General features: G+C 43.3%; 31 protein-coding genes and 1 tRNA gene. 9 read left to right on the top strand and 23 right to left on the bottom strand.

Annotation, left to right across the window (positions count from 1 at the left end):
- From A3G19_RS10225 to A3G19_RS10175, 11 genes are all read right to left on the bottom strand, one after another.
- Positions 1-7650: calcium-binding protein (locus tag A3G19_RS10225; RefSeq protein WP_294872603.1), on the bottom strand; the 7650-nt coding region annotated here is incomplete at its 3' end.
- Between the two features lie 101 nt (positions 7651-7751).
- Positions 7752-8384 (bottom strand): hypothetical protein, encoded by a 633-nt coding sequence (locus A3G19_RS10220; protein ID WP_294872600.1) that lies wholly within the window; start codon positions 8382-8384, stop codon positions 7752-7754.
- A complete protein-coding gene (locus A3G19_RS10215; protein WP_294872597.1) occupies positions 8381-10003 on the bottom strand; it encodes a hypothetical protein in 1623 nt (540 codons plus the stop codon). The genes A3G19_RS10220 and A3G19_RS10215 overlap by 4 nt, the downstream gene beginning before the upstream one ends.
- A 181-nt stretch (positions 10004-10184) precedes the next feature.
- Positions 10185-10946, bottom strand: a complete 762-nt coding sequence (locus A3G19_RS10210; RefSeq protein ID WP_294872594.1) for a putative zinc-binding metallopeptidase — start codon at positions 10944-10946, stop codon at positions 10185-10187.
- Positions 10943-14707, bottom strand: coding sequence for a Calx-beta domain-containing protein (locus A3G19_RS10205; protein WP_294872592.1), 3765 nt, complete (start codon positions 14705-14707; stop codon positions 10943-10945). The genes A3G19_RS10210 and A3G19_RS10205 overlap by 4 nt, the downstream gene beginning before the upstream one ends.
- 12 nt (positions 14708-14719) lie before the next feature.
- The gene (locus A3G19_RS10200) at positions 14720-15493 is read right to left on the bottom strand and encodes a hypothetical protein (protein WP_294872589.1); all 774 of its coding nucleotides are present in this window, start codon (positions 15491-15493) and stop codon (positions 14720-14722) included.
- A gap of 137 nt (positions 15494-15630) precedes the next feature.
- On the bottom strand, positions 15631-16191 hold the full coding sequence (locus A3G19_RS10195) for a 2OG-Fe(II) oxygenase (protein WP_294872587.1): 561 nt from the start codon (positions 16189-16191) through the stop codon (positions 15631-15633).
- Positions 16192-16195: 4 nt separating this feature from the next.
- Positions 16196-17509, bottom strand: a complete 1314-nt coding sequence (locus tag A3G19_RS10190; protein WP_294872584.1) for an HlyD family type I secretion periplasmic adaptor subunit — start codon at positions 17507-17509, stop codon at positions 16196-16198.
- A gap of 2 nt (positions 17510-17511) precedes the next feature.
- Positions 17512-19614 (bottom strand): type I secretion system permease/ATPase, encoded by a 2103-nt coding sequence (locus tag A3G19_RS10185; RefSeq protein ID WP_294872582.1) that lies wholly within the window; start codon positions 19612-19614, stop codon positions 17512-17514.
- The gene (locus A3G19_RS10180) at positions 19599-20420 is read right to left on the bottom strand and encodes a TolC family protein (RefSeq protein ID WP_294872580.1); all 822 of its coding nucleotides are present in this window, start codon (positions 20418-20420) and stop codon (positions 19599-19601) included. Before A3G19_RS10180 ends, A3G19_RS10185 begins: the two co-directional genes overlap by 16 nt.
- Positions 20335-20901: a TolC family protein gene (locus A3G19_RS10175; RefSeq protein ID WP_294872577.1), complete on the bottom strand. Its 567-nt coding sequence runs from the start codon at positions 20899-20901 to the stop codon at positions 20335-20337. The genes A3G19_RS10180 and A3G19_RS10175 overlap by 86 nt, the downstream gene beginning before the upstream one ends.
- Positions 20902-21266: 365 nt before the next feature.
- On the opposite strand from A3G19_RS10175, the gene A3G19_RS10170 reads away from it, so the two are divergent.
- The 7 genes from A3G19_RS10170 to A3G19_RS10140 all read left to right on the top strand — a co-directional run bounded on the left by A3G19_RS10170 (position 21267) and on the right by A3G19_RS10140 (position 28090).
- Complete coding sequence (locus A3G19_RS10170) at positions 21267-22487, top strand: AAA family ATPase (protein ID WP_294872574.1); 1221 nt, start codon at positions 21267-21269, stop codon at positions 22485-22487.
- Between the two features lie 775 nt (positions 22488-23262).
- Positions 23263-23469 carry a hypothetical protein gene (locus A3G19_RS10165; RefSeq protein WP_294872571.1) on the top strand — a complete coding sequence of 69 codons (207 nt, stop codon included), beginning with the start codon at positions 23263-23265 and terminating at the stop codon, positions 23467-23469.
- Positions 23470-23607: 138 nt separating this feature from the next.
- Complete coding sequence (locus A3G19_RS10160) at positions 23608-24159, top strand: response regulator (RefSeq protein ID WP_015653526.1); 552 nt, start codon at positions 23608-23610, stop codon at positions 24157-24159.
- A 105-nt stretch (positions 24160-24264) separates the two neighbouring features.
- Positions 24265-24339, top strand: a tRNA-Glu gene (locus A3G19_RS10155).
- A 75-nt stretch (positions 24340-24414) separates the two neighbouring features.
- A complete protein-coding gene (locus A3G19_RS10150) occupies positions 24415-24825 on the top strand; it encodes a rhodanese-like domain-containing protein (RefSeq protein ID WP_294872568.1) in 411 nt (136 codons plus the stop codon).
- A gap of 74 nt (positions 24826-24899) precedes the next feature.
- Complete coding sequence (gene pta / locus A3G19_RS10145) at positions 24900-26987, top strand: phosphate acetyltransferase (protein ID WP_294872565.1); 2088 nt, start codon at positions 24900-24902, stop codon at positions 26985-26987.
- Complete coding sequence (locus tag A3G19_RS10140) at positions 26984-28090, top strand: acetate kinase (protein ID WP_294872562.1); 1107 nt, start codon at positions 26984-26986, stop codon at positions 28088-28090. The genes pta and A3G19_RS10140 overlap by 4 nt, the downstream gene beginning before the upstream one ends.
- Here A3G19_RS10140 and A3G19_RS10135 read toward each other — a convergent pair.
- The gene (locus A3G19_RS10135) at positions 28087-29082 is read right to left on the bottom strand and encodes a dihydroorotate dehydrogenase-like protein (protein WP_294872560.1); all 996 of its coding nucleotides are present in this window, start codon (positions 29080-29082) and stop codon (positions 28087-28089) included. The two genes, A3G19_RS10140 and A3G19_RS10135, sit on opposite strands and share 4 nt — an antisense overlap.
- Positions 29082-32648 (bottom strand): pyruvate:ferredoxin (flavodoxin) oxidoreductase, encoded by a 3567-nt coding sequence (gene nifJ / locus A3G19_RS10130; protein ID WP_294872557.1) that lies wholly within the window; start codon positions 32646-32648, stop codon positions 29082-29084. The genes A3G19_RS10135 and nifJ overlap by 1 nt, the downstream gene beginning before the upstream one ends.
- A gap of 190 nt (positions 32649-32838) precedes the next feature.
- On the opposite strand from nifJ, the gene A3G19_RS10125 reads away from it, so the two are divergent.
- The gene (locus tag A3G19_RS10125) at positions 32839-34278 is read left to right on the top strand and encodes a pyruvate kinase (protein ID WP_294872554.1); all 1440 of its coding nucleotides are present in this window, start codon (positions 32839-32841) and stop codon (positions 34276-34278) included.
- 23 nt (positions 34279-34301) lie between these two features.
- On the opposite strand, the gene A3G19_RS10120 is transcribed toward A3G19_RS10125, so the two are convergent.
- The 9 genes from A3G19_RS10120 to A3G19_RS10080 form a co-directional block, all read right to left on the bottom strand.
- Positions 34302-35426, bottom strand: a complete 1125-nt coding sequence (locus tag A3G19_RS10120; protein WP_294872552.1) for a sensor domain-containing diguanylate cyclase — start codon at positions 35424-35426, stop codon at positions 34302-34304.
- 322 nt (positions 35427-35748) lie between these two features.
- On the bottom strand, positions 35749-37392 hold the full coding sequence (gene glgP, locus A3G19_RS10115; protein WP_294872549.1) for an alpha-glucan family phosphorylase: 1644 nt from the start codon (positions 37390-37392) through the stop codon (positions 35749-35751).
- A 10-nt stretch (positions 37393-37402) separates the two neighbouring features.
- Positions 37403-39358, bottom strand: a complete 1956-nt coding sequence (gene glgB, locus A3G19_RS10110) for a 1,4-alpha-glucan branching protein GlgB (RefSeq protein ID WP_294872546.1) — start codon at positions 39356-39358, stop codon at positions 37403-37405.
- On the bottom strand, positions 39358-40830 hold the full coding sequence (locus tag A3G19_RS10105; protein WP_294872542.1) for a glycogen/starch synthase: 1473 nt from the start codon (positions 40828-40830) through the stop codon (positions 39358-39360). Before A3G19_RS10105 ends, glgB begins: the two co-directional genes overlap by 1 nt.
- On the bottom strand, positions 40823-42253 hold the full coding sequence (locus A3G19_RS10100; RefSeq protein WP_294872539.1) for a glycogen/starch synthase: 1431 nt from the start codon (positions 42251-42253) through the stop codon (positions 40823-40825). Before A3G19_RS10100 ends, A3G19_RS10105 begins: the two co-directional genes overlap by 8 nt.
- The gene (locus tag A3G19_RS10095) at positions 42246-43250 is read right to left on the bottom strand and encodes a DUF4931 domain-containing protein (protein ID WP_294872536.1); all 1005 of its coding nucleotides are present in this window, start codon (positions 43248-43250) and stop codon (positions 42246-42248) included. Before A3G19_RS10095 ends, A3G19_RS10100 begins: the two co-directional genes overlap by 8 nt.
- On the bottom strand, positions 43243-45273 hold the full coding sequence (locus tag A3G19_RS10090; protein WP_294872534.1) for an alpha-amylase/4-alpha-glucanotransferase domain-containing protein: 2031 nt from the start codon (positions 45271-45273) through the stop codon (positions 43243-43245). Before A3G19_RS10090 ends, A3G19_RS10095 begins: the two co-directional genes overlap by 8 nt.
- Before the next feature lie 8 nt (positions 45274-45281).
- Complete coding sequence (locus tag A3G19_RS10085; RefSeq protein ID WP_294872531.1) at positions 45282-47279, bottom strand: glycoside hydrolase family 57 protein; 1998 nt, start codon at positions 47277-47279, stop codon at positions 45282-45284.
- On the bottom strand, positions 47279-49786 hold the full coding sequence (locus A3G19_RS10080; RefSeq protein WP_294872528.1) for a sugar phosphate nucleotidyltransferase: 2508 nt from the start codon (positions 49784-49786) through the stop codon (positions 47279-47281). The genes A3G19_RS10085 and A3G19_RS10080 overlap by 1 nt, the downstream gene beginning before the upstream one ends.
- A gap of 156 nt (positions 49787-49942) precedes the next feature.
- On the opposite strand from A3G19_RS10080, the gene glk reads away from it, so the two are divergent.
- The gene (glk, locus tag A3G19_RS10075) at positions 49943-50926 is read left to right on the top strand and encodes a glucokinase (RefSeq protein WP_294872525.1); all 984 of its coding nucleotides are present in this window, start codon (positions 49943-49945) and stop codon (positions 50924-50926) included.
- On the opposite strand, the gene A3G19_RS10070 is transcribed toward glk, so the two are convergent.
- The gene (locus A3G19_RS10070; RefSeq protein WP_294872522.1) at positions 50923-51585 is read right to left on the bottom strand and encodes a tRNA-uridine aminocarboxypropyltransferase; all 663 of its coding nucleotides are present in this window, start codon (positions 51583-51585) and stop codon (positions 50923-50925) included. The genes glk and A3G19_RS10070 overlap by 4 nt on opposite strands.
- Positions 51586-51755: the final 170 nt, after the last annotated feature.

Here is a 51755-nt window from a genome sequence, read left to right as displayed (position 1 = left end):
ATTGTCATTACCCGCTTCACCATAAACAGTGTCGTTACCCGCTCCGGCAACAATCACGTCATTACCCGCCAACGCGTGGATAACGTTGTCCTCCGCCCCGAAGGTGAGATTGTCATCGTTCTCGGTCGGATCAAACAGAAAGGCCGTATCGATCTGGGTGCCATCATTAAGGACAAACTTCTCAATACGGTTATTAATGTTGTACCAGTCTTGCAATGTTACTTTATCTTTAAGCGCCGCAAACTCAATACCCTCTTCTTTGAGTGCCACGATGACATTGTTCCCCGATTTCTGGATGATCAAATCATTTGCCGTAATCCCTTCACCTAGTTTGAGAGTATCGTTACCGGCATTGTAATAGCTGTAGTTCGATTGATATCGACCGTAATCATAAATTACATCTTGTCCGTCTCCACGATTGAAGAGATAGGTGTCATCTCCCGAATACCCTTTGAGAATATCATTTCCTTTTCCTCCGGTAAGGGTATCGGCCGTTCTAAACCCGTGAATTGCATCGTTGTCGTCACTATTCGTATGGGCTACCAAATCCGCCATAGTCCACTTCGTCCCATCTGCAAACTCGAAGTTCTCAATACGGTAATCGTAACCGCTATTGGAAGTAAAATCCAGTGAATAATAGTCATGATAATATGCCCCGTTCTGAATCGTAATCTTGTCGCTGAGTTGATCAAATGCCTTACCATCCTCTTTGAGACCGATTACGAAATCTGCACCTAATACGTAACTATCATTTCTGAGTTGCTTGATGATCAAATCATCAACAGTAATCCCCTCTTTGAACCGGAGTGTATCGTTACCTTGATTAGCACTTTCCGCAATCATATCGATTCCGTCTCCACGTCCGAAGAGATAAGTCTCATTGCCCACATCTCCATATAGGGTATCTGCTCCCGCTCCGCCGTCAATCACGTCATCGCCCGCTTGACCGTAGAGAGTATCATTACCTACACCTCCATCGAGCGTATCATTACCGTCCTGTCCTTGCAGATTGTCATTACCCGCTTCACCATAAACAGTGTCGTTACCCGCTCCGGCAACAATCACGTCATTACCCGCCAACGCGTGGATAACGTTGTCCTCCGCGCCAAATGAGTAATTTTCAACTCCATCAGTAAACGCTAATATATCTTCTGTTTGTATTGTCGTACCATCATAGAGTTCGATGATTTCTACTCGTTTATTGACATCACTCCAATCTTTGAGCGTCATACTGTCGGTAACAATACCTGTTCCGCCTGATTCGAGGATCGAAATCACTAGATCGTTCGCGATTCTCTCGATTCGGACATCGTTTTTCCCAATCCCTTCGCCTAATCGGACGCGGTCAAGCCCAGCGATATCGGTAACGACATCATTGCCATCACCTCTACCGAATAGATATACTTCATTTCCGTTTCCGCCGTTGAGAGCATCGTTGCCCGTGCCGCCGTTTAGAGTGTCATTCCCTTCCCCTCCGTTTAGAGTGTCATTCCCTTTTCCACCGTTAAGCGTATCGTTACGACTGTCGATTCCGCTGATCGTATCGTTGTTATCGGTACCGATGCGGCTGACGATGCTGTCCATATCGATCGTGGAGTTGTCGGTAAATTTGAACGTCTCGATCCGGTTGCCGGCTATGAACCAGTTTTTGAGGGTCAATTTGTCCGAGAGGTTATAAAAGCTTTTCAGACCGTCTTTGAGCCCGACGACGAGGTCGTTACCGTATTGGCGGAGCATTAGATCCTCAGCTTTAATCCCCTCGCCGAAATAAATGAGATCATTTCCGGCATAGTCGTATACGATATCTTTACCATCACCACGGCTAAAGAGATAAACATCGTCCCCCGATGCGTCAGTGACGTAATCATCTCCGCTTCCCATCACGATCGTATCGTTTCCTGCATTGCCTTCAATCGTGTCGTTACCCTCACCCGCATAGATTCGGTCATTGCCGCTTCCGGCATTGATCGTATCATCACCTGCATTGGTCTCGAATACTTCGTCGTAGTTGGTTCCGGTAACCGTATCGTTGTCGTTACCATAAATGTAATACCGGTTGTTCGCCCACGCACTGCTTAGAGTAATAGCCGGATAGGTGGCTGCTTTATCGATTGTAAGAATTTCTCCATCACTAAAGATGATCTCCTCAATTCCACGAAGCGGGTTTTTCCAATCTTTGATAACGACGATATCCTGAAGAGATTCATAGGTTGTGCTGCTGTTGATTTTGATGACAAGGTTGTTGCCGTTGACCCCGATTGTGACATCGTTTTTGATGACACCGGATGCAAACACGAGTTTGTCGTGCCCTGCATCGATTTCGATGTTATCTTTAAAATATTGATCATCTACGACGACGGTAAAATCACCCTGATTGTAGACGTAGGTATCATCACTGGCACCACCGCGCATGACTGAGCCGATTTTACTAAAGAGGGTATCTTGGATATTGATGTTCACTAGTTTGGCCGCAATCTCCGTACTGCTCCATGTACTGCCGTCTGCAAAGCTAAATGTCTCGACAGGATTATCGGAGAACCAGTTGGTAAGGGTAATGATATCGGTGAGCTGTCCCGTCGTTTTACCTGTCTCTTTGAGCATCACGATCAGATCGTACCCTTTTTGTTTAAAGATCAGATCGTCTTTGGTGATCCCATCGCCGAATTTTAGAGTGTCATTACCCAACTCGTCAAATACATTGTCGGCTCCATCTCCCCGGTTAAAGAGATAGATATCGTTACCTGTTCCCCCTTTGAGAGTGTCGGTTCCTTTGTCCCCATGCAGTGTGTCATTACCCTTACCGCTGAGTAAGGTATCATTTCCATCACCGCCGCTTTGGGTGTCCGCTCCATCTCCTGTGATGAGTGTGTCGTTACCTCCGAGTGCCTCAACGATGACTCCCTCATCGCCGAATACGAGATAATCATCCCCATCGCTGGAGCGTTCGATCTGTGTGAGTGTGATTGCGCTACCGTCACTGAGGCGGAGGTTTTCGACTCTGTACGCCGCGTTGCGCCAGCCGCTGATAGTGATGACGTCGCTGAGCTGATCGAAGGTCTTGCCGTCTTCTCGGATTGCGATTTGCAGATCGTCGCTGCCGCTCACCACACGGGCGATCAGATTATCCGCAGTGATACCGTCTCCGAAGAGGAGGGTATCGGTTCCCGCCGTGTCGCTGATACGATCTTTTCCATTTCCGCGACCGAAGCGATACGTATCATTACCGATTCCGCCCTCAAGAACATCCGTTCCTGCTCCGCCCTCTAGGATGTCGTCTCCTGCTCCCGCTTTGAGGGTATCATTCCCCTCGCCTCCCTCTAAAGTGTCATTACCGTTATTGGAGATCAAGATATCATTACCCGCTCCACCGCTGAGAGTGTCGTTGCCGTTAGCACTGATCACGGTATCATTACCGCCCATCGCATCGATTACCGTGTCGCTATCACCGAAGACGAGGTAATCGTCTCCGTCCGTCCCCCCCTGCATTTCAGAGAGACTGACAATCGTTCCGTCAAAGAGGGTAATGTTCTCGATCCGTTTGTTGGCGTCAAACCAGTTTTTCAGTGTTACGATATCGTTGAGTGCATCGAACCCTTTACCGCTTTCACGAATGGCGATTTGCAGATCGTTGCTGCCGGGTATGGAACGGGCGACGAGATCAGCTTTGGTAATCCCCTCACCGAAACGGAGAGTGTCGTTCCCTCCTGAGCCGTAGGTGTACTCGTCGATGATGGTATCTCGACCGTCACCGAGGTTAAAGAGGTACGTATCATCACCTAATCCACCGATTAGCGTATCGTCTCCTGCATTACTGCTGAGTGTATCGTTGCCGTTCTCACCGTAGAGGGTATCGTTACCTACACCGCCGATTAGAGTGTCGTTTCCGCTTCCGCCGATAAGTGTATCATTACCGCCATCGCCATAAAGGGCATCATCTCCCGCCCCACTACGAAGAGTATCGTTACCATCCCCGCCTCTGAGCGTATCCGCACCCGCACCGCTTACGAGTGTGTCATCCCCGCCCAGTGCATCCATTGTCGTCATACTGTCGCTGTAGATGAGATTATCATCCCCTTCGGTTGCGCTTTGGATAGATGCGAGATCGACAATAGTCCCATCATTCAGCGCAATCGTCTCAACACGGCTGGCCGTGTTGACCCAGTTTTTAATCGTGATGACGTCGCCGAGTTCTTCGAATGTTTTGCCATCTTCTTTTAGAGCGATAATCAGATCGTCCCCGCTGACGTGTGCGATTAGATCATCCTGACTAATCCCCTCACCGAAACGGAGAGTATCGTTTCCGGCGTTGGACTGGTTGGAACCGTTATAGCCGTATCGGTATTCGTCGATGATGGTGTCTTTGCCGTCTCCGCGCGAATAGAGATAAAGATCATCTCCTGCTCCGCCATGAAGGGTGTCAGTTCCGACTCCTCCGCTGAGGGTATCCTTGCCATCTCCGGCAATCAGGATATCATCCCCTTCATTGCCTTCTAGGGTATCATTGCCTGCACCGGAGTTGATGGTGTCATTTCCACTACTGCCGCTAATCGTATCGGCACCGCTTCCTGTAGTGATGGTATCGTTACCTTCACCACCGTCGATGCTGTTGTTACCATTCCCTGCATTGATGGTATCATTGCCCGCTCCGCCTGCAATCACATCGTTTCCATTACCCGACGTAACGGTATCATTACCGCCGAGCAGATCGATACTTATCCCGCTATCACCAAAGGTGAGAATATCATCGCCTTCAGTTCCTGTTTGTAATGAATCGAGGTTGATCGCCGTACCGTCGATGAGGAGGATGTTTTCCAAACGGTTGGAAACATTACTCCATCCACGGATTATAATCGTGTCTTTTAGCTCTTCGAATGTTTTACCCTCTTCTTTGAGTGCAATCACCATGTCACCATGGCTTAGATACTGAACGGTGAGCATAGAATCATCGATCCCTGCGCCAAATTTTAATGTGTCCACTCCTGCACTATCGGTGATAACATCTTTACCGTCTCCGAAATTATAGAGATAGGTGTCGTTACCTCTTCCGCCATCTAGGGTATCGTCACCCGAACCACCGATTAAGCTATCGTTTCCGTCTCCGCCGTAGAGTTTGTCATTCCCCTCATCACCTCTGAGGGTATCATCTCCCGCATCACCGTAGAGAGTATCTTCACCCTCACCACCGTTAATCGTGTCATTTCCACCCAGACCATGTATTACATCGTTACCCGCTAGGGCATTGATGACATCGGCATTACCTGTCAGATCGATACGATCATCGTTGCTACTGATAAAATAATCACGGATAACCTGAGCGAAATCGAGACTGCTGCCGTCACTAAATCGGACAGTGTCGATACGGTTGACACTATCCGACCAATTGACGAGTGTCACTTTATCGCTCAACTCTTCAAACGCTTTGCCATCTTCGGCGCGTGCGAGGATCAGGTTTTTACCCTCACTTCTCAGAACGATATCACTTTGAAGCATATCGGTGAGGCGGAGAGTATCGCTACCGCCTCCGTCGATGATTGTATCCGCTCCGTCACCTCTGCGGTAGAGATAGACATCATTTCCGCTTGAGCCGTGGATGACGTCATCTCCCTCACCTGCCAATACGGTTGAGCCTGCCGAACCACTGATGGTGATCGACTCGCCGTTTTCGCTACCGACGGCGAGGATATTGCCCGATGTATAAATGCCGTTCTCATAAACGTGTGCTTTATACGTTCCGGCATAGACTCCGCTGATGAGCTCTTTCATGAGTGGGTCGGTGATACTTGCGGTGATAGTTGCGGCACCAAAATCGAGGAAAGTCGTTTCCAATGTATTCATCGCATCGGCGAGATAGAGTTTGGCTTCGATAGCGTTATCCGAATTGTTGAGATAATCAGTTACGCTTTGGGTAAATACACTCGGATCGGAGATCACAAACTCATCGATACTCATGTCAAACGTCATGGTATCCATAATCGGGGGATAAAGTGCCTGAAGAGCGAATATCGCTTCATAACGATCATGGAGTCTACCATAGGCAGTGTTGACGTTAGCATTGGTATAACTACCTGCGGCTACATTCGCAGAGCCTCCCGTTTTCATCGCCGATGCCGTTGCATTGATTCGCTGTTCGATTCCACTGCTGAACCGTGCATCTCCCATGAAGTGTTCGTATATCCATACTTTTTTATCCATCTCGGAGAGGATCGGAGCGGTTGAGAGACCGTATTTCTCCTGAGCGTTTCGCAATAGGGTATTCAGCCCCGACCATTCGGCGATAAACTCGTCGAAACGGTTGGTAACGGTGGAAGGATTTGATGTCAGAGATTGTGCGAGGCTGAGAAGGTTTGGATTAACATTGTAGGCAATAGAGCTATTATAGACTGCACCGTAACCTCGCAAGCTTGGAAGACTCAACGATTCGGGATGGATCGTATAATCAGGGATGAGAGAAGTATCCACCGTCGTGATCCGTGCATCAAAGGTGAGTTCGACATCCGCAGCGAGTGAACGTGTCCCTGTAGCATCACTGTAGCGTCCCGCTTCGGTGAGGAGGTTTCCGTTTAGGTTGATGTTGGTGGCGAATACGTCCAGCTCTATTTTAGTGACCCCTGCCTCGGATAGGGTTTTTAGTTCATTGGCTTGTGAAATACCGTCTTGGTTGCTATCCTGCCATACTTTGAGCTGATTGTAAAGTTCATCACGTCGGTCGATCACTCCGTCATAGTTGCTGTCGGCAAGTTGTCGCAGTTCCGCAAATCCGCTGGTGGTAGCCGTACCGAACACTTCGCCGATACCGTCGATCTTACCGTTACCGTTTTTATCGAATGCTACGATCCCCTCAGAGGCACTTACCCAGCCTACTTTTTCTTTGATACCGTCACCCGTAAGGTCAAAGAATGCAGTCGATTCAGTCAGTGAGACAGTGGAGATTAGACCGTCTTTGTTCAAATCGAGGACTAATGGGTCACTGCGGCGCGGTGGATCGAATGTTTCGGGATCGAATGGGTGACCATCGTCGGGACTGGGTTCAGGTGCAAATGGATCGGGATCGATATCATCAGGAATTCCGTCACCGTCTCTATCTGTATCTTGATTATTTGGTATTCCATCATTATCCATATCGGGATCGATCAAGTCAGGTATTCCATCACGGTCTGTATCCGGCTCAGGTGTGTTCGGATTAAAATTCTTTGGATCGTAGGTGAGGTCGGGATCGTCGTTTGGTTGATATTCCCATGGTTGAATACCCGCTTTTATCATTTGCGCTAGTTCAGCTCTTTGTGCATCGGTTAGCTCTTGATAATGTGGCAAAGAATTTATGTAATCATAAAGTTCTTGCATAAGTTCTTTGCCTTTATCACCACCCCAAACTGCGCCTCCAGCCGTTCCTATTCCACCTCCAACAAGAAAACCCAAGACAGATGCATACACATCTCCTTCACTGAGCAATCCTACAGCAGCACCTAATGTGCTTCCACCAAGACCACCCAACCCTCCACCTACTATGCCACCTGAAGCTTCACCAACGATCCCAAAAAATTCTCTCCAAGGGTCATTAGAATTCAAAAGATTTGCAAGAGTAACTGCATCTCCTAACCTTTCTCCGATCTTACCAAAAGCATCTGTAACTTCACCTGGTAAGTCCTTCAAGGGCACACCAATATCACCAATTGCTTTCAAAAATTTAGATATTGTGTCCTCAGTGTTTAGAAACAATTCCAATTGTACTGTTGTATTTGTATCATTCATATTTAACTCCTTTTAATTAACTTTCCAAAAATTTGCAAACTCGCCATAACCCAGCCTAAAGACATAGCCATAAGCCAAAATATTTCAAAAAATGCAAATAATCCTAAACCCATCCTTGACTGTATCATCGTATGTGAGAAATTGTGCCGTGTACTTGGATCAAACAACGCTGTCGTACCATAAAAAAAACTCCTATGACTCGACGGATCAAATTCATCCATCAAAACCAATGTTGCAAAGATCAAAAATACAATCATTAGTTTGGTTGATTTTGAGAAAAAAATGAAATAGTTTTCAGATCCTAATTCCAACAAAAATTGAAGCAATACAATAAACAACAAGCATATTGCTATCCATGCAAGAGAAACTACTAAAGCCGAAATATTTGGAATTACACTTGCATGCGATATTACATCTATTCCCGGTATCCATGAGGACATCACACCTATAAACCATTGACATAATGTGGATGTAGCTACAAAGTTTTCAGTCAACACTAACGGCATCAATGGAACGATCACAAGTGAAAACCATAAAATTAACTTTCGAATTTTGCGTAATACAGGATGTTTGTCACCGATATTTTGTTGGTATTTGATTTGCTCTTTTATTTTGTCCCATTCATCTTGATTCATGCTATTCTCCTTGCATTTTTGAAGTTTTGATTATTAGCTATTACCAATATAGTCGGATTAATCCGTGATTCGATCCCACTGCTAAATCTGGCATCTCCCATGAAGTGTTCGTATATCCATACCTTTTTATCCATTTCCGAGAGAACCGGAACAGAGGTAAGAGCGTATTTCTCCTGAGCATTTCGAAGAAGGGTATTCAGCCCCGACCATTCGGCGATAAACTCGTCGAAACGGTTGGCGACGGTTGAAGGATTTGATGTCAGAGATTGTGCGAGGCTGAGAAGGTTTGGGTTAACATTGTAGGCAATAGAACTATTATAGACTGCACCGTAACCTCTGAGCTGAGGAAGAGTCAATGATTCGGGATGGATCGTATAATCAGGGATGAGAGAGATATCCACGGTGGTGATTCGTGCGTCGAAAATGAGTTCGACATCCGCAGCAAGTGAACGTGTCCCTGTACTGTCACTATAACGTCCTGCTTCGGTGAGGAAGTTTCCGTTGAGATTGATGTTGGTGGCGAATACATCCAGCTCGATCTTGGCGACACCCGCTTCGGCTAGGGTTTTTAACTCACCTGCTTGGCTGATACCGTCTTGGTTGGTATCTTGCCACACTTTGAGCTGGTTGTAGAGTTCGTCACGTCGGTCGATCACTCCGTCATAATTGCTATCGGCGATACGGCGCAACTCCTCGAATCCGTTGACGGTCGGAGTACCGAATACTTCGCTGATACCGTCGATTTTGCCGTTACCGTTTTTATCATAGGCTACCAGTCCGTCCGATGATTGTATCCAGCCTACTTTTTCTTTGATACCATCCCCAGTGAGATCGAAATAGGCGGTCGAATCGGCAAGCGATACGGTAGAGATTTCACCGTCTTGGTTCATATCCAGTGCCAGCGGGTCATGGCGCGGCGGTGGTGGGGGAAGTGGTGGAGCATGTGGAGGCGGGTTATCTGGATCATTCGGGTTGTCAGGATCATTCGGGTTATCTGGATCATTCGGGTTATCTGGATCATTCGGGTTATCTGGATCATTCGGGTTATCTGGATCATTCGGGTTATCTGGATCATTCGGGTTATCTGGATCATTCGGGTTATCTGGATCATTCGGGTTGTCAGGGTCGTTCGGGTTGTCAGGGTCGTTCGGGTTGTCAGGGTCATTCGGGTTGTCAGGGTCATTCGGGTTGTCAGGGTCATTCGGGTTGTCAGGGTCATTCGGGTTGTCAGGGTCATTCGGGTTGTCAGCTTCGCTACCTAATTCTCGCAATAAACTTTCTGTTTGTGCTAGTTCATTACTTGCTTCAATAACTTTTTGACGTTGCTCTTCAATTTTTTTCTCATAATATTCTACATCTTTTTGATATTTATCAATAGCAGGATTCATTGATTGCAGTAACGCATTTAAAATAGCATTCCGATCATCTATACGCCCTTTAAGGTTAATTAACGATACTTTAAGCGGATTTGCAAATATTTTTATTATCGGATTCATCGCACTAAACGTGTCAATAATTCCTATAATTGTATTATTGGTGATTTCTCCATTATTTCTACGATAATCATCGATTAAACTTTTGATACCATCAGTTAGACCTTGTTTATTAATTGCTCTCAACCGTGTTAATGTACCATTAGCTCCGCTATTCAATTCCCTTAGCTCACGGAGCCGTTGTTGATCTATCATTAAATTTGCTCTTAAAGTATTACGTCTATCTATCAAATAGTTTGTTAACGCCTCTTTTGTCCACCATACTACATTTGACCATACCATTGGAAATAAAAACATTTTTGACTCCTTAAAATTTTATTCGGCTATCTACCGAGAGTTGATAAAAATCGATAACCATCCACATTTTTGAATTGATAATCGGGTATTTTTTTGCTAACACTTTAAGTTCATTCGGTTTTGTAAATAACCAAAAAACTATCATATTAAAATCTTCTTCGACGCTTGCCTGGGCATATTTACAAATAAGCCCTTTTGATAGTAATTCAGATGTTTGAGTATACGAGTCACCTCCGCCTAGCATATCCTTACCATTTCCTATGTATTCAAAATCACCGCGATTTGCACCTTTCCAAACATCTTCAGAAAAGAAATAATTTTTCATTAAAATACTTGAAAATTCTGAATGCATAGTTCCTAGTAAAAAAGATTTATCATATTTTTTGCTCTTATGTTCATTTTTTATATACAGCCCTGTCTTACCATAACTGGCACCAAAGCTCTTTCCATATAAAATTAGTTCTTTTGTCAAATAGAGCACTTTCAAATTCTTTACTATTACCTCTTTAGGATAGAATCCTAAAAATTCTTTGATAATTGGAAGAAGTCTAAGAATCTCAGCATCAGACATTTGTTCTCCTTGTGCATTAATAGGAGGTGCTTTGGATTTCATTCCAAAATACTGATCACGATCATATTGATAAAGAACACGAACCCCGTAATCATGATATATCTGTGTAACTTGAGACTCTATTTGAGTATTACTCAATACTTGTGTAGGAAATATCATTCCACCTAATATAAACAGTAAGGTTATTAACCACTTTTTCATGCTGCTTTCCTTTGTGTTGAGTTTGATTTGAAATAGCGTCCCGCTTCGGAGAGGAGGTTCCCATTTAGGTTGATGTTGGTACCGATGACATCGAGTTGGATGTTTTTGACTCCTGCCTCGGCTAGGGTTTTTAGTTCGCTTGCTTGGCTGATACCATCTTGGTTAGTGTCTTGCCACACTTTGAGCTGGTTGTAGAGTTCATCACGTCGGTCGATAACTCCGTCATAGTTGCTATCGGCGAGTTGTCGGAGTTCATAAAATCCGCTCGTCGTTGCGGTACCGAATACTTCGCTGATACAGTCGATCTTACCGTTACCGTTTTTATCCATTACGACGATTCCCTCAGAGGCTTGCACCCACCCTACTCTCTCTTTGATCCCATCTCCCGTTATATCAAAATAGGCACTAGAATCAGCAAGCGATACCGTAGAGATCTCTCCGTCTTGGTTCAGATCGAGCACTAGTGGGTCACGACGTGGCGGTGGTGGGGGATCGCACGGGGCGTGTCCGTTATTACAACTATCTCCACACGGACCGCTATGGTCATCATCATAGATAGTTCCTGTCGCGTCATTGGCAAATAGGACTTTGAGAGTGCCGTTATAGTCATACCCTGTTGGATAGACACTAAAGGTCGAATCGGGTTCGATGACACAATCATCACTCCATGTCATACTTACGCTTCCCGATGTGCCCCCTGCTGTTATCGTAGTGGAGCCTTGGCTGGTATGGATCGTGATATCTTTATCCAGAGGTTTGGTGAGGGTGACATTAAACGTCATACTCTCCGCATTCTCCCCTGCCGCCGCATCGGAGATATGGATGAGGATGTATTCGGGATCGTCATCGTCGATGATGGTACCTGTTCCGGCATTGTTGAAAAACACGTTGATACTATCTTGACCATGATACAAAGATCCGGTCGGCGCTATCATAAAATACTCCAAATCTTCGGGGATTTTATCATTGATCAACGGTATCGTAATCTCTGCTGTTCGGCTCCCTGCCGCAATGGTTACAGTTCCGCTAAGCCCTGCATAGTCGCTTCCTCCGATCGCTGTACCGTCAAAGGTATCAAAGTCGATATCCAAATCGGACTCAAGCACTTTAGAGATACTCACAGTAAAGTGGATCGCTCCGCTGAGTTCGGAAGCTTGAGCGGAGGAGAAGGTTACTTCTACGGGAATATCATCGTCGATAATGGTTCCTGTCGCGTTATTGTCGAGCAATACCTTCTCACTTCCGCTGTAGTTATGCCCTGTCGGGGTGAGGGTAAAGGTTTCGTTACCTTCGATCTCACTGTCCTCGAAAATCATCGCGGTGTAATAGGCGGATGTCGATCCTGCACGGATCGTAACGGAACCTTGTGATCCCATATAGTCCGATCCGCTTGTCGCACTTCCATCCATTGTTGCGAGATCTATGGTGATGTCTTGTTCAAGTGCTTTAGAGAGTGTAATGTCAAATCGCATCACTGTGTTGTCTTCGATGCGTGATCCGTCGGAAACTTTTACATGAACGTACCCGTCGTCATTATTATTGTTTTCTTCATCACTATCATCATCTTCGATAACAAACGGCTGAACGTCTACGAGGATGAAGTCAACACTCTCCCCACTGGTGGTTCGAACACTCTCTACTAGAGCATAAAAGGTTTCAGTCGATTCAGGCTTTTTGTCATCGAGGATCGATATATCAAATTCTGCATACGTCACTCCAGCCGGAATCCGAACATCAAATGTCGGGCGGGCAACATAGTCCTCTCCGGCAATCGCACTATCATCTTGGGTATACATCGTGACGATGACATCTTCGCCGTAAGCGTGTGAGAGAGTGATGGCACCAGTAGCAACCCCGTTCTCGATGTTTTCACTGACAATAGGGGCGAAAATCGATAGTTCGAGGTCATCGCCTGTGAGCTCTATTCCTAAATCGTTTGCTTTTTTATCAAAATTATTGATCGTGACAAAATTACCCTCTTTAGAAAAAATGAGAGTATTGTCCGAACGCAGGACATAGATTCCTCCATCTCCTTCATAGGTCTTTGTGTTGCCGTAGATTCCGGTGAGGGTTCCTCCGGTGAGTTGAAACCCTTCGAAATAGACTTCCCCTTTTCCGTCACTGTCATCGATAGTATCGCCATCACTAGAGTAGTATGTGTCGAAGCCCTCTCCGCCTAAAAGGATGTCATTGCCTGCCCCACCATCAAGTACATCATTACCACCTCCCGTATAAACAAGGTCTTCTCCCTCTTTGGCGTAAACAATCTGACCTTCATTATTGTCATCGTATACGAGGATATTATCCCCGCTTGCCGCAAAATCGACCAAAGCTATTCCATTAATCTTTTGACCGTAAAATGATTTCCCCAAATAATGGTCTTGATAGAGTGTTCCGCTTTGGTCAGGGTTGTCACTTAACAGCTGAGTGATATACTCTAGGCGATGGGTCATAAATTCAGGGGCGTTTTGAACAATATTTTCGGTGATATCGTCAAACTGTTTTTCGGTGCCGATGATGGTGTAATCACTGCTTAGATAATGGAGGATGGTTTTATCTTCGGCGGAGAGTAGGAGAAGTTTGTCTTCGGAATTGGCAGGATCATTCGGGTAAACGACACGAATTCCTGAAGAAGTCTGATGATTGGCTATCCAGTCCGATGCCGACTGTCCATACCATGTATTTGATGATGAAATATGCACATAACTTTGGTCAATATTTTGCGGTATGGCATAATTACTGTAGCTTTGATTTTTATACATAGTTGCACCCAAAGTACTAACCGGAGCGAGAGCAATTCCGGCTTGTCTGATGCTGTTGTACATATCGTTCAGTGAGACATTGCTTAGCCCAAATCCGAACTCTTTTTCTTCAATGATAATCGCCGATAAAGTCCAATCTCCGGTTGCAGGTAGCGAATCATAATCAGATTCCAATCTATACTTTATTTTCCCTGCACTCGCATTCAAACTGTTTACATAATCATTCAGACTGGCAAGTTTTGCATCGCCCTCTTCTCTGCCGTTGGTATAGACATGATAATACGAATCGATGACGATTTTTTTGTTCATATCCAGTACGCCGTATCCGCCACCGATGTCGGAATGGACACCCATATTGGAAATCTCATTCATATTCGATTGCAAGCCCCATCCACCGTTATACAACGATTCGAGCGGAAAGTTTCCCCGCGTCTCATCATCAGCGATGATATGGACGATTCGATCTGCGGAGTTTTCATTCAAATCCAAGTTGTATCCGATGTTGATACTGTTCGCCATTCCGATTGAAGCGACGGTATCAAACAGTCCTACAAATCCTATCGCACTGCCGTTTAAATCGGCATATTTGGCATTGAACTCATTAATAAAATCCCGTGCTTCGGTAGCACCACGGCTAAAACCGTAGACATCTACGATAATCTCTTCGCCGGGATGTTGCAAAATATATGCTTCAATCTCAGCCATTTTTTTATCTACGATCGCTTTGGCACCTTCTCCTACCGCCAATCCTAACGTGCGGTAAAAACTGTTTCGATCGACATTATTATCCCTGATATCCTTGATTTGAGCATCGGTAAACGTATGACCTTGGGTATACGCTTCGGTTCCGACCCCTTCGGCATAGCGAACTTCATATCCACTATCTTTGTACAGCTGATAGAGCTTTGCCACATTGCTTTGTGATCCGTCTCCGATTTTTACATCGTTCCACATGTTATTGCCCGTTCCGTCAAAAAAGACTCCGATTCGTGTTGCCATTGGTTTTTCCTTTTAGAAGAGTTTTTGTAAAAGATTTGGTTTTTCGAGTTCCCTGAAGTTGTCAGGAACTATGCGTCTATTTTCCATCATTTTGCAATTCTTTTCATCGACCAAGATATCGATGTGCATCGTCTCGTTCTCGATTACATCCACACCGAATTCGGGATGGCTAAACGAGTAGATAACCGGATCTTTTTGATAAAGCGTTCGGTTGACGTCATTATCGATTTGCATGGTGCAGTGGAACTGACTATGTGCCTCAGCATATCGTCCTTTATCAAACCAAAATGTCTTACACAAAAACGTACTCTCTTTGGCGATACGGAAGTATTTTTTATCGGTTTCTAAATTGGGTGGGGTGTCAGGGTATTTATTCCACATTTCACCACCTTTTGTTTTCCAGTAAATAGGACTGACTTTCTTTTTATCACTGAGGATAGTGTGAATGGAGGAAAGCTCATTGTCGTATTGGCGTCGCATGTAGAGTTCTAATCCTGTAAATCGATAGCTGCATTTATTCTCCTCTTCGGTCAGTGTAATGGGAAGTGTAAGTGTGTAATTCCCATCGGGAACCGACATCCTGCGACTCGCGATTTTGGGACGTCGAAACCCTTTATCCCCTTCGTAATAGGAACAGGCATCATCGGTGAGGTTTTGACTCACGTAGGTAGCGGCGTAGGTAGCGTCCAAGCGGGGGTCTTTTGTACCCGTGATCGTATAGGCGGCTTCGTTTTGGGCGATAAGAGTTGTAATGGTGAGGATGGATAATAGAAAAATCTTTTTCATGCTACTTTCCTTTGTGTTGAGTTTGATTTTTCATCGTGTCTTAGTTCAAAAAAGAAATCCATATTCCTCATGTTTTACTCCTTACCTCTCTAAAGTTCGACTCTTCCATTTTCATTTTTCTTCCCCCTTTTTGATTTTTATTTGTAATGCAATAACGTTCCGACAATGTATTTCGGACTCCCCCTCACTATAGGTTTAGCTTGATGCAGCCATCCCCACATCGGCGGAAACATGATCAGCCTCCCCGGTTTGGGTTTCGCCATAATTCCCATCTGCGGAAAGTCGGTCTCACCGCCTATAAAATCATCATTCAGATAGAAAAACACAACTAGAAACCGTCTCGCCGAATCATGATCGGTGACGTCCACGTGGGTATCGAAGCGATCATCCCCTCCGGGCTGATAACGTTTCATCCGTATCTGCTCGAACGTGTACTCCCTCGGCCATTGGTGTGATACGATTTCATTGTCTTCTTTGTAACGTTCGATCGCTTCACGAAATAGATGGCTGAGGAATGTGACGTCATCACCAAAGATTTCGTGTTGATAGAGGTTGATCTGAGTGAAACGCATCTGCCACTCATCATGCGTATTACGCACATTATGGTGACACTGTGGATTGGCTTCGAATCGCTCGATCAAATCTTGGCAGTAGCTTTTACTTAAAACGTCGTCGTACATACTGATATAGTTTTGCATGGTATTACCTTACACTCAACCCTTCATCCAAATATTTGATCATCGGATAGATAAAGAACTCGATCACTCGGCGTTTACCGACTTTGAGCTCTGCGGTGACACTCATCCCCGGATGGATGGAGAGGGTTTTCCCCTCCCCTTTGAGGGTCAGATTTGATGGTGCTATGGCGATCTCATAGACGGGTCCGAGTTTCTCATCTTCGATAGCGTCATCGGCGATGTGTTTGACCTCTCCGTGGATGAGTCCGTATTTTTGGAAATCGAACGTATCGATCTTCACTGCTGCTTCCATCTTCTTGGTCACGAATCCGATGTCTTGGTTTTGTACAGTCGCTTTTATGATGAGGGGGACACCTTTGGGGATTAGGGTGAGAAGTTTCTCTGCAGGGGTGACGACTCCTCCTACGGTGTGGACTAAGAGTTTTCCGATATAACCATCCACAGGAGCGATGATCTGCTGTTTGGCGTTACGAAACTGGGTTGTTTCGACTTCGGTGCGCAGGGATGTTGCCTCTTTGGACTTTTGGGTGAGTTCGGCTAAGAGTTTGTTGCGGTACTCTTGGGTGATGAGGCGGAGCTGTTGGTTTAGTTCGTTTAGTTTGCCCTGCGATTGGGCAATGACATGCTCTTTCATGGTGAGCTGTTCTTGGTACTCTATCCGTTGGTTCTGTGCTTCGACGTAGTCACGTTTGGCGATGATGTCGAGGACTTCTTTGAGACGGGCTTCGTGATCTTTTGCGGAGGCTAAGAGTTGTTTGAGTCTGCTTTTATCCGCTTTTGCCGCTTCGGTCGCTTCATCGTTTTGGCGAATCTGTTCTTGGAGAACTTGACGTTGTTGATCGTAAGCGAGTTTACCGGAAGTATACATCATCTGCTGGGTGGCGATGGCGGCAGTATCTTGACATTTACTGCTAGGATGAAAGGCTCTATCGTTGATCTGGGCATCGAGGCGTTCAATCTCTAAATCGAGGAGTGTTAGGTTCTTTTGTTTGGACTCCAGATCGCTTTGGGTGAGCGAGGGGTCGATCTCCATCAGCACCTCCCCCTTTTTAACACTTTGCCCCTCTTTGATATGAATAGCGCTGATTACCCCCGTCTCAACAGGCTGAAGGGTTTTTATCTCACCATCAGGGACGACTTTGCCCCGTGCGCTCACTACCACGTCGATTTTGGCGAGGAAGAGCCAAAGGAGTCCTATCACCATAAAGGCGAGGATGGCATACAGCAGGCTTCTTCCGAGCGGTGACGTGGGACGCTCTTCGATCTCGACGAGGAGCGGGGTAAATTCGTGTTTGTCTTTGGTATGAAATAAGCCCATCGTTATAACCCTTGCTGTGTGGTAAGTTTGTAGTAATAACCCTGCAATCGCATTAGCTCTTCGTGGCTTCCGCGCTCGACGATGTGCCCTTTGTCCATCACGATGATGATGTCACAATCTTTGACGGTACTGAGGCGATGGGCGACGATGAACATCGTGCGTCCTGTTTTAATGCTTTGGAGATTGTCTTGGATAATCCGCTCCGATTCATAATCGAGTGCCGAAGTTGCTTCGTCAAATATGAGGATGCGAGGATTGGTGATCAGGGCGCGGGCGATAGCGATACGCTGACGCTGACCGCCTGAGAGTGCGGCACCTCTCTCCCCTACCTGGGTATCATACCCCTCTGAGAGTTCAGCGATAAACTCATCGGCTCCCGCCATACGAGATGCGGCGATAATATGCTCCATCGGGGCATCGGGACGACTCAGAGAGATGTTCTCTTTGATCGTACCGCTAAAGAGGTAGTTCTCTTGGAGTACCACTCCGATGTTGTTACGGAGCCATTTGGGGTTCATATGGCGGACGTCTACTCCGTCGATGTAGATCGTTCCGCTGTTAGGAATATAGAGACGTTGGATCAGTTTGGTGATCGTACTCTTACCGCTGCCGCTGCGTCCTACCAGTCCTACACTGCTCCCGATAGGTATTTCGGCACTGATACCGTTTAGTACAGCGGGAGAATCGGGAGCGTAGGAGAAGACGATGTTATCGAAGTTCACGCTTCCATCGATTTTAGGGAGGGTGATTGCCTTGTCATTGGTTTGCTCTGTCGGGGTGTTAAGGATATCGCCTAGACGATCCACCGAGAGGAGTGTTTGTTGAAACTCGTTCCATAGATTCACCAGTCGTAATACCGGTCCCGTAAACTGCCCTGCGAACATCTGAAAGGCGATAAGCTGACCGACACTCAGTTTCCCCTCTAGTACCAACGTCACCCCCATGTAGAGCATCGAGATAGTGAGGAGCTTTTGAAGTGCTCCGCTCACCCCGCCTAGGATGTTCGAGAGGTTGCTGAGCTGAAATCCTGCATTGACGTAACGGGCGAGATAATCTTCCCATTTGCGCTGCATCGAACCCTCTAATGCGAGGGACTTGACCGTCTGTACCCCCGTCACCGCTTCGACGAGGTAAGCGTTGCTTTGCGCCCCCATCTGAAACTTCTCTTCGAGTCTGCGGCGCAGTTCAGGAGTGATGATAAGATAGAGGATGGCGATGACCGTGACGAATCCCAGTACAACAAGGGTGAGTTTTACACTGTAGAGGAGCATCACCGCGACAAAGACCACTGAAAAAAGGACATCGAGGATGAGGGTAACCGATTTGTTAGCGATGAACTCACGGATTTGGTCAAGCTCACGGACACGGGCGATGATGTTCCCCACTTTACGCTTCTCGAAATAGACGAACGGCAATGCGAGGAGATGGTGAAAGAGCTTCGCCCCCAGTTTGGCATCGATCTTGGAAGTAGTATGGGCGAAGATGTAACTGCGGATCAGATTGAGGATCAGTTCGAACACCGCCACGGCGATAAAAGCAACCGCAAGGACATCAAGGGTACTCATCGAGCGGTGTACGAGAACCTTATCGAGGATCACCTGCGTAAAGAGCGGCGCGACGAGACCGAATAGCTGAAGAACGAAGGAGGCGATCAATACCTCTGCCATCACCTTTTTGTACTTCATGATCTGTCGAAAGAACCAGCCGAATCCGAAACGGGCATCGGCGCTGAGAATACGGTGCTTAAGGACGATGCTTTTACCGGAGCTTTGAGCGTTACAATCTTCATAGCTCATAATATAAGGCTCTTTACGGGTGATGTCAAAGACCAGTAGTTCTTGTTTCTCACTATTGGCTTGGATGATGCTCATGTAAGAGCCATCGATCTTTTGAACAATGATCGGCATCGGATAGCTCTCGATCAGTTTTTCGATGGAGAGTTTTTTGATGCTTGCGCGGAATCCTTGGGCGGATGCAATACGGGTGAGCTCTTCGATGGAGGGTTCGCTTTCACTTAGAGCATACTCTTTGATAATGACGCGGGTATCGATGGCGATGCGGTTGAGTTTACCCGCGACTTCGAGGGCGGTTAGTGCACTGTGCATGATTCAATTCCGCTATGCTGTAATTTCAACGATTCACTCTCATAAGCATGTTGTATCATCTCAGATTTCAGTGTCAATTCTCTCTCCAGTCCCTCTAGTTTCACGCTCACCTCACTCACGGCGTCCGCTTCACCCTGCGCTCTGAGTCTTTGGATCATGGTGAGTTTGGAGCGGGTTTCATTGAGTGCTTCGGTTTCATTTTTGGTGAGCTGTATGAGACGATTGAGCTTCTCATGTTTGGTGCGGGTTTCGTGATCGAATTCCCTCTGTGAGAGTTCAGCTTCTTCACGGATGCGAGAAAGTTCCAGACGGAGACGTTCGGATTCACTGTTATATTTAAACCCCTCGAACAGACTCCATCGCAAACTTACCCCGGCATTCCAGCTATTGGGACGGATATCATCAAATCCGTGTGAAAAGTTATCCTGATCCGATCCGTAGAGATAGTACGATGAGTAAAGCGATACGACCGGGAACTGCGAGCGATTCAACATCGAGATTTCGGATTGTTTCTGGAGGATTTTTTCTTCATAACTGCGTGCTTGCGGGGTATGGAAAAAGGATAATGTGTTATTGTCCCCATTTGCTTCCAAAGGGAGTAATCTGGTATCGGTCGTACTGAGATCGATATGGGATTTTTGAGAGAGGGCTATGATGTTTTCGTCAAACTCCATGGAGGAGCGCTCGATGTCACGTTCAAGATCGATGATACGGATTGCTTCATCCCCGACCGAAACGCGGGATTCTTTGCCGGCACTGTAGAGACGCTGTTTGAGACTGTAGAGTTCTTGAGTGAGTGTGAGCATAGTGTGATTTGAAAGCTTTTTCACTTTGGGCCCTCTGGGCACGAACATAATGTTCGAGAAGTTCTCGGTAGAGTTTGATCTCTTCATTACACTGATCGAGTTTTTTTAGCGCAATCTCTTTTTCTCCTACTTCGATCTGTTTGAGCGTAGAGCCGAAATGATAGAGTTCGTAATTTAGTCGAAGTGCTACCGAGTGCTCATAGGGGATGGTAGAGTTAATCGTCGTATCACCCACCGAAATACTCCCGGAGGATTTGGGATCGAGGTTATGGTTATATTCACCGCTGTAACCCAAAGAGAGCTGAGGATAGAGGGTCGAATAGATACTCTCTAAACGGGCTTCTTCGATTTTTGTGTCGATGGAGCGGAGATTAAGACGGTGGGAAGAGTGCAATGCACTCTCTTTTAACTCGGAAAACGTGATTTCACGGGCAGATAAAAGATTCAAGGCAGTTAGGAGAAAAATAGCGGGTAGTTTCATAGGCACTTCATTATCTAAATTATTTAAGAAATTTATAATAACTAAGTGTTTCTTAGAAAAGTGATATTTTAAATAAACAGTAAATAATTATTTTAATGTTTTACTAAAAGTAACACATACTGATGTTTAATATGTTATATAACGTTATTATTTTTGTTTGCTATTGTATGAAATTTATAATTTTAATGATAATTCGGTAGAAATTCCATCGCTATCGTTTTCATACACCATAAAGGATATTACGGTATAGAATTCGACATTGATTAATACATTGAATCGAATAAAGAGTAATTTTGAACAAGGGCTTGACAATTAATCGCAATAATGTTAATCTTACTTTACATATTTACAGATAGGTTGCCTATATGAGTTTACAAACACTTTTCCAAGAACAAGCAAAACGGCTCCGCACAATTTCACTGGATAAAAAGCGTTACCTTTATGATCAAATCAATTGGACATCTAAATCGATCGGTATCTTGGGGCAAAGAGGACTTGGAAAAACCACAATGATGCTCCAGTACATCAAAGAAAACTATGAAGGGAGTGATAAAGCGCTGTACATTTCGCTCGACAACCCCTATTTCCAATCGGTATCTCTATATGATTTTGCCATGGAATTTGAAAGCTATGGGGGAGAGATATTATTTATCGACGAAGTGCATAAATATGACGATTGGTCAAGCCATGTCAAAACAATTTATGATGCTTCTGCTCTTCGAGTCGTCTTTTCAGGTTCTTCGATCCTCCAGATCAATAAACAAAAAGGGGACCTTTCTCGAAGAAGCCTTATTTATACTCTTGAAAATCTATCTTTTAGAGAATATTTGAGCCTTAGTGGTGCTATGGAATACCAGCCTATCAGCCTCGAAGATCTTTTAGAGAACCATGGTGCGATTGCAACAAATATATCAGCGCAGATCAAACCACTCAAATATTTTAAAGAATATCTAGAATGCGGTGCCTATCCGTTTGTATTGGAAGACAAAGATAATTTCCATCAACGTCTCGTACAAGTGATCAATCTCATCCTTGAAACCGATTTACCCTATATTAACCGAATTGAAATGGCACAAATCGGAAAGCTCAAAAAGCTTCTTTACCTTTTGGCAATCAATGTCCCATTTATCCCTAATATCACCGATCTCTCATCTGCAACTCAAATTTCAAGACCTAAAGTATACGAGTATCTAAATCATCTGGAACAGGCTAAAATCATCAATACGCTGCGAAGTAAAGAAAAAGGGTATAACGTACTATCCAAGCCCGAGAAGCTGTTAATGCAAAATACCAATCTTTCCTTTGCTCTCTCCTCGTCTGTCGATATTGGAAGTATGAGAGAGGCATTTTTCGTCAACCAGATCAAAAATGCCCTTGCTGCTAAAAACCGATTTATCGATGAATCGATCTATAGCTCTAAAAAAGGGGATTTTTTAGTAGACGATAAGTACACGTTTGAAATAGGTGGAAAGAATAAAGGCTTTGAGCAAATCAAAGATATCTCAAACAGCTATGTCGCTTCCGATGATATCGAGATAGGCTATAAAAATAAAATCCCCCTTTGGCTCTTTGGATTTTTGTATTAAAATGAAAAGAAAATCAATTCTAAAATTTCATCAAAAGTATAAATATGTGTATCAAATACATTACACACGACCTCTCTATCGCTTAAGAATAAAAGTATTTCTAGCTATTTTATTAACAAATTTCTAGCAATATTTAATTGAAAAGTTATGACAAATTTTCTCAAATAAATCGTAATTTAAAAAATTATGAAGCTATTTCTAATAAAATTATGATGTTAGCTTAAACAATAGATAAAAAAGTGCTCTGAAAAAAAGACGTAAAAAAGAAGATTGAAACAAATGTGGTGTCTAAACAGACTTTGGCAAGCCGTTTAGACGAGTTTTTGTATGGAGATACATAGTTAGTTTGATTGGCTGGCCCGCCGATTCAAACCAAATACACAGGAAAAGGAGGCTTACCCTGATGTTGAATATGAAACAGAATACACGAAAAGTTAGCAAACAGCTCATGAGATTTAGTATCACTAGTACAAAACAAGCATTATCCCTTGTTCAGATTAAACCATTTAACTCATCAAGAAAGGGTACATCCTTATCATGACTTTGGTATTCTATCCCCTCTCCTTTCCTTTTTACAATAATAAAATTATATTAGAATTAAAAACAAAGATATATTTAATAAATAAATATATTATTAATTTTATAAATCAAAATATTATATTAAGAATAAAGTGTTTCCTCTACTTACTAAATATATATTATATTGAAAACAATGATACGGTTTCCCGTGTAAAGCATCTTTGGTAATTCAGCTCATTTTTACTACACTTCCATCATGGAATCAACTAAAGAACAACTCATTATCGATATTGAAAACCTGCTAAACCGCTATGATGGGCTCAAACCCACCCATATTGATCCTGCTTTACTTCAATTTTTGGATCGACAAACCCTACTCAGCATCATCGATTCTATTCTAAGACAGCAAGAAAAAACGAATGAATCCAATATAGAATGGTTAGAACAATTCAAAAAACATTAATATCTAATCATGATCACAAAAACCGTTTTTGTAATTATTCAGACCAAAATTGTTTTTTTAAGGTAATGCTAAAAAATATGATCTATAATTACAACAATTATCCACAGTGATATTTTCTAACAACCAAAAGGAGTCCTCATGTCATCCAATGTAGATTTGATTCAACTTACTGAACAAACCAAAAAACTGACCGCAATGGTCGTCGAAGACGAAGTTGTTGCGAATGATCTTTTGAGTTCAACGTTCAAAAACTTTTTTGCTGACGTAACATCAGCTTATAACGGTGCTGAAGCACTACGTATGTATGAGAAAGTTAATCCGGATATCGTTTTTGTTGATATCATCATGCCGGAAATCGATGGTATCGAGCTTGCTCGCCGTATCCGTTCTATCAACCCGTCACAAATCATCATCGTTATCTCTGCGAGCAACGATATTCAAAAAATCTCTGAATCAATCGAAGTTGGTGTTAACAGCTTTATCCAAAAACCGATTGATACGAAAAAAATCCTTGAAATGCTTCAAAACATTACAAGCCTTGTATCTAAACGTAAAAAAATCGAAACTAAAACTTTCTCTATCTCATTGCCATTGGATGTTTATGAGTTGGTTGACGATAACGCTAAAGCAGAGAGTATCTCTAAAAATGCCGTTATTATCCGTGCACTTCGCTCATTCTATAACGACTAATCTCCCCTCTTCCCACTTTTGTGGGAAACAAATATGCTGATTTAGCTTTTTTTCAGCAATTAAACTCTATAATTTCGGCTCAGGTTTACCTGTTCTTATTAATACGGCCCCATCATCTAATGGTTAGGATTCCAGATTTTCATTCTGGCCATACGAGTTCGAATCTCGTTGGGGTCACCACTTTTTATTTTCTTCACAAACTATCACGATCATTATCCTTTTAAACGCTAAAATAGTAAAAATTCAAGGTTCCTAATGAAAAAAAAACAAATCATAAATCTGCTTTATTGGATAGCTTTCGCCGCTATTGCTCTTTATTTTGCTTATGCAAAAGGTTGGATATTCGCTGATTTTGAATCTATCACTCCACAGCAAGCGCATACTCTTTTGGAAAATGACAAAAACGTTTTTCTGCTAGATGTCCGTACCCAAGAAGAGTTCTCGAACGAGTACATTGAAAGCGCAACACTGATCCCGGTTCAGGTTTTATCCGAAAATCTTTCTCAACTTGAAAGTGTTAAAAAGAAAAAAATTATTGTCTATTGTCACAGCGGTAACCGTAGTGTTGCCGCTTCCCGTATCCTTGTTGCAAATGGATTCACACCGCTGAATATGAAAGGCGGAATATCGCAATGGAAAAATGAAGGATTTACTGTAATATATTAAAACCAATAGATCAAACAAAACTCAGATCATACGATAGCCCAAAGTTAAACATTTTCATTTAGGAGTGTGCTTTTGTGAGTGTTAAAAATCTCTATATCGCTTCGTTAGAACCTAATGCCGGATCGCTCATCGTCTCAATGGGTATCATGGAAATGCTTAAAAGCCGTGTCAATAAAATCGCTTTTTTCAGACCGGTTATTGCCGATACGTCGATTCTCGACAATGATATCCATTTTATCCTTACTCACTTTAATCTGGATCAAAAGGCTGAAAGCTGTTACGGCTTTGGGCTGGATGAAGTTGAAACACTTCTCTCTGAGGGAAAAGAGGGCTATATCATAGAACGTTTGATAGAGCAATATCATACACTGGAAGGACACTATGACTTTATCCTTATCCAAGGGCTGGATCAAACCTCTTTTACAAAAATGCTCTCGTATAATTTCAATCACGTTATCGCTAAAAACCTTCAAGCCCCCTATATCAGTGTCATCAACGGTAAAAGCAAATCTTTTGAACATCTCTCTCATGAAATTAGTTTGGAACGCGTATCTCTCAAACATCAGCAAGTAGAGCATATGGCCATTTTTGTGAACCGTTTAGATGAAAAAAACAACCATTTATTTCGAGAAAAGTATGATGAGCAGAGTATCCCTACTTTTTTCATGAGAGAGATCGATGAACTAGACCGCTTAAGTGTCGCGGAAGTGAAACAAGTATTAAACGCTCATCAGCTCGTCGGTGAGCCAAAAGAGCTGGAACGGAGTATCAAACGACCGATAATCGCGGCAATGAATATAGAACATTTATTAAGCCGTATTGAAGAGAATGATCTGATCATCGTTCCGGGAGATCGACTCGATATTATTTTGGGTGTATTACAGGCCAACCAATCCAAAGAATTTCACTCAATTGCCGCTATCTTACTCACAGGTGGGCTGATCCCGCCTCAGAGCATTTTAAAACTGATCGACGGAATTGAGTTTAAGACACTTCCGATATTAAGCGTCGAAAGTGATACCTATCAAAGTGCGCTGAGTGTCGATGCTATTTCCCCTGCCCTGCATCCGGAACAAACACGCAAAATTGCGCTGGCCATGGGGGCATTTATAAATGCTGTCGATGTGGAACGTTTAAGTGAACGTCTCCGCACCGCACACAGCGATATCGTTACCCCTGCAATGTTTGAATACAGTCTCTATCAGCGTGCGTATACGGCACGTAAACGTATTGTTCTACCTGAAAGCAGCGATGAACGGATTTTACGTGCGGCTGAAATCCTGCTACGACGCGATGTTGTTGATCTTATTTTATTGGGCAAACCGCAGATTATTCTCCATCAGGCAAATACATTAGGGCTTGATATTTCCAAAGCAATAATCATCGATCCGGCTGCTTCGCCCCTTATGCAACCCTATGCGGAAGAGTTTTATGAAATGCGGCGTCACAAAGGGATGAGCATGAATACCGCAATCGATTCGATGAGTCATGGCACCTATTTTGCAACAATGATGGTGCATAAAGGGGATGCAGACGGTATGGTTTCAGGTTCGATCCATACGACACAAGACACCATACTTCCCGCATTGCAGATTATCAAAACAACCCCTTCTATCTCACTCGTTTCAAGTCTATTTTTCATGTGTCTGGATACGAAAGTACTTGTCTATGCCGACTGCGCTGTCAATCAGACCCCTGATGCCGAACAACTCGCCCAGATCGCTATTGCTTCTGCATACAGTGCAAAATCATTCGGGATTGAACCGCGCATCGCGATGCTCTCCTATTCAACCGGTAATTCGGGGCATGGAGATGATGTTGAAAAAGTACGCGAAGCGACCAAAATTGTCAAAGAACGTCATCCAAAGATGCTCATCGAAGGGCCGATCCAATACGACGCCGCCATCGATCCTGATGTCGCTCGTATCAAACTACCGGGTTCTGCGGTAGCCGGACAAGCAACGATTTTTATCTTTCCTGATCTCAACACCGGCAACAATACCTACAAAGCAGTTCAGCGCTCCGCTGGTGCAATCGCGATCGGTCCGATACTGCAAGGGCTGAAAAAACCGGTTAACGATCTCAGCCGAGGCTGTGAGATTGCCGATATCGTTAATACGATTCTTATCACTGCCATCCAAGCACAAAGTAATGTCGTATGAGTATCCTCGTTATCAATGCCGGCAGTTCGTCCATTAAATACAGTGTGTATGAAACAAAAACGCTTCGTATGATTAACCATGGATTGATTGAAGAGATTCGTAATCACCATGAGGGATTTGAAGTGATGCGAGGTCACCTCGAAACTCACGATATCGATATCACCCAAATCGATGCAATCGGTCACCGCGTTGTTCACGGTGGTGAGCGTTTTCATGAACCTGCACGGATCGATGATGATCTCATCCATGAAATTCGTTCTCTTATTCCGCTCGCACCGCTGCATAATCCCGCCAATATCGAGGGGATTCAAGCCGCACGTGCTATTGCACCGAATGTTCCTAATTTTGCAATCTTCGATACTGCCTTTCATCAGAGCATGCCACCGTATAGCTATCGCTATCCCCTCCCCCATGATTGGTATGAATCGTATCATGTACGCCGTTACGGTTTTCACGGTACCTCACACCATTATGTGAGTACACAAGCTGCCCTGATACTGCAAAAACCGCTCGAAGAACTAAATCTCATCACCTTTCATATCGGTAACGGTGTCAGTGCCTGTGCAATCGAAAATGGTCGCAGTATCGATACATCGATGGGAATGACACCGCTGGAGGGGCTGATGATGGGATCGCGTTGCGGGAGCATCGACCCATCAATCATCGGATATCTCATGCGCGAAACAAAAATGAGTATCGATGAAATCGATACTATTTTGAACAAAAAAAGCGGCCTCCTCGCTATCGCAGGAACAAATGATATACGCAGTGTTATTGATGCAAAAAATCGTGGAAATCAAAACGCTGCATTGGCGATCGATATGTTCGTCTATCGACTCAAGAAGCAGCTCGGTGAGTATATGGCCATCTTGCGGGGGGTCGATGCAGTCGTATTTACAGGCGGCATCGGTGAACATTCACCGCTCATCCATGAAATGGTGTGTGAAGGGCTAGAACATCTGGGAATCAGTCTTGATAAAGAGAAAAACCGTGCATGCGAGACACAGATTCACGATTTAAACACGAACATAGCCCTTCTCGTCATTCCGACCGATGAAGAGCTTCAAATCGCTCTTTACGTCCAAAAGCTACTTTTATCTTAGTGCCGATAATGCTGAAGGGCATACATATAAGAGTTACGCTCATACGCTGAAGGATTATCGGTGTGAAGTAAAGAGATAGAGCCTTTCATTTGCGCTATCGAAATATATTCATGTTTTTCCATCCACTCTATCATATTAGTTAATATATTTCTAATTTCCCCCTCCCCTTTGAGTAGCAATACCGAAGCCAATGCCGTTGCATCGGCTCCGCTCATAAGGGCCTTAAGCACATCCTCTGCGCTGTGGATTCCTGTATTGGCACACAGTGAGCAGGGGAATTTATTGTAAAGAATAGCACACCATCGTAGCGTCTCACTGAGGTTATAGGAACTGGTGATATTGGCTCGCTGCAACGTGGTAAGAAGTTCCAAATCGACATCGACTACGGTGGGATTATCAAAGATACTCAATCCGCTCGCTCCTGCTTCCACAAAGCGTTTGGCCATATTGGCCGGATTGGAGAAGTAGGCGTTCATTTTCACATTGATCGGAATCGATATCTCCTGTGCGAGCATGGCAACGGTATCTACGTACATTTTTTCAACCACACTCCCCTCCAAATCGATTTCGGTAGGGATATAAGTAATATTGAGTTCCAATCCATCCGCACCGGCTTGTTCGATCTTCTTTGCGTATTTAACCCATCCTCCCGCCGATACCCCGTTAAGACTTGCGATGACAGGAATCGAGACTGACTGTTTAACCCGCTGAATTTCATTGAGATAATGGTCGGCTTGAAGATTGTCAAAATCGACCTCACTGGGAAGATAACTGATCGCTTCAGCATTCGAATCACTATGAATATGCAAAAAATGGTCAATTTGATGTATCTCATGATTAATTTCCTCTTCAAAAAGAGAATGCATGATCACTGCGGCAATACCGTTATCTTCGAGTTTTTGGATACTCTCTAAAGAGGCAGTAAGCGGCGAGGCGCTGGCGATCAGGGGATTTTTGAGGGTAAAACCCAAAAATGTGGTAGAGAGTTCCATTATTCTTCCTCCTGTGCTGGTTCATAATATTCATGTAGATTTTGATAGCGCGCGTAAAGTGATTGCGCCGTATGTGCTGCGGTAATTAAAAATGATTCGGCAGATTCTTTGTTCATTTTTTCGGCCATTTTAAAGCGTGTTTCACGGTACATGAAATCTTTGACATCGATTTTTGGCCCCTTGTAATCGAGGGTCATCGGATTTACTCTCTCTTTGATTTTATCAGGATTAAATCGGAATATCGGCCACAATCCACTCTCCACTGAGCGTTTTTGCTGATCAAATCCATAACGCAGGTCATACCCGTGCGCTACGCAATGCGAGTAGGCGATGATGATTGATGGCCCATCATACTGTTCAGCTTCAATAAACGCTTTGACTGTTGCCGTATCGTTTGCCCCCATTGCAACTTTGGCGACGTAGACATTTTCATAAGCAATCGCCATTGCGGCCAAATCTTTTGGCAATCCCGCTTTCCCCCCTGCGGCAAATTTCGCAACCGCTCCTGTAAAGGTTGCTTTGGACTGCTGCCCTCCTGTGTTGGAGTAGACTTGCGTATCAAGAACAAGAATATTGACATTTTTTCCGCTGGCCAGGACATGATCGAGTCCTCCATAGCCGATATCGTATGCCCAGCCGTCTCCTCCTATGATCCAAACCGATTTTTTGACAAGATAGTCCGAGAGTTCGATCAGTGTTTTGGCTTCTTCAATGCCCAACACCTCCAACGCAAGCTTCAACGCTTCCACCCGTTTGCGTTGGGCATTGATTTGCATTTCCGTATGCTGATCGGCATAAAGAATTGCATCTGCCAACGAACTATCCAGATGCGGTTTCAAACTTTCCAACAGCCCTTTGGCACGCTCAGTATGGGCATCAATGGCCAAACGAAAGCCCAGACCAAATTCGGCGTTGTCTTCAAAAAGTGAATTAGACCATGCCGGACCTCGTCCCTCATCATTTTTTCGCCATGGAGTGGTCGGAAGATTACCGCCATAGATCGAACTGCATCCCGTCGCGTTGGCGATTACCATCCGATCACCGAAAAGCTGAGAAACAAGTTTCACGTACGGTGTTTCGCCACATCCCGGACATGCTCCGCTGAATTCAAACAGCGGTTCCAAAAACTGAGACTCTTTTAGATTGCTATGGTCGAGTTTCTCTCGATCCATCTTCGGCAATGAGAGGAAGAAATCCCACTGCATAATCGCCGCTTCGCGCAACGGAAGTTGCGGCGTCATATTGATCGCTTTCAGATTGGTTTCGGATTTGTTTTTTGCCGGACATACTTCGACACAAAGTGCGCATCCGGTGCAGTCTTCGACAGCGACAGAGATATTAAACATCTCATTCTCACCAAAACTTTTTCCCTTTGCCGCTTTTGCCACAAATCCTTCAGGTGCTTCGTGCAAGTAGGAGATGTCAAAAACATTGGAACGTATGACTGAATGGGGACAGGCGAAAACACATTTGTTACACTGGATACAGGTTTCAGGATCCCACAGTGGAACCTCCTGGGCGATATTTCGTTTCTCATACTGCGTCGTTCCTGTCGGCCACGTACCATCATCAGGCATTTGCGATACCCGTATCTCATCTCCTTTAAACGCAGAAATTTTACCGATCACCTCTTCGATAAAGGGGCTCATCTCTCCTTTTAGCGTGTGTTGCAATTCACGCTGAGAGTTGACAGATAATGGAACATTGATTTCATAGAGATTTTCCAGTGTTGCATCGACGGCGGCGTAGTTCATCTGTACAATCACATCCCCTTTGGTGCCGTAGGTTTTTTGGATCGATCCTTTGATTTTTGCTATTGATTCTTCTTTGGAAAGAATCCCGCTGATGGCAAAAAAACAGGTTTGCATCACGGTGTTGATCCGCCGTCCCATATTGGAAGATTGAGCCACCTTGTACGCATCGATGGCATAGAATTTGAGTTTTTTTTCGATGATCCTCTCTTGCGTTACACGCGGCAGACGATTCCACACCTCCTCTTTCGGATACGGGGTGTTGAGCAAAAAGACCGCACCCTCTTTGGCAATATCCAGAAGATCCAGTTTTTCGAGAAATACTGCCTGATGGACCCCGACAAAATCAGCTTTTTGGATCAAATAGGTTGATCGGATCGGTTGCGTACCGAATCGTAAATGGGACGTCGTCATTGAACCCGATTTTTTCGAATCGTAAACAAAATACCCTTGTGCATAATGGTCTGTCTCGGTGCCGATTATTTTGATCGTATTTTTGTTCGCTCCGACTGTCCCATCCGATCCAAGTCCATAAAATACCGCCTGAAACTGATCGGAATTCTCGAGGATAAAATTATGGTCATACTCCAAAGAGGTGAACGTGACATCATCGTCGATCCCTATCGTAAAGTGATTTTTCGGGGATGATTTTGAGAGTTCCTTGTAAATCGAAAAGATCATAGCTGGGGTGAACTCTTTGGACGAAAGACCGTATCGCCCTCCGATAATGCGAGGTATCTTAAACGGAAGCGATTCTTGGTTTTCAAACAAGGCTGTTAGAACATCATGATAAAGAGGTTCGCCCAAACTTCCCGGCTCTTTGGTACGATCCAGCACCGCTATGGAATGGACACTCGGAGGAAAGGCTGCGATAAATGCTTCAGATGCAAAGGGCAAGGCTAAACGCACTTTGATCATTCCGACCTTTTGTCCTTGTGTTACAAGATAATTTACACTCTCTTCCACCGCTTCGGCACCCGAACCCATTAGGAGAATGATCCTCTCTGCATCCACTGACCCGACATAATCGAATAAATTATAGGCTCGCCCCGTAAGTGCGGCAAAGCGATCCATCTCGCTTTGCACTATTTTGGGCAAGGCTTGATAATATCGGTTGACACTCTCACGCCCTTGAAAATAGACATCGGGATTTTGTGCAGTACCTCGCAAAACGGGGTGATCGGGGCTGAGGGCACGGCGTCGGTGTGCAGCAACTAAATCCTGATCGATCATCGCTTTTAAAACGTCGTTGCTCAATTTCTGAATTCGGCTCACCTCATGCGAGGTACGAAATCCGTCAAAAAAATGGATAAACGGTATACGTGAGCGCAGCGATGCCGCTTGAGAAATAAGGGCAAAATCATGCGCTTCTTGGACCGAATTAGATGCGAACAGAGCAAAACCGCTCTGTCGAACCCCCATAACATCTTGGTGATCACCAAAAATCGAGAGCCCCTGTGCTGCAAGAGAGCGAGAAGCGACATGAAATACTGTTGAGGTTAGCTCTCCTGCGATCTTGTACATATTGGGGATCATGAGCAATAATCCCTGTGAAGCGGTGAACGTCGTCGTCAGCGCACCACTTTGCAATGCGCCGTGAACCGCGCCGCTTGCTCCACCTTCGCTTTGCATCTCGTACACTGTTGGGATGGTGCCAAAAATATTTTTCTCTTTTTTTGCACTGTAGAGGTCACTAAACTCTCCCATCGGGGAGGATGGTGTTATGGGATAGATAGCAATTACTTCATTGATTTTATGGGCGACCATAGCAACGGCTTCATTTCCATCGACGGTTATGGTAGTAGATTCAAACATAGACACACTCCCTAAGTTAAATATCCTATATAGATTGTATACTAAAAAGGTTACATTGAATCTGTATGTTAATGACGATAAAGTTGGGATTTATCACTCTATCTGTTGAATACTTTTCATAAAATATAAAGTTGTAATCTTTCTGTCGTATTATATTATTTGCCTATAGGATCTTAAAATGGAGACAAAAATGGAAAAAAAATTGTTAGCAGAAATATTTGAAAAATTACTGGATTTAAACGAGAAAATGAGACTCGGCATAAATCCTAAAAAAAACAATCCCTCTTTACTCAACATGCACCACTATCTCAATCTGCGCAAATACGACTTCGCGCATCTACAAGATGATCTCACCAAAGTTGGTCTATCTTCATTTGGCCGATCACAAGCACATATAGAAGCAAGTGTTAATGTCGCCCTTGAGATACTCTCCCGCGCGTTGGGGAAAAAGCTCCCTATTCAAGCCGCACATCTAAGTTATGAAGCCTCTCATCAGATCATGGATAAAAATGCCCAGATTTTTTCAACCTCCAGCGATAAAACCAAGATTATGATCACCGTCCCCTCAGAATTTGATGAGAATTGGTTTAGCGATCTCTCACATGAAGGGGTTCACCTCTTTCGAATTAATACGGCACATGATAATCCAGCGGCATGGAACGAGATGGCGAAAGGGATCAAAAAGGCATCGTGTGAAGATAAAGATTTAAAAATCTACGTCGATCTCGCGGGTCCTAAAATCAGAACTTCTCTCGAAAAAATAAAAAAATCGGAGAAACCGAAAAAAATCAAGGTTTTTTACGGCAATAAAGTATTAATCCATTCAACCGGTTCATCGCTTACAGAGAAAAAATCAAAACACTATGATGCTGTCGTAGGATGCAGTTTGAGTAAAATAGGAAGTATGGTCAATGTCGGTGATCCCCTCTTTTTGGATGATGGAAAAATCCAGCTCATTATTGATGAAATCCTCGGCGAAGATATCATTTGTACTGTTTTAACCCGCAATGATGAGGGGAGTAAAATCAAGGATGAAAAAGGGATCAATTTTCCCAACAGCGATATTGCGATTCATGCCATCTGCGATTATGATCGAGAAGTTTTACCCCATATTGTTGAATACGCCGATATTATCGGTATCTCCTTTACCCAAACTCCCGAAGATGTTACCGATCTCATTCAAGAGTTGGAACACTTAGGGAAAAAAGGGCACATAGCGATCGTTGCAAAAATCGAAACCAAAAAGGGGGTACAAAACCTCCCTGCCATACTCGAAACACTCATTCAATACGGCAATTCGGGAATCATGATCGCACGAGGAGATCTGGCGATCGAAATCGGATTTGAAAATTTGGCCTATATGCAAGAAGAGATTCTTGATCTCTGTACAGCGGCTCATATACCTGTGATTCTGGCTACCCAAGTGCTAGAGAGCAAAATGAAAACCAATATCCCAAGCCGTGCCGAAATCTCTGATGTTGCTTTTGCCCATAAAGCCGAATGTGTGATGTTAAACAAAGGAGATTATGCTCTTGAAACGATCAAAATCCTGACAACGATTTTTGCCCAAATGGATTTGATCTTTCGGAAAAATAAACTCCTTTACAATCCAAGTTTTCAGTGGAAGTAATCCAAGATATTTATCCTATTGGATTAAACCTTATAAAGCTCCGTTCTGTTTCTACCATTCTTTTTAGCTTCATAAAGTGCTTTATCCGATTTTTCAAAAAGGGTTTTTTTGGTATCTTCGCTGGAGAGCTGCGCGATCCCGAAACTGAGCGTTAAATTATTTTCGACAAACTTAAATACATATGAGTGAACCAATTTACGTAGATTTTCGGCTAAATTATACGCACCGTTAATCTCTGTCGCAGGGGTCAAAATAACAAACTCTTCTCCGCCCCATCGTGCAAAGATATCTCCTTTTTTAATATTATTTTCAATAAGATGAACCATATCCTGGAGCAATATATCGCCGGCTTGATGTCCATATGTATCATTAACCAGTTTAAAATTATCAACATCAAAAATAATCAAGCTTAATGCGATATCGTTGAGCTTTGCATTTGCAATCTCTATGCTAAAAATATCTTCAAAATTTTCTCGGTTGTTGATTCCGGTAAGCTTGTCTTTGTACGCTTTTTGCTCCAATGTATTCGTCATGGAATAGAGTTCATCGACCTTGTTTTTCATCGCTTTATTGATATTTCGCAATTGCTGTTTGGTCTCTTCAAGCTCAGTAATATCGTGTCGAATGGCTATGTATTCTATAACGTCTCCATCCACATCCAGAATCGGGATAACCGTCGTATCGACGATATACTGACTTCCGTCTTTTTTCATATTGGTGACAACACCGTTCCAACTTTTTTTTGCTTTGATCGTGTCCCACAAATCTTTAAATGCTTCTCTGGGCATATCGGGGTGTCGAATAATATTGTGCGGTTTTCCTACGAGTTCATCTCTCGTGTAACCGGATATCTCACAAAATTTATCATTGACATAAGTAATAACCCCTTTCGGATTGGTTTTTGAGACGATATTGCTCAAATCGACCGCTTTTTTATACTCTGCTAAAAGATTGGAGTTTTCACTTTTATAATTACGGTTACTGCTTATAATAGTCTCAAAATTGGATGCCAAATCATTGGCCATCTGCAATGTAAGAGAATCAATTTCACTTTGCAGGGCAAACGAAAGGTTTCCATTTTCAAAAATGATCTGTTCAATCGCATTTTTGAGTTTTAGGATCAAGGTAAAAAGATCGGATACAGTCACATTATAATTATTTAATAATTGTAAAAATTCAATCTTTATTTGGCATTCTGAAACAGTTGCTCGCCATTCAATCACACTGATATAGCAATCACAAAACTGATAAAAAAGGTGAGTATTTTTTTCGACAATAGGTAGAGAGTGCCTATGAAGCACATTTTTCACCTCATTTTGATTCATCCAAATTTTTATAATTTCATTACGGTGGACGCGTAAAAAATAGGAGAACTCTTCACTGTTTATTATCTTAATCATATAGGCTCACTTTATAAATTTAATCATCCATGACTATTATTTTAGTGTAAAAACAATAAAATATTTCTCATTAGTGATTGTACATTTGCACGTAATATTCGTGCACCATTCTTCCCGAGTCAAATGCCGGAATTACATCTGACATGGCAGTTTTTACAATCTGTGTCCACTGTTCAGGATGATCGTAATACATCGGTATAATCTCATTCTCCAAAATATCCATCATGTTTTTGTTGTCTTCGCTATCTTGAACCTCAATCGGTGTACTGTGATCGATCGGTGGTATCGTAAACGCATTAATACCGTGTTTTGCAAATTCAGGATGCCATCCGTCTTCTGTGGAGAAGTGTATAGAGCCATTCATACTCGCTGTCATCCCGCTCGTTCCGCTCGCTTCACGTGAAACACGCGGGGTATTGAGCCAAATGTCAGACCCTTTTTTCAAGATTCGAGAGAGTTCGAGTTCATAGCCGACGAGAACCGCCATGTTTTTGATACCATGGCTGATGTAGATCAATTCATTAAAAGCATTTACCGCATTGGTATCAAACGGATACGGTTTCCCCGCCCATATCACCTGAATCGGTTTATCGGTCCGTTCCAAAAGTTTTTTGAATCGGGCAAAATCGTGTTTTAGAAGCCCGGGGCGTTTGTATTCGGCAAAACGTCGCGCCCAAACAACCGTCAAAATATCGGGATTAAACATTTTTCCCGTCTGATCGGCTACGACGTTGAAAAGTTCTCGTTTAAGATGTTTTTTACGCCCGATAAGGGCATAGTCTTCGTGTTCATCAAGTGCAGACAGCATCCCGTTATCACTCCAGAAACGACGGTTCTGAGCATTGGTAATATAAATAATTTCAGAACTTCCTTCACAATCTTTCCACATCCGATTGGCCACTTCTCCGTGCATTTTCGATACGGCGTTGGTAATCTTCGATGAACGCAATGCTCCGACGGTGAGGTTAAAATTATCTTCATGTTCCATTTTCATAATGGTACGAACCGTCTCTAAAGTTAACCCGTTAAAAAATCCGAATTTATGGAGCAAATAAATATTGTGCTGCTCATTACCGGCATCTTCAGGGGTATGGGTGGTAAATACTACCCGCTTTTTGACCTCGTCCATATTTTGATATTTCGCATACAATTCATAAACAAGAGGGAGCGCATGTCCCTCATTCATGTGAAAAATATCAATTGTTTGCTTCAAGGCTTCCAGAACTTTTATCCCGCCGATCCCCAATACGACTTCTTGGGAAATACGGGTCTCTTCGTTGGCATCATAAAGTTTATGGGTAATGGTACGTGCCAAAAAGTCATTTTCGGGAATGTCGGTAGAGAGGAGGATAATCGGTGCAGAACTAAAGACATTCGGCGGTAAATAAAAGGCTTTAATATGGACATCCTGAGAGTGGATGTTAACCGTTGCACGAACCCCGAGGTCTTCAAGAAAATAGTAATGTTTACGGATAAATTCGGTTTCCAAACTTCGATCTTCATGTCGTGACTGATCGTAATAACCAAAACTCCATAAGATACCGACACCAACAACATTTTGACGTAGATCATACGCACTTCTCATGTGCGATCCTGACAAAAAACCTAAACCGCCCGAATAAACTTTGAGGGCCTGATGGATAGCAAACTCCATCGAAAAATAAGCAACACGGGTAGCGTATTTCGAATCAAATTCATAGTCATGTAAAATCATATCGCTCTCTTTATACCGGTTTTTCTAATTGTACCAAGGGTTTGGTTTCTCTTTGTTTTAAAAATATCACTCCCAGCGGAGGGAGCGTTAAAGTAAGTGAAAACGGACGTCCGTGCATCTCTTCGTGAATACTCTTTATCGGAGTACTATTGCCGATATTCCATCCCTCATACTGCGTTGATTGGGAGTTGAAAATCTCAACATATTCTCCGCTCTCCAAAATGCCCATTTTATAATTTTCTCTCGTAGCATCGGCAAAGTTGCACACGACATAGATAGTATCCGCCGGATTATCGCTTTTTCGAACGTATGCCAAGCAGTTATGGCTGTAATCACGATCATCGATCCACTCGAACCCTTCTCGTTTCTCATCATATAGATGTAAAGCCCGCTCATCGCGATAGAGTTGATTCAGGGCAGCAATCATTTTTTGCAGACCCGAATGGAGAGGAAAATCGCTCAAGTGCCAATCCAGTGAGCGTTCAAAATTCCATTCGGCGTATTGGGCAATTTCTCCCCCCATAAAGAGGAGTTTCTTACCCGGATGTGACATCATATAAGCGTACAAGGAGCGCAGGTTTGCAAATTTCTGATTGGTATCTCCGGGCATTTTATTAATCAGAGAACCTTTCATGTGGACGACCTCATCGTGACTCAGCGGCAACATAAAATTCTCGTCAAATCCATACCACATACTAAAAGTAAGCTGATGGTGGTGGTGCTGACGGTACAGCGGATCGTAACTCATGTATTTGAGAGAATCGTGCATCCAACCCATATTCCACTTAAACCCAAATCCAAGGCCACCGGAATCTACGGGGCGTGTTACCATCGGATAAGCGGTCGATTCTTCAGCAATCATCAGTATGTCAGGGAATGCACCATAGACACTGGTATTGAGTTTTTTTAAAAACTCGATCGCCTCCAAATTCTCATTTCCGCCGTATTTGTTGGGGATCCATTCACCTTCTTTACGTGCGTAGTTGAGATAAAGCATCGAAGCAACCGCATCCACACGGATACCGTCGATATGATATTTATCCACCCAAAACATCGCAGAGCTGATCAAAAACGACTGGACCTCATTGCGTCCGTAGTTAAAAATAATGCTTCCCCATTCTGGGTGGTATCCCTGACGCGGATCATCATGTTCATAAAGTGCCGTTCCATCAAAGTTGATCAGTCCGTGCATATCGACGGCAAAATGAGACGGTACCCAGTCCATGATAACACCAACCCCGTTTTGATGAAGCGTATCAATCAAATACATTAAATCCTGCGGCGTTCCAAACCGTGCCGTAGCGGCGAAATATCCGACGACCTGATACCCCCACGATCCAAAAAACGGATATTCGGTAAGGGGCATAAACTCAACATGGGTATAGTTCATCTCTTTGAGATACGCTACGAGTTCAACGGCCAGTTCACGATAAGTGAGATAACGGTCCCCCTCCTCTACATGCCTGCGCCATGAGCCCAAATGAACTTCATAGACGCTAATCGGAGCATTATGCGCATTATTCTTATACCGCGATTTCATCCAGTTGTTATCGTACCATTCGTAGTTCTCTAAGCTCCAGACACGCGATGCCGATTTCGGAGGCACTTCGGCATAAAATCCGAACGGATCACTTTTATCGTGGACGATATTATGAAACTTGGATACGATGTGGTATTTATAGGTAAGACCCTGTTCTACCCCTTCAATAAAACCTTCCCAAATTCCCGAATCATCCTGACGCAAACGCAGAGGGTGAGCATCCGTGCTGTAATCATTAAAATCGCCCCGTACACTGACATACTTCGCATTGGGTGCCCACACAGCGAAATAGATACCTCCCTTTCCTTTATGCTCCATCGCATGAGAACCCAATTTATTGTAGAGCTTTGAGTGTGTTCCTTGCTTAAAGAGGTAAATATCCATTTCACTCAGACGTGAAACCTCATAGCTCATTGTATGATACATTATTCCCCTTTTCTTCCGTGAACAATACGGCGATAAAGCGATTCATACTCTCTCGCGGCACCGTTCCAATCGTAGCGTTGTGACATCGCATTGCGTTGCATCTGCACAAACCCGTCTCGGTCATTGTACCACGTATGTACGGCCCAGCCTACCGTATTGATGAGTGCGTCCGGTGTCGCGTCATAGAATTTAAATCCTGTACCGTGCTCTCCGTCATTATGATAGTTTTCAATCGTATCATCGAGTCCTCCCGTCGCACGTACGATCGGAAGAGTCCCATAACGAAGCGAATAGATTTGATTCAATCCGCACGGCTCAAACAATGAGGGCATTAAAAACAGATCGCTTCCCGCTTCGATTTGATGTGCCAGATCGTTTCGGTAGCCGATAAAACAGCCAAATTTATCAGGATACATCCGAGCGATATCACTAAAATAATGTTCAGCCCATTTCTCCCCTGCTCCAAGCATGACGATCTGTATGTCCAATTCCAAAAGTCTATGGATAGAAGTGGCAATCAGTTCTATCCCCTTTTGCTCAACCAATCTCCCCACCAGTCCGATGAGAGGAATTTCTGCTCTTTGCGGTACGTTAAACGTCTGTTGAAGGGCACTTTTACAAAGCCCTTTACCACTCATATCATCACTATCAAAGGTATGCGGAATTAGAGTATCAACCGCCGGGCTCCACTCCTCGTAATCAACACCGTTGAGTATCCCATGTAATTTATATGAGTTAATATCAATAAGTCCCTCCAATCCCCAGCCGAACTCTTGCGTTCGAATCTCTTGAGCATACTTTGAACTTACCGTACTGATCGCATCGGCATGTGTAATCCCCCCTTTGAGAAGATTAACACCCCCATGTTCTTCAAGTTCGTAAAAATGGTCCCAACCGATCCCTAAAATATCCATCACCCCTTTGTAAAACTTACCCTGATGCTGAAGATTATGAATCGTAAGCAATGAACCTGTATGGGCAAAAGCAGGATCATACGCATAGATAGTATTAAGCATCATCGGGATGGCAGATGTATGCCAATCGTTCGCATGGATCACATCAGGATGAAATTGGAGTTTTTTAGCCAGCTGCATCACAGAGCGCGAAAAGAAAATAAAGCGATTATCATTGTCACGAAATCCCTCTCCATTATCATCATACAGACCGCTGCGTCCAAAATAGCCTTCATGATCAATGAAGTAAATCGGTACTTCCGTAGAAGGAAGTCTCCCCTCATAAACACCAGCCCACATTTCACCCATCACTCCCATCGGTACACCCAGTTCGCCATCCATTAACTCTAAGCCGTATTTTTCACGATCTACTATGTAGTAACGGGGCATCACGATCCGAACATCATGTCCTAATGCGCGAAGTGCCTTTGGCAAAGCTCCGGCGACATCGGCCAAACCGCCTGTTTTCGCAAACGGTACAACCTCGGATGCAGCAATAAGAATGTTGAGTTTAGGCATCGATGTCCTTCTCTTTCTCATACAAAGCCCCATAGGCTATGGCGCTTTCTCCCCAGGAAAAGTCACATCTCATATTGTGATTGATAATTCGTTCAAAATGTTTTTTATCCTCATATAATTCACACCCTTTGTTCACTGCACTGAGTAAAGAACGGGAGGTAGGGGTACTGAATATTAATCCATAACCGGAACAACTATCTTCTTGATAACTTTCCAATCGCTTCACCGTATCGACCAATCCACCCACTCTATGGACAATCGGAAGTGTTCCGTACGAGAATGCGATCATTTGATTTAAGCCGCACGGCTCAAAAAGAGACGGCATCAATAAAAAGTCTGCCGCCGCGTAGATTTGATGCGATAACACTTCATCATATCTAAAGGTAAGATGGATGTTTTTATGACTTGCCGCGAGGACATCCAAAGCTTCATGATAGTGTTCTTCCCCCTCCCCTAATAATGCGATATTGCAATCCAATGCGGCAATTTTCGGTAAGGTTTCAATCAAAAGATCGATACCTTTTTGTGAGGTAAAGCGACCGATAAAAACAAAAAGAGGCTTATTGATCCCTCGAAGGGCTAATTTTTTGAGTAAATCACTCTTATTGGCTTTTTTCCCTTTGGCATCACTATAAGGTGAAATCAATGCCCCATCCGTTGCAGGAGAAAAGTGATCGGTATCGATTCCGTTGATAATTCCGGTGAGCTTTGCGTGATGAAAATGCAAAAATCCTTCCAATCCGCATCCAAATTCACCGGTTAAAATTTCCCGAGCGTAGGTTGGGCTCACAGTGGTTACCTCATCCGCATAGGCGATCCCTGCCTTCATAAAATTGACTTTTCCATAAAATTCCAAAGAACCCATTGTAAAATAGCGCTTATCAATACCGATCGATTCTAAAATACTCGAATCAAAGATCCCCTGATAGGCCAGATTATGGATCGTATAAATGATTTTCGGTGAAAGGGCAGGATCTTTATGTACCAGTAATGCCGTGAGCGCACACTGCCAGTCATTAAGATGAAGGATCTCATAATGTTTTTTCTTAAGTAAGGCAAAAATGGCATACGAAAAAAGGGCGAAGCGTAATCCGTTATCCTCATATCCCGCTTTAGGAGTACCGTAGAGGAATTTTCTATCACACAACATCGGTTCATAGATAAAATAGTATTCATATCCCTCAACCGTGCAACCGTAAAGTTCAATGGCGTATTCCTTTCCTCCCATCGAAATATTCAATGTCTCTCCCAAAGAGGCAATGTTATATTTGTTTCGATCAATGATGCTGTAAAGCGGCATCACGACCGTAACGTCATAAAGGTTCTTTAATGCTCGCGGCAGGGCATGTGCAACATCTGCCAACCCTCCTGTTTTTGCAAAAGGATACACTTCGCTCGCAGCAAACAACACTTTTTTAACCATGTTTTTCTCCTCGTAAAAGTTTAGCAGCCAACTCCGGTTCCACCGGATTGATCATTATCTCCGAACTCACTTCAAACCCGCCGAATCGATAAATACGAGGAAGTATTCGAATCATTAAACGCTGGCTTTCACAATCACCGATATCTTCACCTAAAGGGGGGGTCGAAACCGACAGATTAAAGGCAAATTCCCCAAGCTGTGAGTGCATCTTCTGAATGACGGAAATAAGAAGTGTCGAAAGCTGAAGGATAGATTCATCGCTGAGCGTATCGATCTGTCCGATACATTTTTTAGAACTGATCATCACTTCGAATGCAAACCCGCTCGCATACGGACAAAATGCACTAAATTCTCCAAAGGATTCTATCATTCTAATCCTATGAAATTCTTCATCCTGAAGTATGGATTCCATTAATGCTTTATGATGCTTCTCGAAATACTCGTGGCATATTCTATTCATCTCTCGCTGTTTTTTAGGGATAAAAGGCAAAGCGATCAGCTGTGTATGACAATGTGCCATGGTCGCACCCGCATCGAATCCTTCATTCTTAAACAGTGAAATAAAAGTGATCCGATGATCGCGGCGCAAATCTTCAACCCTTTGGCGAAGTGTTTTAAACCATGCTACCATCTCCTCATGGCTCCATTGGGACATAGAGGTATGATGCAACGGAGTGTCGATAATCACTTCATGGGCACCAAAACCGTCCCAGTACTCAAAACTACCCTTATGGAGTTGATGAGGTGCTTCTATCGCTAAAGCTTTGTAGAGATTTGGAACAACACGGGTCTGCCATCCCTTTTGGTTCGCAAACGTCTCCGGGGGACGAATGGCAAAAATCTCTTTGGGGGTCATCGCTTCATTCCCCTCACAAAACGGACATCCTTTACCCGAACTATTTTCCTCTTTGTTCGGGGAAAAATCGGGTCGATGAAGCCGCTCTTGCGCAATCAGAACATGCGTATCATTCAAAGAGTCATAACGGATTTCAGACACGCGTAATCTCCAAACTACCTTCAAGGCTGAGAGAGCTCTCAAAATCAAATACAAACGCAATACTAAGAGCTTGAATACTCAAATCAAATCCCTGTTCACTTTGAGAAAGGGTTTGAAGCTTGAAATAGTGCGCACGAAACACTTTATCCATACGAAAAGTGATTTTTTTCTTTAATACCGTGTCAATAATCTCAAAATTTTGAATCTCCTCAATCTCCCCGGATGCTTGGAGAGATGCACCGTTGATCAGAAGATGTTCATAATCAGAGAAATGGAAATTGTGCTCCATCACATAGGTGAATCCGCCGGTTGCTTCACTCTCCAAATGCAGTCTAAAATCAATTGTTTCAGAAGCGAACGAGAAACTTTTTATAAGTTTTGTATTACTTTTTTTGTCTCGAAAGATCCCCCCATCACGGCTAAATGCAATGGATGTTTTACTCAATGACGATTCAAAGGGCTGGTTGGCGAAATCGCCGTATTCATGAAAATTACAATGGCGAAACGCTTCAGTATTAAAATTTTCATCGCTGATGTGGTCAATAAACGAATTTTTCAAATACCAATCATAAATAATCGCATCACGAAGCGTATCATCAAACGAACCGCTTGCATGGTGAATCGTATCAATCCCCTCTTCAATAGGTGCAGCTTTATCACCCGCTACTTCAAATAACCTTTTGTGATAGGCCTCTTTACGCCGGGTCAGAGTATTTTGATAATTAAAACACTTATCCCGAATATCGAGTTCCACCAGCTGGGCTCCATACGCCGCATCAAAACGGGCAATCAGTTTTGCGCTGACCGATTTGTATTTAGGATAGCCGTCAAGTTCATTCTCATCACATACCAATGCCTTTTTCTTACCGTAGCGGATATTTTCACACTCGATCAAATAACGATAGCTGTTGTCCCGTAAATTCGGCAGATAGAGACCTCCAAATACCCCATGCCAGAGAGAATCGTTGGTTTGGAGTTTATACAGCGGTGTTTCAAAGTCTCCCTCGCCGTTCTGATAGGCACGGGAAAGTTCAACCATCCGTTTATGTAAACGGTTACTCTCGGGGTATTTGACAAAAAAATTCTTCCAAATTCCCCCTTTGAGAAATTTTACCCCTTCACGTTCATACCGTTCCAGCCCCATCTCCTCTTTCAACGCTTCCAGAGCCAAAGCATCATCGGCTCGGAGGCTCCATTCTCCCATCTCATAATACGAAACATTTGGCAAATAGGCAATCCCGCGCGAATGATGGGATGTAAAGTACTCACCGTAATGGCTGGTTTCGATCTCATCATCGGCTAAAACCGCTTGAATGAACTTCTCCAACCACCCTTTTTTATAGACCCATTCATACGTTCCCGGCCACATACCGAATTTTTCGGCATCATCGAAGATAATCGCTGCCGAATCTTGTTGGCGGTTATACGTTTTAATGGCTTGTATAGCACTCTCAACATTGATAAAAGGTATAGCATAGCGGAGTTTTTGACTTATCGGGAATAATCCCATAGGTTCACCTCCCTCTTCGCTCATGTAATACCCATCTAACCCCTCACGATCGAATCCGGCACATTGAAAATGGTAATCGTCCATCACCGTGTATTTGATACCTGCACGATTTAGATCTGGAATCAGTGCGGATTCCCACACCCGCTCCGTGAGCCAGAGCCCTTTGGGTGTTTGATTAAACTGCTCTTTAATCGACTCATTCAGCCGCTCTATCTGCGCTAAGCGATCTCGAGAAGGGATTACACTCAAAATAGGTTCATAATACCCTGCACTGAAAAATTCAATGCTTCCATTGTGAGCCAAAGTGAGAATTTTTTCATACAATGAGGGGCGCAGCTGAGCGATTCTTTCCATAAGCCAACCACTGCAATGGACGGAAAATTTAAACTCTGGATAACGGCTCATAACCTCGAAAAAAGGCTCGTAACAGGTTTCTATCCCCATCTCGATAACCCATTCAAAATTATCCACCGGTTGATGCATGTGGATTCCCAGTAATAGTGATGTTTTCATACCCTCTCCTATATATACCAGTCACTAGTAAAATCTTCTGTCAAATCAACTTTTAATGACCCGAATCCCGGCAACGATTGGAGTGTTTTGACTCCGCTTTTAAGTTTAAAACGGACATGCACACTCCCATTCGATAAAAAATGATTTCGAGAAAAAGAAAATTCAAGCCGATTTTCAAAGCTATGCGGTTTGAGATTGAGCGATTTTTCACTCTCTTCAATCAATATCTCAATCGAAATATCTTCTAACCCCTCAATATTTCCCTCAAAGGCAACGTATAAATTTTCAGCATCAAATCCATAGAACAGCGTATTAATCGGTCCGCGTGAGCGCTCCATCGTTCCAAATATTTTCTGCTCATCCACATATCCGCATCCCATCCAATCAAAAAAAGTACGTTTCTCTCCGTTTAGCTGTGGCGAGATCATATTGCACGGTTTAATCCATGCGGATTTTTCGGATTCCGAGGAAATAATAGGGATCAAAAGAGTCTCAGGAACCGAGAGCCCCAAAAGTTTGTAAATATCGATCAGATGTGTGCGAAAAAGGGTATCAAATTCATGTGCAAAATTGGTATTGTGATCCTCACCGTACCACCAAAACCAATCACTGCATTCTGAAGCTAAAAGATGGTACTTTATCTGTTTTTTGACCTCATCACTTAACCCGTCTTTATATCTCTCGAACTCACGACGGGTCTGAAAAATCAATTCCCATGCCCGATTTTTTTCACGATGTCCAACCCATGTATCAAAAGTTCCGTGTATCCATGTACCCGGATGAAGATATTCCAAAGCAGAAGTCCCGCTCTGCATTGATATCTCGTCCATGGTCAGGGTATGACACCATGCAGTATCGCGCAATGCTCCATAAAGCCCTTGAAAAAAATCGAATCCGTTGTTGGGGTAAAACTCCCACGCATTTTCTCCATCAACAATGACAAAAACATTCGGATTATCATGATTAAGCGCAATGGTTTCGAGTTCACCCATAAAATGACGGCTCGCATTCTTTCCGCTTCGATGACGATACTCAAACCCGATCAGATCACTCAGAGCATGATCACGAAACCCGATTAAGACGTCATTGAAACGATAGGATTTATAGCGCAAAGCGGGATCGTCGTTTTGGAGCGAGCGATACAGAATTGCTTCATCGGTGGCAATCCACTTTATTCCCTCTTCTTTATAAATTTCGACACTTTTTTCATCCACCGCCCCCTCTGCCGGCCAAAAACCGCTCGGTTTGCGCCCAAAAGTTCTCTCATATAAATCAATCGAGAGTCGTACATGTTCGTATGCATCTTCTTGAAGCGAATAGCCCCCTTCAGGCAATACGGTCGTTTCATTCGCTCTTTTAGCATTTTGCATATCGACCAGCAGAGGGAGGATCGGATGAAAATAAGGGGTCGTTGAAACCGATATAATTCCCTGAGATTGAAGGGAAGCGTAAAGCGGAAGAATCTCAGCGATAAATGTAGAGAGTGATTTCAATAACGTCTCTTTATCGTGTTGCGAAAATCCTCGTTTTTGTTCCAACAGCCTTTTGACTTCTTTGTTATGCTGTCGCAGATAGTTTCCGCACCATGCAAGGATAAAAACCACTTCCAAATCAATCAGTTCGTCATCACTAAACGAATCACGATAATAAAGCTCAGCATACCGTTCTATCGGACGAACCATCGTTTCAAACTGCATAGCGGTAATGAGCTTTATGACCCAATTACGCTGCGACTCCTCCAATTTTGAGGGATGGAGAGCCCAAAGAGATAAAAAATAATCAAATCTCAGCGGTTCAACATAAAGATGAAGTTGCTCAATCAACGATGCGCTAAGATTAAACGTTGCTTTGAGCCCAGGATATTCGCTCAACAGCCATGGCATTTCATAATAATCTTTGATGGCATGCAAAAAAACCCACGGCATCCTCATCACCCCATCACTTCCCCGATAATCAGGCTGGTGCATATGCCAGAAAAATGAGAGATTCAAGGATGATTTTTTCATCAGGATTTGGCCCATTCCTCGATTTTTGCCTTATAAAGCTGAGTGTAATGTTCCCCTTTCTCATCGTTTTTGGCTTGAATCGTGAGATTTAAAAAATCGCCGTATTGATCAGGAATCATCAATACCCAATCATCTTTGTCAAGCCAGATTTTCACACCATCGAGAGTTGAAGACTCTTTCCCCTTCGCATCACCGAGGAATCTTCGCATCATTTTACCTTTCAGAGCTTGGGTGCAGGGAACCTGAATCGTTACATAGAAAAAGTGCGGTAGAGAATCGATAATTTCAGAGAGTTTTACTCCGTGCGTCACGATCATCTCCAGTATTTTGAGGGTGGAATACATCGAGTCTCGATGGGTTGCAAACTCGGTAAAAGTAAAATTTCCCTCTCCCGTTGCGACCAAATCATACGTTTTCATTTTGGCGGATTTAAAATTAGCGTATTGACCTCGCTCTATTTCGAGGTGGTCAAAATAGACAATATCCGCTGCCCATGTCGGCAAGAAAACTCTTTTTTTCGATCCATGTGCTTTTGCATCCATATTGAGTAGCGTCAATACCACATACAAGGCACTTTGCTTGGTAAGAGGCTTTCCTTCATCGCAAATAATATCAAGTCTTTGCCCGTGAGGATAGAGGATAAAACCGGCATCCAGTTTAAGCGCTTGAATGACAGCGCCCATATCTTCATGGGAGCGTTTAATCAACGTATTGATATTCGAGAGACGATGTTCATCCGCATAAGCGTTAAACATAATATGTTCGACACCTAAATCGTTCAAAATGTCCGGGAACACTTCGGAAGCCAATCCATGTGTCAAATCAACCGCTATACGACAATCGAGACATTTAAACCGATGGGAATGTAAGATTGATTCCATCCCTTTTTTATATTCGCTGTATTCTCGTTTGTGATCGAGAGGATAGATCTGCCCGATTTGCGAATAATCAACCCGTCGATACGTCTCTTTAAAAAAGGCTTTTTCCACTTTTTTGGCAACATCGTTGTTGATTCGAAGTGCTTCATTATTGTAAAATGTAATAACTGTACTGGTTGGATCATCAATTTTTTGATGAAAATGTACCCCTGCGGTATAGTTATCATGAAACGAAAGACTGCAACGCATGACCGATGAAGGGATCGCGTTGCAATCAATGACATCGACTCCGGCAGAGAGGAGCCCTCCTAAAAATGCCCGTTTTAACATGCGAGAGCTTTTATCATAATGGCGGGAAACCAATACAGTAGATCCAACCGGCAGCTGTGCACCGAATGCCTCAGCGAGTTTTGTGGCCATTTCGCAGGAAAGTTCGACGTTTGATTTACCGATAACCATCCCGTCTTCAAAAATAGAGTTTTTGTATTTACTCCCCAAAATCACACTTCGGCTAACGATTGCGGCATCCTCAATCACTTTATTCGGCCAGATCGTAACATCTTTTTCAATGGTTACGAGTTCACCGATCTCGCACCCTTGCGCTAAAATCAATCCCGATTTAGCGGTTACATTTTTACCGATATGGTTGTTACAGCAGATAACGCATCCATCAAGTTTGGCATTTTTACCGATCTCAACATCGTCCCAGATAACCGTATTGGCTACTTTCGAAGCACTCCCGATCGTAACATTGTTTCCGATTACGACGTTAGTGAGTTTTGAGCCTTTTTTAACCGTTACCTCTTTACCGATGAGAACAATTCCGACCACCTCGACACTTTCATCGAGGGTATTGTCTTCTTCACAAATCAATACACCATCAGGATATTTAACTGCTTCGCCACCTATGTTAAATTTAATTTTTCCCGCCAAAATATCTTCATACACATCACGGTAACTCTCAGGATTTCCAACATCACGCCAGTACCCCTGAGCGTATCCCGCCATCAAATCAATCCCCTGTCGCATTAAAAGTGGAAAAAGATCTTTGGCAAAATCAAAATTCTCATTCTTAGGAATATACTCCAAAATCTCCGGCTCAATAATATAGATTCCGGTATTGATCGTGTCACTAAACACTTCGCCCCAGCTTGGTTTTTCAAGAAACTTTTCTATTTTCCCCTCTTCATTGGCAATAACGACACCGAATTCGAGAGGATTTTCTACCGAAGTAAGTGTGATGGTTAATCGGGATTGTTTCGCTTTATGATAATCAAAAATTTGTTGAAAATCGAAATCGGTTACCAAATCACCACTGATAATAATGAAATTTTCATCCCCGATATACTCTTGAGCTTTTTTGACCGCTCCGGCTGTTCCATAATCATCGTCAGGAACAACATAAGTAATCTTGATCCCCCATGCACTGCCGTCTTTAAAATATTCTTTAATCACGTCAGGTTTAAAATAAAGGAGGATAATAAATTCGCTAATGCCTAAATCACGGAGACTTACAATCGTATGTTCCATCATTGGTCGATTCATAATCGGTAACATTGGCTTAGGGATAGAATTTGTAAGCGGCTGTATTCGTGTTCCAAAACCACCGGCCATAACCACAGCTTTCATTGAGCTCCTTTTCTCTTCATATTAATACATAATTATAATCTTAGAGGTTAATCATAGCATTATTTGAATCCATTTGGTGACATATAGTTACTGGATAGAATCTTAGGAAGAACACGATACAATTTAACCCATAATTTACACCATAAAGGAAACATAATGATCCTTGCAGGTGATATTGGTGGAACTAAAACATCTTTAGCACTCTTTGAAAGAGAGGGTGATAGACTGAAGATACTTTCTCAGCATCGATTTGAAAGCCGAAAGTATGAGACATTGGGCGATATAATTCATGACTTCAGACAGATGTATGTCGATATACTGATCACCTCGGCATCTTTCGCAATTGCCGGTCCCATCATCGAGCAACGGTGTCGTACAACCAATCTGCCTTGGGAAATATCAGCACATGAGCTAAAAGAGCTCCTCAGCATTACGCAAGTTTTTCTCCTTAACGATCTTGAAGCGACGGCGTATGGCATGCTCTGTTTAGATAAAGATGAATTTATTGATTTGAATCCAAACGCTGTTTATGCAAAAGGAAATTGCGCGGTAATCGCAGCAGGAACCGGATTAGGAGAGTCAATGCTCTATTATGATGGCACATCGTATCATCCGATTGCCTCTGAGGGTGGGCATTGTGACTTTGCTCCTTTAAATGAACAACAAGATGCTCTTTTGCTATGGCTGCGTCAGCATTATCCGAAACACGTTAGTTTGGAGAGGATACTATCGGGTCCAGGGATTTCGGCACTGTATGATTTTTTACATGAAAGCGGTTTTGCACCCGAATCGGACCGGATGAAAAATCTCAGTGAAAAAGAGGATAAAAATGGACATATCAGCAAAAATGCCTTAGAGTTTCACGATCCGCTCTGTATCGAAACATTGAGGCTATTTTGTGAAATTTACGGTGCTGAGACAGGGAATTTGGCACTTAAAACAATGTCATTGGGAGGAGTTTATATCGGTGGAGGAATTGCACCTAAAATTTTACCTTTTTTACAAAGCGATGCATTTATCAATGCCTTTACTGCAAAAGGTCGTTTTGAACCGATGCTTCGAAATATATCAGTCAAGGTTTCTCTAAATCCGGAAACAGCCCTTTTGGGTGCAGCCCATTTTGCAAAGAGATATAACTAATCTCGCTTTATAAATCGTGCCGTATTAGATTCATTGTTCGTTGCACATTTAATCTGATATGCCACCATAGAGGTAAACGGATCGATAAAATTCTTCAAAGCTCCCTCTTCCAGCACCTCTAATCCTTGATCATTCAAAAGCTCTAAAATTGTTTGTGTTGATTCAATTGTGGATAGACAAAACTCTTTTGGCTGCTCTTTAATCTGAAATTGCGATATTTTGGTATGGGTAAAACTGAGACGAGGCAAGTTCTGGAGATTCCGACTGAGACGAAGCATTTTAACTGAACAGGGCCATGTTGAGTCAATAATGAAGATGACAATCTGTTTTCCACTTCGATCAATTTTTTGAGTGTTAATATTAATACTATTTTTCCCTGGATAAAGGACATAACAGAGATTATTATTGTTATCAATCAAACTATTAATCGCTTTATGTCCGCTAAAATCAATATCAACGTAAAGTTCAGAATTTACTAAAGAGAGATGGGTCAGATGACCGGTACCGTTTTTCGTCTTTTTGAACTCTTTTGGGTGCATTAATATCACAAATTTTGTCTGTGTTTCAATCGGTTTTACGTATGAGCACATACATGAAGTGAGTGGGCGATAGCATTTGTAGCATTTTGGTCGTGCATCGTTTATTGTTACTGTATCCATACTGCTAAACTACCCTTATTTTGGTTGAACGATAGAACTATTCAATAATAAGCTAGTATTTATGTTTATATGATTGTAAAAATGTGAGATTGTGATTGTTTTAAGAAGAAGTTGGAAAAGAGGATAAATCTGAGGCCAGGCGGCGACCTACGTTTCCACACCTGAAAGAT

Origin of the sequence: Sulfuricurvum sp. RIFCSPLOWO2_12_FULL_43_24, from assembly GCF_001829605.1 — a bacterium.
In the GTDB taxonomy this organism is placed as follows: domain Bacteria; phylum Campylobacterota; class Campylobacteria; order Campylobacterales; family Sulfurimonadaceae; genus Sulfuricurvum.
Note: the sequence above shows the minus strand (reverse complement) of the source record. Positions and strands in the feature narration are given on the sequence as shown.

What these genes read in the sequence shown, in the direction of transcription:
- A3G19_RS10220 (WP_294872600.1), bottom strand. Translation starts at nt 8,384, where the DNA reads ATGAATCAAGATGAATGGGACAAAATAAAAGAGCAAATCAAATACCAA.
- A3G19_RS10210 (WP_294872594.1), bottom strand. Translation starts at nt 10,946, where the DNA reads ATGAAAAAGTGGTTAATAACCTTACTGTTTATATTAGGTGGAATGATA.
- A3G19_RS10205 (WP_294872592.1), bottom strand. Translation starts at nt 14,707, where the DNA reads ATGGCAACACGAATCGGAGTCTTTTTTGACGGAACGGGCAATAACATG.
- A3G19_RS10200 (WP_294872589.1), bottom strand. Translation starts at nt 15,493, where the DNA reads ATGAAAAAGATTTTTCTATTATCCATCCTCACCATTACAACTCTTATC.
- A3G19_RS10195 (WP_294872587.1), bottom strand. Translation starts at nt 16,191, where the DNA reads ATGCAAAACTATATCAGTATGTACGACGACGTTTTAAGTAAAAGCTAC.
- A3G19_RS10190 (WP_294872584.1), bottom strand. Translation starts at nt 17,509, where the DNA reads ATGGGCTTATTTCATACCAAAGACAAACACGAATTTACCCCGCTCCTC.
- A3G19_RS10185 (WP_294872582.1), bottom strand. Translation starts at nt 19,614, where the DNA reads ATGCACAGTGCACTAACCGCCCTCGAAGTCGCGGGTAAACTCAACCGC.
- A3G19_RS10180 (WP_294872580.1), bottom strand. Translation starts at nt 20,420, where the DNA reads ATGCTCACACTCACTCAAGAACTCTACAGTCTCAAACAGCGTCTCTAC.
- A3G19_RS10175 (WP_294872577.1), bottom strand. Translation starts at nt 20,901, where the DNA reads ATGAAACTACCCGCTATTTTTCTCCTAACTGCCTTGAATCTTTTATCT.
- A3G19_RS10170 (WP_294872574.1), top strand. Translation starts at nt 21,267, where the DNA reads ATGAGTTTACAAACACTTTTCCAAGAACAAGCAAAACGGCTCCGCACA.
- A3G19_RS10165 (WP_294872571.1), top strand. Translation starts at nt 23,263, where the DNA reads ATGGAATCAACTAAAGAACAACTCATTATCGATATTGAAAACCTGCTA.
- A3G19_RS10160 (WP_015653526.1), top strand. Translation starts at nt 23,608, where the DNA reads ATGTCATCCAATGTAGATTTGATTCAACTTACTGAACAAACCAAAAAA.
- A3G19_RS10150 (WP_294872568.1), top strand. Translation starts at nt 24,415, where the DNA reads ATGAAAAAAAAACAAATCATAAATCTGCTTTATTGGATAGCTTTCGCC.
- A3G19_RS10140 (WP_294872562.1), top strand. Translation starts at nt 26,984, where the DNA reads ATGAGTATCCTCGTTATCAATGCCGGCAGTTCGTCCATTAAATACAGT.
- A3G19_RS10135 (WP_294872560.1), bottom strand. Translation starts at nt 29,082, where the DNA reads ATGGAACTCTCTACCACATTTTTGGGTTTTACCCTCAAAAATCCCCTG.
- nifJ (WP_294872557.1), bottom strand. Translation starts at nt 32,648, where the DNA reads ATGTTTGAATCTACTACCATAACCGTCGATGGAAATGAAGCCGTTGCT.
- A3G19_RS10125 (WP_294872554.1), top strand. Translation starts at nt 32,839, where the DNA reads ATGGAAAAAAAATTGTTAGCAGAAATATTTGAAAAATTACTGGATTTA.
- glgP (WP_294872549.1), bottom strand. Translation starts at nt 37,392, where the DNA reads ATGATTTTACATGACTATGAATTTGATTCGAAATACGCTACCCGTGTT.
- glgB (WP_294872546.1), bottom strand. Translation starts at nt 39,358, where the DNA reads ATGTATCATACAATGAGCTATGAGGTTTCACGTCTGAGTGAAATGGAT.
- A3G19_RS10105 (WP_294872542.1), bottom strand. Translation starts at nt 40,830, where the DNA reads ATGCCTAAACTCAACATTCTTATTGCTGCATCCGAGGTTGTACCGTTT.
- A3G19_RS10100 (WP_294872539.1), bottom strand. Translation starts at nt 42,253, where the DNA reads ATGGTTAAAAAAGTGTTGTTTGCTGCGAGCGAAGTGTATCCTTTTGCA.
- A3G19_RS10090 (WP_294872534.1), bottom strand. Translation starts at nt 45,273, where the DNA reads ATGAAAACATCACTATTACTGGGAATCCACATGCATCAACCGGTGGAT.
- A3G19_RS10085 (WP_294872531.1), bottom strand. Translation starts at nt 47,279, where the DNA reads ATGAAAAAATCATCCTTGAATCTCTCATTTTTCTGGCATATGCACCAG.
- A3G19_RS10080 (WP_294872528.1), bottom strand. Translation starts at nt 49,786, where the DNA reads ATGAAAGCTGTGGTTATGGCCGGTGGTTTTGGAACACGAATACAGCCG.
- glk (WP_294872525.1), top strand. Translation starts at nt 49,943, where the DNA reads ATGATCCTTGCAGGTGATATTGGTGGAACTAAAACATCTTTAGCACTC.
- A3G19_RS10070 (WP_294872522.1), bottom strand. Translation starts at nt 51,585, where the DNA reads ATGGATACAGTAACAATAAACGATGCACGACCAAAATGCTACAAATGC.